The sequence below is a fragment of the Hydrogenophaga sp. YM1 genome (assembly GCF_016903055.1).
Classification (GTDB): Bacteria; Pseudomonadota; Gammaproteobacteria; order Burkholderiales; family Burkholderiaceae_C; genus Hydrogenophaga; species Hydrogenophaga borbori.
Window position 1 is genome coordinate 2,114,673 of sequence record NZ_CP070223.1, and the last position, 55,488, is coordinate 2,170,160.

The 55,488-nt window shown below is 71.3% G+C and carries 54 protein-coding genes (2 of these 54 running past the window's edge); 37 read left to right on the plus strand and 17 right to left on the minus strand.

Annotation, left to right across the window (positions count from 1 at the left end):
• The 3 genes from JNX00_RS09830 to JNX00_RS09840 all read left to right on the plus strand — a co-directional run.
• Positions 1-822, plus strand: partial view of an FAD:protein FMN transferase gene (locus JNX00_RS09830; protein ID WP_204744835.1) — the 3' portion only. The gene continues 198 nt to the left of window position 1, outside the view; 822 of the gene's 1,020 nt are visible here — the last part of the coding sequence; its start codon lies beyond the left edge, outside the window; its stop codon occupies positions 820-822.
• Positions 823-857: 35 nt separating this feature from the next.
• Positions 858-2,270, plus strand: coding sequence for a sulfite reductase subunit alpha (locus JNX00_RS09835; RefSeq protein WP_204744836.1), 1,413 nt, complete (start codon positions 858-860; stop codon positions 2,268-2,270).
• Between the two features lie 74 nt (positions 2,271-2,344).
• On the plus strand, positions 2,345-3,049 hold the full coding sequence (locus JNX00_RS09840) for an SDR family oxidoreductase (RefSeq protein WP_070397925.1): 705 nt from the start codon (positions 2,345-2,347) through the stop codon (positions 3,047-3,049).
• Between the two features lie 52 nt (positions 3,050-3,101).
• Here the strand turns inward: JNX00_RS09840 and JNX00_RS09845 are convergent, their stop codons facing one another.
• Positions 3,102-4,148 carry an extracellular solute-binding protein gene (locus JNX00_RS09845; protein ID WP_070397924.1) on the minus strand — a complete coding sequence of 349 codons (1,047 nt, stop codon included), beginning with the start codon at positions 4,146-4,148 and terminating at the stop codon, positions 3,102-3,104.
• A 95-nt stretch (positions 4,149-4,243) separates the two neighbouring features.
• On the opposite strand from JNX00_RS09845, the gene JNX00_RS09850 reads away from it, so the two are divergent.
• On the plus strand, positions 4,244-5,200 hold the full coding sequence (locus JNX00_RS09850) for a patatin-like phospholipase family protein (protein WP_204744837.1): 957 nt from the start codon (positions 4,244-4,246) through the stop codon (positions 5,198-5,200).
• Here JNX00_RS09850 and JNX00_RS09855 read toward each other — a convergent pair.
• Positions 5,166-5,870 (minus strand): phosphatase PAP2 family protein, encoded by a 705-nt coding sequence (locus JNX00_RS09855; RefSeq protein ID WP_239478298.1) that lies wholly within the window; start codon positions 5,868-5,870, stop codon positions 5,166-5,168. The genes JNX00_RS09850 and JNX00_RS09855 overlap by 35 nt on opposite strands.
• 143 nt (positions 5,871-6,013) lie before the next feature.
• Between JNX00_RS09855 and JNX00_RS09860 the strand changes: the two genes are divergently transcribed.
• From JNX00_RS09860 to fabG, 16 genes are all read left to right on the plus strand, one after another.
• Positions 6,014-6,253: a phosphopantetheine-binding protein gene (locus JNX00_RS09860; RefSeq protein WP_116957846.1), complete on the plus strand. Its 240-nt coding sequence runs from the start codon at positions 6,014-6,016 to the stop codon at positions 6,251-6,253.
• Between the two features lie 2 nt (positions 6,254-6,255).
• Complete coding sequence (locus JNX00_RS09865; protein ID WP_070397920.1) at positions 6,256-7,515, plus strand: beta-ketoacyl-[acyl-carrier-protein] synthase family protein; 1,260 nt, start codon at positions 6,256-6,258, stop codon at positions 7,513-7,515.
• A gap of 27 nt (positions 7,516-7,542) precedes the next feature.
• Positions 7,543-7,830 carry a phosphopantetheine-binding protein gene (locus tag JNX00_RS09870; RefSeq protein ID WP_070397919.1) on the plus strand — a complete coding sequence of 96 codons (288 nt, stop codon included), beginning with the start codon at positions 7,543-7,545 and terminating at the stop codon, positions 7,828-7,830.
• A gap of 67 nt (positions 7,831-7,897) precedes the next feature.
• The gene (locus JNX00_RS09875) at positions 7,898-8,563 is read left to right on the plus strand and encodes a hypothetical protein (protein WP_204744838.1); all 666 of its coding nucleotides are present in this window, start codon (positions 7,898-7,900) and stop codon (positions 8,561-8,563) included.
• On the plus strand, positions 8,560-9,921 hold the full coding sequence (locus JNX00_RS09880) for an AMP-binding protein (protein ID WP_204744839.1): 1,362 nt from the start codon (positions 8,560-8,562) through the stop codon (positions 9,919-9,921). Before JNX00_RS09875 ends, JNX00_RS09880 begins: the two co-directional genes overlap by 4 nt.
• On the plus strand, positions 9,908-10,210 hold the full coding sequence (locus JNX00_RS09885) for a beta-hydroxyacyl-ACP dehydratase (protein WP_070397916.1): 303 nt from the start codon (positions 9,908-9,910) through the stop codon (positions 10,208-10,210). Before JNX00_RS09880 ends, JNX00_RS09885 begins: the two co-directional genes overlap by 14 nt.
• Before the next feature lie 61 nt (positions 10,211-10,271).
• The gene (locus JNX00_RS09890; RefSeq protein WP_239478299.1) at positions 10,272-11,174 is read left to right on the plus strand and encodes an acyl-CoA synthetase; all 903 of its coding nucleotides are present in this window, start codon (positions 10,272-10,274) and stop codon (positions 11,172-11,174) included.
• Positions 11,171-11,746: a LolA-related protein gene (locus JNX00_RS09895; RefSeq protein WP_070397914.1), complete on the plus strand. Its 576-nt coding sequence runs from the start codon at positions 11,171-11,173 to the stop codon at positions 11,744-11,746. The genes JNX00_RS09890 and JNX00_RS09895 overlap by 4 nt, the downstream gene beginning before the upstream one ends.
• A gap of 55 nt (positions 11,747-11,801) precedes the next feature.
• Positions 11,802-14,138 (plus strand): MMPL family transporter, encoded by a 2,337-nt coding sequence (locus tag JNX00_RS09900; RefSeq protein ID WP_204744840.1) that lies wholly within the window; start codon positions 11,802-11,804, stop codon positions 14,136-14,138.
• Positions 14,135-14,794 (plus strand): alpha/beta hydrolase, encoded by a 660-nt coding sequence (locus JNX00_RS09905; protein ID WP_070397912.1) that lies wholly within the window; start codon positions 14,135-14,137, stop codon positions 14,792-14,794. The genes JNX00_RS09900 and JNX00_RS09905 overlap by 4 nt, the downstream gene beginning before the upstream one ends.
• Complete coding sequence (locus JNX00_RS09910; RefSeq protein ID WP_204744841.1) at positions 14,791-15,609, plus strand: polysaccharide deacetylase family protein; 819 nt, start codon at positions 14,791-14,793, stop codon at positions 15,607-15,609. Before JNX00_RS09905 ends, JNX00_RS09910 begins: the two co-directional genes overlap by 4 nt.
• Before the next feature lie 13 nt (positions 15,610-15,622).
• A complete protein-coding gene (locus tag JNX00_RS09915; protein ID WP_070397911.1) occupies positions 15,623-16,342 on the plus strand; it encodes a class I SAM-dependent methyltransferase in 720 nt (239 codons plus the stop codon).
• Between the two features lie 20 nt (positions 16,343-16,362).
• Complete coding sequence (locus JNX00_RS09920; protein WP_204744842.1) at positions 16,363-17,553, plus strand: beta-ketoacyl-[acyl-carrier-protein] synthase family protein; 1,191 nt, start codon at positions 16,363-16,365, stop codon at positions 17,551-17,553.
• The gene (locus JNX00_RS09925; RefSeq protein ID WP_204744843.1) at positions 17,550-18,368 is read left to right on the plus strand and encodes a beta-ketoacyl synthase chain length factor; all 819 of its coding nucleotides are present in this window, start codon (positions 17,550-17,552) and stop codon (positions 18,366-18,368) included. Before JNX00_RS09920 ends, JNX00_RS09925 begins: the two co-directional genes overlap by 4 nt.
• Entirely contained in the window at positions 18,365-18,847 is a 483-nt protein-coding gene (locus tag JNX00_RS09930; RefSeq protein ID WP_204744844.1) for a hydroxymyristoyl-ACP dehydratase, read from the plus strand. Before JNX00_RS09925 ends, JNX00_RS09930 begins: the two co-directional genes overlap by 4 nt.
• Positions 18,844-19,572: a 3-oxoacyl-ACP reductase FabG gene (fabG, locus tag JNX00_RS09935; protein ID WP_070397907.1), complete on the plus strand. Its 729-nt coding sequence runs from the start codon at positions 18,844-18,846 to the stop codon at positions 19,570-19,572. The genes JNX00_RS09930 and fabG overlap by 4 nt, the downstream gene beginning before the upstream one ends.
• On the opposite strand, the gene JNX00_RS09940 is transcribed toward fabG, so the two are convergent.
• The 5 genes from JNX00_RS09940 to JNX00_RS09960 all read right to left on the minus strand — a co-directional run bounded on the left by JNX00_RS09940 (position 19,553) and on the right by JNX00_RS09960 (position 24,276).
• On the minus strand, positions 19,553-20,320 hold the full coding sequence (locus JNX00_RS09940; protein ID WP_070397906.1) for a glycosyltransferase family 2 protein: 768 nt from the start codon (positions 20,318-20,320) through the stop codon (positions 19,553-19,555). The genes fabG and JNX00_RS09940 overlap by 20 nt on opposite strands.
• Positions 20,287-21,084 carry a lysophospholipid acyltransferase family protein gene (locus JNX00_RS09945; RefSeq protein ID WP_239478300.1) on the minus strand — a complete coding sequence of 266 codons (798 nt, stop codon included), beginning with the start codon at positions 21,082-21,084 and terminating at the stop codon, positions 20,287-20,289. The genes JNX00_RS09940 and JNX00_RS09945 overlap by 34 nt, the downstream gene beginning before the upstream one ends.
• 11 nt (positions 21,085-21,095) lie before the next feature.
• Positions 21,096-22,097, minus strand: coding sequence for a hypothetical protein (locus JNX00_RS09950; RefSeq protein WP_239478301.1), 1,002 nt, complete (start codon positions 22,095-22,097; stop codon positions 21,096-21,098).
• Positions 22,094-23,431, minus strand: a complete 1,338-nt coding sequence (locus JNX00_RS09955; RefSeq protein WP_204744846.1) for an NAD(P)/FAD-dependent oxidoreductase — start codon at positions 23,429-23,431, stop codon at positions 22,094-22,096. The genes JNX00_RS09950 and JNX00_RS09955 overlap by 4 nt, the downstream gene beginning before the upstream one ends.
• A 302-nt stretch (positions 23,432-23,733) precedes the next feature.
• Positions 23,734-24,276, minus strand: a complete 543-nt coding sequence (locus JNX00_RS09960) for a phasin family protein (protein ID WP_070397902.1) — start codon at positions 24,274-24,276, stop codon at positions 23,734-23,736.
• A 251-nt stretch (positions 24,277-24,527) separates the two neighbouring features.
• On the opposite strand from JNX00_RS09960, the gene JNX00_RS09965 reads away from it, so the two are divergent.
• Genes JNX00_RS09965 through JNX00_RS10000 form a run of 8 tightly spaced genes read left to right on the plus strand, consistent with a single transcriptional unit; the run spans position 24,528 to position 32,104 of the window.
• Positions 24,528-25,514 carry a histone deacetylase gene (locus JNX00_RS09965; RefSeq protein ID WP_204744847.1) on the plus strand — a complete coding sequence of 329 codons (987 nt, stop codon included), beginning with the start codon at positions 24,528-24,530 and terminating at the stop codon, positions 25,512-25,514.
• The gene (locus JNX00_RS09970; protein WP_070397900.1) at positions 25,511-25,954 is read left to right on the plus strand and encodes a thioesterase family protein; all 444 of its coding nucleotides are present in this window, start codon (positions 25,511-25,513) and stop codon (positions 25,952-25,954) included. The genes JNX00_RS09965 and JNX00_RS09970 overlap by 4 nt, the downstream gene beginning before the upstream one ends.
• The gene (locus JNX00_RS09975; protein ID WP_204744848.1) at positions 25,951-26,670 is read left to right on the plus strand and encodes a nitroreductase; all 720 of its coding nucleotides are present in this window, start codon (positions 25,951-25,953) and stop codon (positions 26,668-26,670) included. Before JNX00_RS09970 ends, JNX00_RS09975 begins: the two co-directional genes overlap by 4 nt.
• Before the next feature lie 49 nt (positions 26,671-26,719).
• The gene (locus JNX00_RS09980; RefSeq protein WP_070397898.1) at positions 26,720-27,067 is read left to right on the plus strand and encodes an FKBP-type peptidyl-prolyl cis-trans isomerase; all 348 of its coding nucleotides are present in this window, start codon (positions 26,720-26,722) and stop codon (positions 27,065-27,067) included.
• 14 nt (positions 27,068-27,081) lie between these two features.
• Positions 27,082-28,494, plus strand: a complete 1,413-nt coding sequence (locus tag JNX00_RS09985; RefSeq protein WP_204744849.1) for a sodium:proton antiporter — start codon at positions 27,082-27,084, stop codon at positions 28,492-28,494.
• Positions 28,495-28,539: 45 nt separating this feature from the next.
• A complete protein-coding gene (locus JNX00_RS09990) occupies positions 28,540-29,538 on the plus strand; it encodes a D-glycerate dehydrogenase (protein ID WP_070397896.1) in 999 nt (332 codons plus the stop codon).
• 2 nt (positions 29,539-29,540) lie between these two features.
• Positions 29,541-30,929, plus strand: coding sequence for a DNA recombination protein RmuC (gene rmuC, locus JNX00_RS09995; RefSeq protein WP_204744850.1), 1,389 nt, complete (start codon positions 29,541-29,543; stop codon positions 30,927-30,929).
• 8 nt (positions 30,930-30,937) lie between these two features.
• Positions 30,938-32,104 carry an MFS transporter gene (locus JNX00_RS10000; RefSeq protein WP_070397894.1) on the plus strand — a complete coding sequence of 389 codons (1,167 nt, stop codon included), beginning with the start codon at positions 30,938-30,940 and terminating at the stop codon, positions 32,102-32,104.
• Here the strand turns inward: JNX00_RS10000 and JNX00_RS10005 are convergent.
• Positions 32,005-32,745 carry a TetR family transcriptional regulator gene (locus JNX00_RS10005; RefSeq protein ID WP_204744851.1) on the minus strand — a complete coding sequence of 247 codons (741 nt, stop codon included), beginning with the start codon at positions 32,743-32,745 and terminating at the stop codon, positions 32,005-32,007. The two genes, JNX00_RS10000 and JNX00_RS10005, sit on opposite strands and share 100 nt — an antisense overlap.
• A 111-nt stretch (positions 32,746-32,856) precedes the next feature.
• Between JNX00_RS10005 and JNX00_RS10010 the strand changes: the two genes are divergently transcribed.
• Genes JNX00_RS10010 through JNX00_RS10020 form a run of 3 tightly spaced genes read left to right on the plus strand, consistent with a single transcriptional unit; the run spans position 32,857 to position 38,607 of the window.
• A complete protein-coding gene (locus JNX00_RS10010) occupies positions 32,857-34,065 on the plus strand; it encodes an efflux RND transporter periplasmic adaptor subunit (RefSeq protein ID WP_204744852.1) in 1,209 nt (402 codons plus the stop codon).
• A gap of 11 nt (positions 34,066-34,076) precedes the next feature.
• A complete protein-coding gene (locus tag JNX00_RS10015) occupies positions 34,077-37,235 on the plus strand; it encodes an efflux RND transporter permease subunit (protein ID WP_204744853.1) in 3,159 nt (1,052 codons plus the stop codon).
• Positions 37,225-38,607: an efflux transporter outer membrane subunit gene (locus JNX00_RS10020; protein WP_175442793.1), complete on the plus strand. Its 1,383-nt coding sequence runs from the start codon at positions 37,225-37,227 to the stop codon at positions 38,605-38,607. Before JNX00_RS10015 ends, JNX00_RS10020 begins: the two co-directional genes overlap by 11 nt.
• A 16-nt stretch (positions 38,608-38,623) precedes the next feature.
• Here the strand turns inward: JNX00_RS10020 and JNX00_RS10025 are convergent, their stop codons facing one another.
• The 4 genes from JNX00_RS10025 to earP form a co-directional block, all read right to left on the minus strand.
• On the minus strand, positions 38,624-39,517 hold the full coding sequence (locus JNX00_RS10025; protein WP_204744854.1) for a TIGR00730 family Rossman fold protein: 894 nt from the start codon (positions 39,515-39,517) through the stop codon (positions 38,624-38,626).
• A 16-nt stretch (positions 39,518-39,533) separates the two neighbouring features.
• Positions 39,534-40,412 (minus strand): AEC family transporter, encoded by an 879-nt coding sequence (locus tag JNX00_RS10030; protein WP_070397888.1) that lies wholly within the window; start codon positions 40,410-40,412, stop codon positions 39,534-39,536.
• A 70-nt stretch (positions 40,413-40,482) separates the two neighbouring features.
• On the minus strand, positions 40,483-41,037 hold the full coding sequence (efp, locus tag JNX00_RS10035) for an elongation factor P (protein WP_070397887.1): 555 nt from the start codon (positions 41,035-41,037) through the stop codon (positions 40,483-40,485).
• A 105-nt stretch (positions 41,038-41,142) separates the two neighbouring features.
• A complete protein-coding gene (earP, locus tag JNX00_RS10040) occupies positions 41,143-42,192 on the minus strand; it encodes an elongation factor P maturation arginine rhamnosyltransferase EarP (protein ID WP_204744855.1) in 1,050 nt (349 codons plus the stop codon).
• A 122-nt stretch (positions 42,193-42,314) separates the two neighbouring features.
• Between earP and JNX00_RS10045 the strand changes: the two genes are divergently transcribed.
• Genes JNX00_RS10045 through JNX00_RS10055 form a run of 3 tightly spaced genes read left to right on the plus strand, consistent with a single transcriptional unit; the run spans position 42,315 to position 45,624 of the window.
• The gene (locus JNX00_RS10045; RefSeq protein ID WP_204744856.1) at positions 42,315-43,679 is read left to right on the plus strand and encodes an amidohydrolase family protein; all 1,365 of its coding nucleotides are present in this window, start codon (positions 42,315-42,317) and stop codon (positions 43,677-43,679) included.
• On the plus strand, positions 43,676-44,536 hold the full coding sequence (locus JNX00_RS10050) for an NAD(P)-dependent oxidoreductase (RefSeq protein WP_204744857.1): 861 nt from the start codon (positions 43,676-43,678) through the stop codon (positions 44,534-44,536). The genes JNX00_RS10045 and JNX00_RS10050 overlap by 4 nt, the downstream gene beginning before the upstream one ends.
• A gap of 23 nt (positions 44,537-44,559) precedes the next feature.
• The gene (locus JNX00_RS10055) at positions 44,560-45,624 is read left to right on the plus strand and encodes a maleylacetate reductase (protein WP_204744858.1); all 1,065 of its coding nucleotides are present in this window, start codon (positions 44,560-44,562) and stop codon (positions 45,622-45,624) included.
• A 28-nt stretch (positions 45,625-45,652) separates the two neighbouring features.
• Here the strand turns inward: JNX00_RS10055 and JNX00_RS10060 are convergent, their stop codons facing one another.
• The 4 genes from JNX00_RS10060 to JNX00_RS10075 all read right to left on the minus strand — a co-directional run bounded on the left by JNX00_RS10060 (position 45,653) and on the right by JNX00_RS10075 (position 50,150).
• Positions 45,653-46,975, minus strand: a complete 1,323-nt coding sequence (locus JNX00_RS10060; RefSeq protein WP_204744859.1) for a hemolysin family protein — start codon at positions 46,973-46,975, stop codon at positions 45,653-45,655.
• 88 nt (positions 46,976-47,063) lie between these two features.
• Complete coding sequence (locus tag JNX00_RS10065; RefSeq protein WP_070397883.1) at positions 47,064-47,393, minus strand: hypothetical protein; 330 nt, start codon at positions 47,391-47,393, stop codon at positions 47,064-47,066.
• A 48-nt stretch (positions 47,394-47,441) separates the two neighbouring features.
• On the minus strand, positions 47,442-49,145 hold the full coding sequence (ybaL, locus tag JNX00_RS10070) for a YbaL family putative K(+) efflux transporter (RefSeq protein ID WP_070397882.1): 1,704 nt from the start codon (positions 49,143-49,145) through the stop codon (positions 47,442-47,444).
• An 87-nt stretch (positions 49,146-49,232) separates the two neighbouring features.
• Complete coding sequence (locus JNX00_RS10075; protein WP_204744860.1) at positions 49,233-50,150, minus strand: LysR family transcriptional regulator; 918 nt, start codon at positions 50,148-50,150, stop codon at positions 49,233-49,235.
• A 105-nt stretch (positions 50,151-50,255) separates the two neighbouring features.
• Between JNX00_RS10075 and JNX00_RS10080 the strand changes: the two genes are divergently transcribed.
• Entirely contained in the window at positions 50,256-51,443 is a 1,188-nt protein-coding gene (locus JNX00_RS10080; protein ID WP_239478331.1) for an MFS transporter, read from the plus strand.
• Between the two features lie 91 nt (positions 51,444-51,534).
• On the plus strand, positions 51,535-52,446 hold the full coding sequence (ppk2, locus tag JNX00_RS10085) for a polyphosphate kinase 2 (RefSeq protein ID WP_070397879.1): 912 nt from the start codon (positions 51,535-51,537) through the stop codon (positions 52,444-52,446).
• 76 nt (positions 52,447-52,522) lie between these two features.
• Here the strand turns inward: ppk2 and JNX00_RS10090 are convergent, their stop codons facing one another.
• Positions 52,523-54,703, minus strand: a complete 2,181-nt coding sequence (locus tag JNX00_RS10090) for a catecholate siderophore receptor Fiu (RefSeq protein ID WP_204744862.1) — start codon at positions 54,701-54,703, stop codon at positions 52,523-52,525.
• A gap of 386 nt (positions 54,704-55,089) precedes the next feature.
• Here JNX00_RS10090 and ahpC point away from each other — a divergent pair, with 386 nt between their 5' ends.
• A protein-coding gene (gene ahpC, locus JNX00_RS10095; protein ID WP_070397877.1) for an alkyl hydroperoxide reductase subunit C crosses the window boundary here: on the plus strand, positions 55,090-55,488 show its 5' portion. Its footprint extends 165 nt past the window's final position; 399 of the gene's 564 nt are visible here — the first part of the coding sequence; it begins with the start codon at positions 55,090-55,092; the stop codon falls past the right edge of the window.

A 55,488-nucleotide genomic window follows, 5' to 3' on the forward strand; every position in this document is an offset into this window, starting at 1 on the left:
TTGCCCACGTCCGACCTGGCGCGGTTCAACGCCGCGTCCGCCGGCGCGCGCCGGCCCCTGCCCGAGGCCTTCGCCGAGGTGCTGGCGGCGGCGCTCTGGCTGGCCGACACCTCCGCGGGCGCCTTCAACCCGGCTGCGGGCGCGCTGGTCAACCTCTGGGGCTTCGGTCCCGCGCCGCGCTACACCGACCCCGGCTTCGCTCCGCCCTCGGCCGACGCCGTGCGGGCCGCGATGCCCGCCACCGACTGGCGCGCGCTGCGCTTCGACGCCGCCGCGCGCGAGGCCACGCAGCCCGGTGGCCTGCGGCTCGACCTCTCGGCCATCGCCAAGGGCCACGCGGTGGACCGCGTGGCGCGGCGGCTGCGGGCGATGGGCGTCGCCCACGCGCTGGTGGAGCTGGGCGGCGAGTTGCGCGGCCAGGGCCTGCGGCCGGACGGCATGCCCTGGTGGGTTGATCTGGAAACGCCGCCCGTGCGCGCCGGCCAGGTCGCGCCGCGTGCCACGCGCGTGGCGCTGCACGGTCTGTCGGTCGCCACCTCGGGCGACTACCGCCGCGCCTACCTCATGGACGGCCAGCGCCTGCCGCACAGCATCGACCCGCGCAGCGGCCGGCCCGTGGCGCACGGCCTGGCCTCGGTGAGCGTGCTGCACGCCGACTGCCTCTGGGCCGACGCGTGGTCCACCGCGCTCACCGTGGCCGGTCGCGAGCAGGGCCTGGCCCTGGCCGAGGCCCATGGCATCGCGGCCCTGTTCCTGCAGCGCGAGGCCGACGGCCGCCTCAGCGAAACCCTCACCAGCGCGATGGAGCGCCTCGCGGGCTGAACCGCGTTCGCCGCCCACCGCGCCCACGCCACCCGATGCCTCTACCGGAAAAAATCACCTACGCCCTGGCCGTGCTGGCCCTGTACGCCCTGATGTGCGGCGCCTTCGCCTGGCAGCACCGGCGCCGCCAGGCCGAGGCGCGGCGCCGCGTGGCCGCGCTGCTGCCCGCCACGCCCGGCGTGCCCGCCTGGTGGGTGACCTACGCCAGCCAGACCGGGCAGGCCGAGGCACTGGCCCTGCAGACCGCGCAGGCCCTGCACACCGCTGGTGTGCCGGTGCGGCTGGCGCCCTTGGGCGAGCTGGGCCTGGCCGACCTGCGGCAGGCCGATCGCCTGCTGTGCGTGGCCAGCACCTACGGCGAGGGCGATCCGCCCGACAGCGCCGCCCGGTTCGCGCGCCAGGTCATGGCCTCGGCCGACGTGAGCCTGTCGCACCTGCATGTGGGCCTGCTGGCCTTGGGCGACACCGCCTACGCCCACTACTGCGGCTTCGGCCGCGCGCTCGACGCCTGGCTGCGGGCGCGCGGCGCCTTGCCGCTGTTCGAGCGCATCGACGTGGACAAGAGCGACCCCGAGGCGCTGCGCCAGTGGCGCCAGCACCTGGCCCACCTGGCCGGCACCAGCGACCTGCCCGATTGGGAGGCACCGGCGCTGCAGCCCTGGCGGCTGCGCGCACGCCGCCACCTCAACCCGGGCAGCGTGGGCGAGCCGGTGCACCACCTGGAGCTGGTGCCCAGCGCCGGCGCACTGCCCGACTGGCAGGCCGGCGACCTGGCGCAGGTCGAGGTGCCCGGGGCGCCGGGCGCGCCGCGCGACTACTCCATTGCCTCGGTGCCGGCCGATGGCGCGCTGCACCTGCTGGTGCGCCGTTCGCGCCGCGCCGACGGCCAGCCGGGCGTCGCCTCGGGCTGGCTCACCGAGGGCTTGGCGCTCGATGGCACCGCGATGCTGCGCGTGCGCGCGCACGCGGGCTTTCGCATCGCTGGCAATGCCGATCGCCCGCTGATCCTGATCGGCAACGGCACCGGCCTGGCCGGCCTGCGCGGGCACCTGCGCGGGCGCCTCGCCGCCGCGGGCCGCCTGCACGATGCCGCGAGCGCGCCGCGCCCGCCCGATGTGGCGCCGATGTGGCTGCTGTTCGGCGAACGCCAGTCGGCCCACGACGCGCACCACCGCGAGGAGATCGATGCCTGGGCGCGCCAGGGCTGGCTCAGCCGCGTGGACTGGGTGTTCTCGCGCGACCAGGCACAGCGCCGCTACGTGCAGCACGCGCTGGCCGACGCGGCCGGGGCCGTGCGCGACTGGGTGGGGCGGGGTGCCGCCCTCTATGTGTGCGGCAGCCTCGACGGCATGGCGGGCGAGGTCGACCGCACGCTGCGCGGGATCCTGGGCGACCAGGCCTTGGAAGACCTGGCCGCGCAAGGCCGCTACCGGCGCGACGTGTATTGAGGCCCCCGGCCCGCGCGCTCCGCGGTCCCCGGGTAGCATCCGCCGCTTTCCTCACTCATACGGAAGGCAAGGACATGGCGGCAGTCAAGGTGGCGATGGTCACGGCGGGTGGCAGTGGCATGGGCGCGGCCGTGGCGCGGCGGCTCGCGGCCGATGGGTATGGCGTGGGCGTGCTCTCGTCCTCGGGCAAGGGCGAGGCCCTGGCCAAGGAACTGGGCGGTGTGGGCGTGACGGGCTCGAACCAGTCCACCGACGACCTCAAGCGCCTGCTGGACGCGCTGCTGGAGCGCTGGGGCCGCATCGACGTGCTGGTGAACAGCGCGGGCCACGGGCCGCGCGGCCCCATCCTCGACATCAGCGACGAGGACTGGCACCGCGGCATGGACACCTACCTCATGAACGTGATCCGCCCGACGCGGCTGGTGACGCCGCACATGCAGCAGCAAAAGGGCGGGGCCATCGTCAATATCTCCACCGCCTGGGCCTTCGAACCGAGCGCCATGTTCCCGACCTCGGCGGTGTTCCGCGCGGGGTTGGCGTCCTTCACCAAGGTCTTCGCCGACACCTACGCGGCGGACAACCTGCGCATGAACAACGTGCTGCCGGGCTGGATCGACAGCCTGCCGCCCACCGAGGCGCGCCGCGACAGCGTGCCGCTGAAGCGCTACGGCACGAGCGAGGAGATCGCGGCCACCGTGGCCTTCCTGGCCTCGGACGGCGCGGCGTACATCACGGGCCAGAACCTGCGGGTGGACGGCGGGCTGACGCGCTCGGTCTGACATGAAAAAGGCCGCGCGGTGGCGCGGCCTTTTTTCTGGGGACCGGTCCGGTTTACTTGTAGCCCACCCGGTCCAGCATCTGCTGCACCTTGGTCAGGTTCTTCGCCACGGCCGCCAGCGGCACGGTCTCGATCTTGAAGTGCTCGCCGCCCATGGCCTGCAGCGCCGGGTTGTCCAGCTTCACGCCCTTGGCGGCGGCGAACTCGTTGTTGCCATCGGCGAAGTACTTCTGCGCCGCCGGGCTGGCCAAGTACTCCATGAAGGCGATCGCGCTGTCGCGGTTCTTGGCGTGTTTGGCCACCGCCGCGCCGGCGATGTTCACGTGCGTGCCCGTGGTGCCCTGGTTCGGGAACACCACCTTCACCTTGGCGGCCACCGCCTTGTCCTCGGGCTTGTCCGACTTCAGGATGCGGGCCATGTAGTAGCTGTTGGCGATCGCCACGCCGCACTCGCCCGAGGCCACGCCGCGGATCTGGTCGGTGTCGCCGCCCTTGGGCGCGCGCGCCTGGTTGTCCACCAGGCCCTTGAGCCAGGCCTCGCCCTTCTGGTCACCGAGCCGCTCCACCACTGTGGCGAACAGCGACATGTTGTACGGGTGCGAGCCCGAGCGCGTGCACAGCAGGCCCTTGAGCTTGGGGTCGGCGAGCTGCTCGTAGGTGGCCACGTCCTCGGCCTTCACGCGCGCCGGGTCGTAGATGACGATGCGCGCGCGGGTGGAGAAGCCGGTCCAGGTCACGCCATCGGCGGTGGGCGCGGCGCGCAGCGTGGCGGGGATGGTGTCGTCCAGTTTCTTCGACTTGATCGGCTGGAACAGGCCCTGCGCGTCGGCGGCGGCCATGCGGGCGGCGTCCACCATGAGCACGATGTCCGCCGGCGAAGCCGCGCCCTCGGCGCGCAGGCGCGAGACGATGCCCGCGTCGTCGGCTTCCACCCGGTTGATCTTGATGCCCGTGGCCTGCGTGAAGCCGTTGTACAGCGCCTCGTCCGTCTGGTAGTGGCGGGCGGAGTAGATGTTGAGCACCTTGTCCTGCGCCTGGGCGGCGCCGAGGCTCAGCGTGGCGGCGGCCAGGGCCGAAACGATGGTACGGGTGGTTTTCATGGTGGTCTCTTGGTTGCGAAAGAGGGGGCCACCCGGCGCTTTGGGACAATCCCGCACCCGCCGGACAGCGGTGATAGATGCTAGCAGAGACGAGAATGATTCTTAAGCGCTTTCAATGGTTCCCCGGAGGCCGCGCGTGGGCTTGCGCGCTGGCCTTGCTGCTCACGGGCTGCGCCCTCGTGCCGCCGCAGGCGCCCGACAGGCCGGAGCCCCCGGTGGTGGCCGAGCCCGTGGTGCCACCCGTGACGCCGCCCGTGACGCTCACGCGCCCGCCGCGCCTGGGCCTGGCGCTGGGCGGCGGCGCGGCGCGCGGCTTCGCCCACATTGGCGTCATCCAGGAACTGGAGCGCGTGGGCATCCGGCCCGACCTGCTCGCCGGCACCTCGGCCGGCAGCCTGGTCGCCACCTTCTACGCCAGCGGCCTGCCGGGCAAGGAACTGGAGCGCCTGGCGCTGCGCATGCAGGAGGCCGAGATCGCCGACTGGTCGCTGCCCATCTTGGGTCGGGGCCTGCTGCGCGGCGAAGCGCTCGCGCGCTACGTGCGCCGCACCATCGACGGCAAGCTGCTGGAGGACATGGCCTTGCCCGTGGGCGTGCTCGCCACCGACCTGCACACCGGCCGCGGCGTGCTGTTTCGTCGCGGCGACGCGGCGCTCGCGGTGCGGGCCTCCAGCGCCGTGCCGGGCGTGTTCGCGCCGGTCAAGATCGGTGGTACCGAGTACGTGGACGGCGGCCTGACCGCGCCGGTGCCGGTGCGCCAGGCGCGCGAGATGGGCGCCGAGATCGTGCTCGCGGTGGACATCTCCGCCACGCCCGAGACCAACGCCGCCACCGGCAACCTCGACGTGTTGCTGCAGACCTTCGCCATCATGGGACAGAGCATCAACCGCCACGAGCTCGCCACGGCCGACCTGGTGGTGCGTCCGGTGCTCAACGGCATGGGCGGCGCGGACTTTTCCTCGCGCGAGCGCGCCATCGAGGCCGGGCGCGAGGCCATGCGCGCGGCCTTGCCGCGGCTCAACGCGCTGCTGGCGCAGCGGCGGCCGCTGTAGCGCGGGGCCGGGCCTGGGCGGCGCGTTCCGAGCGGATCGACAGCCAGGCGAACAGCACGCCCACCGCCGCGCCGGCCAGCACGTCGATGAACACGTGCTGGCGGATCGCCATGGTGGACCAGACGATGGCCACGCACTGCAAGGCGCTGACCCAGCGGGTCCAGGCCGGCGCGCCCAACTCACGCAGGTGCCAGTGCAGCCAGCAGGCCGCGTGCAGTGCCGCCGCGACGTGCAGGGACGGACAGGCGTTGCTGGACGCGTCGATGCCCTTGAGGAAGGCCAGGCGCGGGTAGGCCGACCAGTCAACATCGAACACGGGCGTGCGCGTGGGCCAGAGCCAGAAGATCGCCAGGCACAGCGCGCACATGAGCGCCACCCAGGCGCCATAGCGCACCAGCGGGCGCCAGCGGTCCAGCAGGCCCGGCGCCACCGACACGTAGACCCAGAGCCAGCCGTAGGCGTAGATGGCCCAGGGCTCGAAACTCACCCAGCGGTCCGGCGCCAGCAGGGGCAGTTCCAGCGCTTCGCCCGATGGGTTTTTCAGCACCCAAAAATAGGCGTGGAAAAACAGCACCATGAAGGCGGTGGTGCCCACGGCCTTGAGCGGCCACAGGGCGAAGAATCGGCGCGCGAGGGCGCGGGTCCAGGCCGGTGGGTGGGTGGCGGTCAAGGCGGCGGGCGCGGGTGCTGTGGTGGGGTAGGGTGGAGCGGGGGCCACTGTACCCGAGGCGCGTGACGTCCCCCGCCAGGGTGGTACGCCCCAGGGCGTGCTGGGGGGCGCTCACTATAATTCCGCACTTTTTTCGGGCCCACATGAACGCCATCGAACTGATCCGCCAGTTTCTCGTCGATCGCCTGGGCGTGGCCGAGTCCGCCGTGGTGCCCGGGGCGGCCCTGGCCGAGCTGGGCGTCGATTCGCTGATGCTGGCCGAGCTCATGTTCGAGGCCGAAGACCGCCTGGGCATCGAGATTCCCTCCGACCAGACCCCGCCCAAAAGCGTGGCGGACATGGTGGCGGTCATCGAATCGCTCGTGCCCAGCAAGACGGAGTGAGCATGGCGCGGCACCGCGTCGCGATCACCGGCCTGGGCCTCGTGAGTCCCTACGGCGGCGATCTCGAGGATTTCTTTCAGCGCGTGTGGGCTGGCGAATCGGCCGTTCGGTGGATGGTCACCGAGGACGAGCCGCGCCCCCTGCGCCTGCCCTACGTGCGCTGCGAGGGCTTCGACGCCGACCGCGAGCTGGGCAAGCCGCTGGCGTCCATGATGGAGCGTTTCTCGCAACTGGGCATGGCCGCCGTCTTCAAGGCCTGGCGCCACGCGGGCCTGGCCCGCTCGGCCGCCGAGGACGGCAGCGACCGCCGCCAATGGGGGTGCCTGTGGGGCACCGCGCTGGGCGGCCTGGCGGCGCACGAGCGGGGCGCGCGCGAGCTCTGGCTCAAGGGCCGCGAACGCGTGTCGCCGCTGTCGGTGGTGATGGGCATGAACAACGCGGCCAACGCACACATCTCCATCCAGCTGGGCCTGGGCGGCGTGAGCAGCAGCCACACGGCGGCCTGCGCCTCGGCCTCCATGGCCATCGGCGAGGCCTTTCGCCGCGTGCGCTCGGGCGAGTCCGAGCTGATGGTGACCGGCGGCTCCGACGTCTGCCAGTCCGTGAGCGTGGTGAAGGCCTGGGAGGCCATGCGCGTGCTCGCGCGCGGCGACGAGCAGACCGCATCCAGCGCCTGCCGGCCCTTCTCGAACGACCGCAACGGCCTGGTGCTGGGCGAGGGCGGGGCGGCGCTGGTGCTCGAGAACTGGGACCGCGCCGTGGCGCGCGGCGCGCGCATCCACGGCGAACTCATCGGCTTCGCCACCAACTGCGACCACACCCACCTGGTGCGGCCCGACCGCGCCGGCCAGGTGCGCGCCCTTCGCGCCGTGCTGGAGGACGCCGGCCTGGCCCCGGGCGAGGTGCACTACGTCAACGCGCACGGAACCGCCACGCCCGAAGGCGATCCGATCGAGGTACAGGCCTTGCGCGAGGTGTTCGGCGAACAGGCCGCGCGCCTGCCCGTGAGTTCCACCAAATCGATGCACGGCCACTTGCTGGGCGCGGCCGGGGCCATCGAGGCCGTCGTCACGGCCATGGCCCTGCGCGAGCAGGCCATTCCCCCCACCGCCCATCTGGCGGGCCGCCTCGACCCGGCCTGCGAGGGCGTGGACCATGTGCCACAGGGCCGGCACGCGAACGGCCTGCGCGTGGCGCTGTCCAACTCCTTTGCCTTCGGCGGCAGCAACGTCGTGCTGGCGTTCGCCGCCCCCGCCCACTGATCACCCCACGCTCCCCAGGAGTTCGCCATGCAGGAAGACACCGTCAACGCCGAAGCCGTGGAGCAGCTGATTCCCGAACTCGTGCAGCTCATCATCGAGGCGCTCAACCTGGAGCTGAGCCCGGGCGAGGTCGACCCCGACGCGCCCCTGTACGGCGAGGGCATGGGCCTGGACTCGATCGACATGCTCGAGATCGCGCTCGTCATCTCCAAGCGCTACGGGTTCCAGATGCGCTCGGACAACGAAAACAACCAGAAGATTTTCGCCAGCCCGCGCGCGCTGGCGGCTCACATCACGCGCCACCGCACCACATGAATACCCGCACGCTCCGCCGCGGCATGGGTCGCGAGGCTTGGCTGGGGGCGGCCCGGCGCCGGATCGCATGAGCCCATCGGCCCCGCTGCGCGCCGCCGCGTCCGGCCTGCTGCTGCTGGGCTGGGTGGTGGCCTCGCACCTCGGCAGCACGGGCCGCGGGCCGATGGACCTGCACGTGGCGGTGGCCGTGGCGCCCTTTGCCGCAGCGCTGGCCGTGGCCTTCGCGCGCCTGGCGCTACCGGCGCTGCGCTGGCTCGCCTGGCTGGCGGCGGCGTCGCTGTTGTGGGGCCTGTGGCCCTGGCTGCGCGGCGAGGTGGCGTTGTTGTACTACCTGCAGCACCTGGGCATTCACCTCGCGCTGGCGGCGCTGTTCGGCGCCAGCCTGCTGGGGCCGGGCGACGCCCTGGTCACGCGGCTGGCGCGCCTGGTGCATGGCGCCGAACTCTCGCCGGGCCACCTGCGCTACACGCGCCAGGTCACAGCCGCCTGGACCGCCTTCTTCGTGCTGAACGCGCTGGTGTCCACCGCGCTCTTCCTGTTCGCGCCGCGCGGGCTCTGGTCGCTGCACGCCAACGTGCTCACGGGTCCCCTCGTGGGCCTGATGTTCCTGCTGGAAACCCTGTGGCGGCGGCTGGCGCTGCCGCCGCACGAGCGCCCCAGCCTGTCGGCCGTGCTGCGCGCCTGGCGGGCCGACAGCGAACGCCGCCAGTCGGCGCGGGGGCAGCGGCCATGAGCCTTTCCCCGCTGATCAGCGCGCACGCCATCGACGGCGTGTTCGCCTGGCGCCCCGACGGCCCGGTGCGCGTGGGCGAATTCCTGGCCGACGCCGCGGCCTTCGCCGAAGCGCTGCCGCCCGAGGGCGACCTCATCAATCTCTGCGAGGACCGCTACCGCTTCGCCGTGGGCTTCGCCGCCGGCCTGCTGCGCGGGCGCGTGAGCCTGCAGCCGTCCTCGCTGGCGCCGCAGAGCCTGCGCCAGCTGGCGCAGGATTTCCCGGGCGCGTTGTGTCTGGTCGACGGCGCCGAGATGTCGCACGCGGCCGAGGCCGCCGGGCTGCCCCGGCACGAGGTGCCCGCGCGCCCCGGCGCCGGCCGCCCGCCGCTCGCCGACATGCCTTGGATCGACGACGCCCGGCGGGCCGCCGTGCTGTTCACCTCGGGCTCCACCGGCCGGCCGCAGCCGCACCCCAAGCACTGGGGCCGCCTGGTGCGCAACGGCCAGGCCGAGGCCGCCGCGCTGGGGCTGGACCGCGCGCCGCACGTGCTGGTGGGCACCGTGCCCATTCAGCACAGCTACGGTTTCGAATCCACCTTCCTGCTGGCGCTGCACGGCGGCTGCAGCTTCTGGTCGGGCAAGCCCTTCTTTGCCCAGGACATCAACGACGCCCTGGCCGCCGTGCCGGCGCCGCGCCTGCTCGTCACCACGCCCTTCCACCTCGCCAACTGGCTGGCCAGCGCCGCGCCGGGCGCCTTGCCGCAGCGCCTGCTGTCGGCCACCGCGCCGCTGGCCGAGGGCCTGGCGCAGCAGGCCGAGGCCGCCTGCGGCGCCGAACTGCACGAGATCTACGGTTCCACCGAGTCCTCCGCGCTGGCCAGCCGGCGCACCGTGGCGGGCCCGGCCTGGACGCTGCTGCCCGGCGCGCGCCTGCGGTTCGCGGGCGACGTGGCCAGCGCCGAGGGCGGGCATGTGGAGGGCACCGTGCCCCTGGCCGACCTGATCGAGCCGCTGGCCGACGGCCGCTTCGTGCTTCACGGCCGGCACGCCGACCTCATCAACATCGCGGGCAAACGCACGTCGCTGGCCTACCTGAACCGCCAGCTCGCGGGGCTCGAGGGCGTGCTCGACGCCGCCTTCTTCCTGCCCGAGGCGCCAGGCGGCGACGCCGCCGTCGCGCGGCTGGTGGCCTTCGCGGTGGCGCCCGGTCGCCAGCCCGCGCCGCTGCTGGCCGAGCTGCGCGAGCGCGTCGACGCCATCTTCCTGCCGCGCCCGCTGGTGCTGCTGCCGGCGCTGCCACGCAACGCCACCGGCAAGCTCACGCGCGAGGCGCTGGCCGCGCTCTACCGCCGCGAGGTGCTGCGTGAGCCTTCTTGAGCGCGCCTGGCGCGTGCCCCCGGACCACCCCGCTTTCGCAGGGCATTTCCCGGGCCAGCCCATCCTGCCCGGCGTGGTGCTGCTGGACGAGGCCCTGCGCGCGGCGCGCGAGCTGGCGCCTGGCGCGCGCGGCTGGGGCCTGCCGCAGGCCAAGTTCCTGCAAGCCGTGCGGCCCGGCGACGAGCTGCGGCTGAGCCTGAGCGCCTTGCCCCGCGCGGGCTTCGCCTTCGTCTTTACGCGCGGTGGCGAGCCGGTGGCCACGGGCCAGCTGCGGCCGGTGGACGCATGAGCGCGGCCGGGCCATTCGCAAGGCGCTCGGCCCCACGGTGCGCGGCACGGGGGGTCGCCCGGTGAATGGGCGCGCGCTGCCCGAGTGGCGCCAGCGGCCCGAGCGCGGTCACCTGGGGCTGCTGCGCTTCATGGTGCGCCTGTCGCTGTGGGGGGGCCGACGGCTCAGCCGCGCGGTGCTGCACGGCGCCACGCTGTACTTCCTGCTGTTCGCGCCGCGCCCGCGCGCGGCCAGCCGCGACTACCTGCGCCGCGCGCTGGGCCGCCCGCCCACCTGGCGCGAGCGCTACCGCCACCTGCTGAGCTTCGCCACCACGGTGCACGACCGTGTCTACCTGCTCAACGGACGTTTCGATCTGTTCGACGTGGAAGTGCAGGGCGCCGACGCGCTGCTGCGCGCCATGGACAGCGGCGGCGTGCTGCTGATGGGCGCGCACCTGGGCAGCTTCGAGGCCCTGCGCTGCGTGGGCCGCCAGCGCCCCGGCCTGCAGGTAAGCATGCTGATGTACGAGGACAACGCGCGCCAGATGCGGGCCGCGCTCGCCGCCATCAACCCCGAGGCCCGGCAGGACGTGGTGCCGCTGGGCCGGCCCGATTCCATGATCGAGGCCGCGCAGCGGCTGGAGCAGGGCCACCTGGTGGGCCTGCTGGTCGACCGCTCGCTGGACGCGGACGACCGCGCCCTGCACGATTTCCTGGGCGGCCCCGCGGCCTTTCCGGTCGCGCCCTGGCGCGTGGCCGCCGTGCTGCGCCGGCCGGTGTTCTTCATGGCCGGCCTGTACCTGGGTGCGAACCGTTACCGGCTGGTGTTCGAACCCCTGGCCGACTTTGGTACGGTTGGCCGTGGCGCGGCGCGCGACGCCGCCATCCAGGCGGCGCGCGCCGCCTACGTGGAGCGCCTGCAGGCTGCGTGCCGGCAGGCGCCGTTCAACTGGTTCAACTTCTTCGATTTCTGGCAACGATGATCTCCCGCAGGCTCTGGCTACTGGCGCTGACGCTGCTGCCCCTGACGGCCGCGCGCGCGGCCGACGAACTCGAGCGCCTGATGGCCCTGCTGGCCGCGCACCCCGGCGGCACGGTGCGCTTCGTCGAGCGGCGCCACATGGCCATGCTCGACGCGCCCCTGGTCTCGCGCGGCGAGATGAGCTACCGCGCGCCCGACTGGCTGGAGCGGCGCACGCTCTCGCCCCGGCCCGAGCGCCTGCTGCTCGACAAGGACACGCTCACGCTGGAGCGCGACCAGCGCCGCATGAGCATGCCCGTGAGCCAGCGCCCCGAGGTCGAGGCCTTCGTGGCCAGCATCCGCAGCACCCTGCAGGGGGACCGCGCGGCGCTGGAGCGCCACTACCGCGTGGCCCTGCAGGGCCAGCCCGAGAAGCGCTGGACGCTCACGCTGGAGCCGCTGCAGGCGCGCCTGCGCGGCATCGTCACGCAGATCGTCATCTCGGGCGTGGGCGTCGCGGTGGACCGCATCGACTACACCCAGTCCGACGGCGACCGCACCGAGATGCGGCTGGAACCGGTGGGCAAGCCGTGAGCGCCGCCCGGCCGCCAGCCGGCGCCCACACCGCCGCGCGCCCGGAGGGGCTTCGATGACCCGCCGTGCCGCGTGGATCGTGCTCGCCTGGGCTCTGGCCATGGCCCTGGGCGGCTGGCTGGCGTCGCGCACGCGCTTCACCACCGACCTGTCCTTCTTCCTGCCCTCCCACCCCAGCGCCGAGCAGCAGGTGCTGGTGGAGCAGTTGCGCGAGGGCGTGGTCTCGCGCCTGCTGATGGTGGCCATCGACGGCGGCGACGGCGCGGCGCGCGCCGAGGCCTCGCGCGCGCTGCGCCAGCGGCTCTCGGCCGACGGCGCCTTCGTTGCGGTGCAGAACGGCGAGCTGGAGGCCTTCGACCGCGAGCTCGCGCTGCTGCAGCGGCACCGCTACACGCTGAGCCCGGCCGTGGACGCACAGCGCTTCACGCCCGACGGCTTGCGCGAGGCCATCCTCAACGCCATCGACATCGTGTCCTCGCCGGCGGGGCTGCCGTTCAAGGCGCAGTTCCCGTCGGACCCCACGGGCGAGGCCTTCGAGGTGTTGATGGGCTGGCAGTCGCAGGGGCAGCCCAACATGGCCGAGGGCGTCTGGGTGTCGCGCGACGGCGCGCGCGCGATGCTGCTGCTGCAGACGCGCGCGGCGGGCTCGGACACCGACGGCCAGGCCGAGGCGGTGGCGCGCGTGCAGGCCGCCTTCGATGCGTTGCCGCCGGGCGCGCTGCGGCTGGAGGTGTCGGGCCCCGGCGTGTTCGCGGTGAAGACGCGCGCGGCCATCCAGGCCGACGTGGCGCGGCTGACCCTGTTCAGTTCCATCGGCATCAGCCTGCTGCTGTGGTGCATGTTCCGGCGCTGGCGCCCGCTGCTGCTGACCCTGGTGCCGGCGGTGAGCGGCTCGCTCGCGGGCCTGGTGGCGGTGGGGCAGGTGCACGGCTCGGTGTTCGCCATCACGGCCGGCTTCGGCGCCGCGCTGGTGGGCGAGGCGGTGGACTACGGCATCTACTACTTCGTGCAGACCGGGCGTGCGGACAGCGGCGAGGGCCGGCGCTGGCACGAGAACTTCTGGCCCACCATCCGCCTGGGCGTGGCCACCTCGGTGCTGGGCTTCGGCGCGCTGCTGTTCGCGGGCTTCCCGGGGCTCGCGCAGCTCGGCCTGTACGCCATGACGGGGGTCTTCGTCGCCGCCCTGACCACGCGGCTGGTGCTGCCCGCCATGGCCGGCGGCCAGGTGGCGCGCACGCCGGAACTGCCGGCCTGGGTGACGCCGCGCGTGCTGGCCCTGCGGGCCTGGCGCTGGCCCGTGCTGGGCGCGGCGCTGCTGGCGCTGGCCTGGCTGGTGGCGCAGCGCGACACGCTGTGGGAGCCGAACCTGTCCGCCCTGTCCAGCGTGAGCCCGCAGGACGCCGAGCGCGACGCCCGCCTGCGCGGCGACCTGGGCGCGCCCGACGCGCGCTACATGGTGGTGGTGCGGGCCAGCGACCGTGAGGCCGCGCTGTGCGGCGCCGAGGCGGCCGCCGCGCGCCTGCAGCCGCTGGTGGCGCAGGGCCTGATCGGCGGCTACGACAGCCCCGCGCGCTTCCTGCCCAGCGAGGCCCTGCAGCGCGAGCGCCAGCGCGCCTTGCCGGCGCCCGAGGCGCTGTCGCGCGACCTGGGCCTGGCGCTGCAGGGGCAGCCCCTGTCGGCCGCACGGCTCAAGCCCTTCGTGGACGCTGTGGCGCAGGCGCGCGCGGCCGCGCCGATGCGGCGCGAGGACCTCGACGGCTCGGCCCTGGCCATCGCCGTGGACTCGCTGCTGCAGCCGCACGCCGACGGCTGGACCGCCCTGCTGCCGCTGCGCCCCGCGCCCGGCGCGGCCGGCGCCGACCTGCCGGCCGAGGTGTTGCGCGCGGCGCTGCAGGGCAGCGGCGCGAGCTTCATCGACCTGAAGCAGGAGTTCGAGTCGCTCTACGGCAGCTACCTGCGCGAGGCCATCGCGCTGTCGCTGGCCGGGCTGGCGGGCATCGTGCTGGTGCTGGGCGCTTCGCTGCGCCGGCCGAGCCGCCTGTTGGGCGTGATGCTGCCCATCGTGGCGGCGGTGCTGATCGTGATCGCCAGCCTGCACGCCCTGGGCGTGCGCCTGCACCTGCTGCACCTCATCGGCATGCTGCTCATCGTGGCCGTGGGTTCCAACTACTCGCTGTTCATCGAGCGCTGGCGGCGCGACCCGCACGCCGATCCGCGGGCCCTGCTGTCGGTGCTGGTGGCCTGCGCCACCACGGCCATCGGCTTCGGCGTGCTCTCGCTGTCCTCTGTGCCGGTGCTGCAGGCCGTGGGCGTGACGGTGGCGCCGGGCGCGGTGCTGGCGCTGCTGCTGTCGGCGGTGCTCACGCCGGCGGAGAAGGACCCCGTCCCGTGAAGGCCCAGCGCTTCGAGGGTTGGACCGGCGAGGCCCCCTGCCGCCTGGTCTGGCTGCCCGGCGCGGCCATGGGCGCCGCCGACGTGGCCGCGCAAGGCTGGGACGCCGAGGCCGCCGCGGCGGGTCAGGCCATCGACATGGTGGCGGTCGACCTGCAGGCGCAGCGCTACGACGGCGCCGACGCCATCGAGGCCCTGGCCACCGAGTGGCTGCGGCCCGCGCGCGACGCAGGCCGCCGCGTCTGGCTGGGCGGTCTGTCGCTGGGCGGCTGGCAGGCCGTGCTGTGCGCGCGGCGCCACCCGGATCTGGTCGATGGCCTGTGCCTGCTGGCGCCCTACCCGGGCGATCGGCTGGCCTGGAACGCCATTCAACGCGCGGGCGGGCTGGACGCCTGGCCCGGCCCCGCGTCCCACGACAGCGACCCGGCCTTCGAGGTCTGGGCCTGGTGGAAACAGGCGCCACCGCGCCCCGTGGCCTGGATGGGCTATGGCCGCCAGGACCGCTTCGCCGGCGGCATGGACCGCATGGCCGCGCGCCTGCCCGCCGAGCGCGTGCTGCGCACCGACGGCGGCCACGACTGGGCCTGCTGGCGGTCCCTGTGGTCTGCCCTGGTGGCGCGGCGGCCCTGGGCGGCGGCCGGGGAGGGCGCGCCATGACGCCGGCCCGCTTGAACGGCCCGCGCTGGCGCCCCGCGCCGCTGCTTCAAGCCAGCGTGCTGGTGCATGGCGCCGCGCTGGGCGCGGGGCTGTGGCAGCCCGGCTGGTGGCCCTGGCTGGCGGGCGGCGTGGTGGCCAACCACGCGGCGGTGGTGGCCGCGGGCCTGTGGCCGCGCTCGCAATGGCTGGGCGAGAACTGGGTGCGCCTGCCCGAGGCCGCGGCCGCGCGCGGCGCCTTCGCCATCACCATCGACGACGGGCCCGACCCCGAGCGCACGCCGCGCGTGCTGGACCTGCTCGATGAACTCGGGGCCAAGGCCAGCTTCTTCTGCATCGGCCGCCGCGCGCAGGCGCAGCCGGCGCTGTGCCGCGCCATCGTGGCGCGTGGCCACCGCGTGGAGAACCACGGCCAGTCGCACTCCAATGCCTTCTCGCTGTTCGGGCCTGGCCGCATGCGGCGCGACATCGCCGCCGCGCAGGCCGCGCTGAGCGACATCACTGGCCAGGCGCCGCGCTTCTTCCGGCCCACGGCCGGCCTGAGCAATCCCTTCCTCGCCCCGGTGCTGCACGGCCTGGGCCTGCGGCACGCCAGCTGGACGCGCCGCGGCTTCGACACCCGCACCGGCGATCCGGCCACCGTGCAGCGCCGGCTGCTGCGCGGCTTCGCCGCCGGCGACATCCTGCTGCTGCACGACGGCCACGCCGCGCGCGCGCCCGACGGCCAGCCGGTGCTGCTGCACGCGCTGCCCGCCGTCGTGGCCGAGGCGCGCCGCCTGGGGCTGCGGCCCGAGACCCTGTTCCAATCCCTTGAATGAGCCCGTCCCCCGCATGAGCCACGCCTTCGTCCACGAACTGGTCGACCACGCCAGCGAACGCTTCCGCGCCGGCGGCCGCTTCGCGTACCACTACGCGCGCGGCAAGCTCGGTTACGACACCATCTTTCACGACATCCTGCGCCGCGGCCTGCTGAGCCAGTCGCCACGCGTGCTGGACCTGGGCAGCGGTCAGGGCAGCCTGTTCTCGTGGCTGCTGGCCGCGCAGCAGCTGGCGGCGCGGGGCCGCTGGCCCGCCGACTGGGCGCCGCCGCCCGCGCCGCGGGCCCTGCGCGGCATCGAGCTGATGGACAAGGACGTGGACCGCGCGGCCCAGGCCTTCGGTGCCACGCACCCGGTGGTGCGCATCGAGCGCGGCGACATGACGCGCACCGAGCTCGGTCGGCCCGACGCCATCACCATCCTGGACGCGCTGCACTACGTGGACCACCAGCGCCAGAGCGAACTGCTGGCGCGCATCCGCGCCGCGCTGCCGGCGGGCGGCGTGTTCCTCACCCGCATCGGTGACGCCTCGGCGGGCTGGCGCTACCAGATGGGCCTGAACATCGACCGCGTGGTGACCTTCGCGCGCGGGCACCGGCTCTCGCGCCTGTACGCGCGCCCGCTGGCCGCGTGGCGCGCCGAGCTCGAATCGCTGGGCTTCGAGGTGGACAGCCGCGACATGAGCGGCAATAAGCCCCTGGCCAACGTCATGCTGTATTGCCGCGTGCGCTGAGCGCCGCGCCCCGGGTTCCCATGCAAGCCGTTTCCCTCACCGCCTACACCGCCACTTCCTGTCTGGGGCAGGGCCTGGCCGAGCACACGCGGGCGCTGCGCACATCGCACAGCGGCCTGACGCCCTGCCGCTTCGAAACCGTGGACCTGCCCACCTGGATCGGCGAGGTGCCCGGCGTCGACGCCGTGGCATTGCCCGAGGCGCTGAGCGCCTTCGACTGCCGCAACCACCGCCTGGCCTGGATGGGCCTGCAGCAGGACGGCTTCGCCGAGCGCGTGCGCGAGGCCGTGGCCCGCCACGGCGCGGACCGCGTGGGCGTGTTCGTCGGCACCAGCACCTCGGGCATCCTGCAGACCGAGCTGGCTTACCGCGAGCGCGACCCGGCCACGGGCGCGCTGCCCGCCTGGTTCCACTACGACACCACGCACAACACCGGCTCGGTGAGCGCCTTCGTGCGCGCCGCCTTCGGGCTGCAGGGCATGGCCATGGCGCTGTCCAGCGCCTGTTCGTCCAGCGCCAAGGTGTTCGCCGCCGCCGCGCGCCAGCTCGCGGCGGGGACCATCGACGCGGCCGTGGTGGGTGGCGTCGATTCGCTCTGCCTCACCACGCTGTACGGCTTCGCCTCGCTGCAACTCACCTCGGCCGAGCCCTGCCGGCCCAGCGATGCGCGGCGCGACGGCATCTCCATCGGCGAGGCGGCGGCCTTCGCGCTGCTGGAGCGCGACGGCGCGCCGGCCGCCGTGCGGCTGCTGGGTGTGGGCGAGTCCAGCGATGCGCACCATATGTCGGCCCCGCACCCGCAGGGCCTGGGCGCGCGCCGGGCCATGGAGGCCGCGCTGCGCTCGGCCGGCCTGCGGGCGGACCAGATCGGCTACATCAACCTGCACGGCACCGCCACGCCGGCCAACGACGCGGCCGAGGGCCTGGCCGTGGCCGCGCTGTTCGGGCGCGGCGCGCCGTGTTCGTCCATCAAGGGCGCCACCGGCCACACGCTGGGCGCGGCCGGCGCGCTGGAGGCGGTGGCCTGCGCCGTCGCGCTGCGCGAGGGCTGGATTCCCGGCAGCCCCGGCACGCGCGAACTCGATCCGGCGCTCGATCTGGACTACCGCCTCGACGGCGCGCCCGCGCCCGGGCTGAGGTACGCGCTGTCCAACTCCTTCGGTTTTGGCGGCAGCAACTGCAGCCTCGTGTTCGGTAGGGGCCAGCCATGAACCAGAGCCCCCACGCCCCACCGCACGCCCCCATCTGGTTGCACGGCCTGTCCCTCATCGCCCCCGGCCTGGCCGACTGGCCCCAGGCCGCCGCCGTGCTGCGCGGCGAACAGGCCTGGGCGCACGCGCCTTCGGTGCTGCCGCCGGCCCAGGCGCTGCCGGCGGCCGAACGCCGCCGCGCCAGCCGCGTGGTGCGCCTGGCGCTGGCGCTGGGCCAGCGCGCACTGGACGGGCAGGACCCGGCCGACATCGCCACGGTCTTCACCTCGTCCGGCGCCGATGGCCACAACTGCCACGCCCTGTGCGAACAGCTGGCGGGCGAGGACCGCGCCATCTCGCCCACGCGCTTCCACAACTCCGTGCACAACGCGGCGGCCGGCTACTGGGGCATCGCCACGCGCTCCATGGCGCCCAGCCAGGTGCTGTGCGCGCACGACGCCAGCTTGGGCGCGGGCTGGATCGACGCCGTGGGCCAGTTGCTCGACGGCGCGCCCGAGGTGCTGCTGGTGGCCTACGACAGCGAGTACCCCGAGCCGCTGCACGCATGTCGGCCCGTGCCGGATGCGGCGGGCATCGCGCTCTGGCTGGGCACCACGCCGCGCGAGCGAAGCCTGGGCACGCTGCACGGCGCGCTCACGCGCGATCCGGTGGACACGCTGGCGGCGGCGCCGCTGGAAGGCCTGCGCAGGGCCTTTCCCGCGCTGCGTGGCCTGCCCTTGCTCGAGCGCATCGCGCGCGGCGATGATCGCCCCGTGGTGCTGGACTACCTGGCGCCCCAGCGCCTGCGGCTGCGCTTCACGCCCCGCCAACCATGACCGACCCGACCTCCCACGCCCCGCTGGACCGCGACGCCATCGCGCGCCGCATCCCGCACCAGCTCGACATGTGCCTGCTCGACGCCGTGCGGCACTGGTCGCCCGAGGCCATTCACTGCGAGGCGCGGCTCGAGGGCCTGGCCACGCACCCGCTGCGCGGCGCCGACGGCGCCCTCGGCGCGGTGCACGCCATCGAATACGCGGCCCAGGCCATGGCCGTGCACGGCGCCCTGGTCGCCGGCCTGCATGAGGCGCCGCGCGCGGGCTACCTGGCCAGCGTGCGCGGGGTGAACCTGCACAGGCTGCGCATCGAAGCCGCCGACGCGCCGCTGCGCGTGCGCGCCGAGCGCTTGTCGGGCGATGCGCGAAACGTGCTCTACGGCTTCAGCGTCGAGGGCGCCCGCGGCGCCGTGGCCGATGGCCGCGCGGCCGTGGTGCTCGACGCCGCGGACCTCTCGTCCGACGGGGGCCTGGCATGACGGCCTCGAAACGGGCCCTGGTCACGGGCGGCAGCGGCGGCCTGGGCGCGGCCATTGCGCAGCGCCTGGCGCAGGACGGCCTGGAGGTGCTGGTGCACGCCAACCAGGGCATGGAACGGGCGCAGGCCGTGGTCGACCGCATCCTGGCCGCCGGTGGTCGGGCGAGCGCCTGTCGATTCGACGTGACCGACCGCGCGGCCTGCGCGGCGGCCCTGGCCGAGCTGAACGAACAAGGCCCGGTGCAGGTGCTGGTGAACAACGCCGGCGTGCACGACGACGCCGTCTTTCCCGGCATGACGGGCGAGCAATGGGACCGCGTGCTCGACGTCTCGCTCAACGGCTTCTTCAACGTCACGCAGCCGCTCATGCTGCCCATGATCCGCACGCGCTGGGGCCGGGTCATCAACATCACCTCGGTGTCCGGCGTGGTGGGCAACCGCGGGCAGGTGAACTACTCGGCGGCCAAGGCCGCACTGCACGCGGCGGGGCGCTCGCTGGCGCTGGAGGTGGCCGCGCGCGGCATCACCGTCAATGCGGTGGCGCCCGGCATCATCGACAGCGGCATGGCCGACGGCGTGTTCGACGCCGCCACGGTGAAGCAGCTGGTGCCCATGCAGCGCGCGGGCCGCGCCGAGGAGGTGGCCGATCTCGTGGCCTTCCTGGCCTCCGAGCGGGCCGGCTACATCAGCGGCCAGGTGATCGGCATCAACGGGGCGATGGCCTGAGCCGCTGCCACAGCAGCCGGGGCAGCCGCAGCACGAAGCCCGCGAACAGCCGGCTGTGCATCCAGGAGAGCAGCAGGTTGTCGCGCAGGTATTTGAAGTGCGACACGCCGCCTTCCTCGGGGGCGAGGTAGCGCACCGGCGCATCCACGTTGATCGGGCGCACGCCGGCCCAGCACAGGCGCACCACGGCCTCGGGGTCGAAGTCGAAGCGGCGCATGAAGCGCGTGGAACGCATCACGTCGATGAGCGCGCGCACCGGGTAGACCCGAAAGCCATAGAGCGAATCGCCGACGCCCATGCCCAGGGTTTCCATGTTGGCCCAGGCGTTGGAGATGCGCCGCCCCTGCACGCGCAGCGCGGGCGCCTCGGGGCCGAAGACCGGCTTGCCCAGCACCATGGCCTCGGGCCGTGACACCGAGGTGGCCATGAAGCGGGGGATCAGTTCGGCCGGGTGCTGGCCGTCGGCGTCCATGGTCAGTGCGTGCGTGAAGCCCGACAGCGCGGCGGCCTGCAGGCCCGCCAGCACCGCCGCGCCCTTGCCCTGGTTGCGGGGCAGCACGATCACGCGCAGCTGCGGGTCTTGCGCGGCCAGGGCCTGCACCTCGGCGGTGGAGCCGTCGGTGCTGCCGTCGACCACCACCCACACCGGCGCCCACCGCTCGCGCGCCGCGCGCACCGTGCGCGCGAGCAGCTCGCCGGGGTTGTAGGCGGGGATCAGGACGAGGTGGGTCGTGGAGGGCTGGGGCATGGGTTCGCGGACGCGACCTGGGCGTTCTTGAGCGCCTGGTCGAAGTGGCTTTGCAGTTCGTCGGTGAAGGCGCGGGCGTCGCTGGGCGGCGCGAAGCGCCGGCCCAGGCGCGCGCTCACCCGCAGCGGCAGCTCGGGGCGGCGCCACAGCGGCCAGGCCTTGCCCAGGTACGGGCTGGAGAAATCGAGCAGCACCGTCTGCACCGGGACCTGCGAGCGCACCGCCAGCAGTCCGATGGAGGCGGGCACGCGGTTCATGGGCCAGTCGGTGGTGCGCGTGCCTTCGGGAAAGACGACGACCTGGGCGCCTTCGCGCAGCTCACTGCGGCATTGCAGGATCACGTGCAGCAGATTGTCATTGCGCACATAGCCCGCGAGCCGGGCGCCCGCGCCGAACAGCGGGTTGTCCATCAGGCCAGCCTTCATGATGCAGACCGCGTTGGGCAGGCGCGAGACCAGCAGCAGGGCGTCGAGCAGGCTGGGGTGGTTGGCCACCACAATCATCGGGCCCTGCCCGGCCAGGCCATCGAGCGCGTCCAGGTCGAAGCGGCAGCCGCAGACCGCGCGCAGCGCGCCGAGGTAGAAGCGGAAGCAGGCCGTGGCCACGCGCCGGCCCACGGCCTGTCCCCAGCGCCGCGGCAGCGCGTGGTGCAGCACCAGGGCGATCGGCGACCAGCTCAGGCACAGCGAGGCGAGCAGGCTCAGGCCCAGCACCATGGCCAGGTGCTCGCGCAGCGCCTGCAGCCACTGGGTGGGGCGGGACAAGGTGAGCCGCATCAGCGCAGGACGGGTCCGTGGGCCAGGGACTCCACCTCGACCAGCAGGTCCTGGCGGCAGATGTCGGCCTGCATCAGCGTGAGGCCGGCGCCGCCCAAGCAGCGCTCCAGCGCGCGGCGCACGACGGGGAAATCGGCCGCGTGGCGCACGTACACCCGATGGCTCAGCGCCTCGGCGCGGTGTCCGGCGGTGCGTGTGGCGCGGTTGGCCTCGTCCAGCACGGCGCGCAGGTTGCGCGCGGTTTCTTCGCATTGCGCGACCACGTCGCCCGGGTGCACGGTCTGGTGGCCGACGATGCTCGCGGTGCCGGAGACCAGCAGCCATTCGCCGGCGCCCGATTCGGCCAGCACCGCGCGCGCGAACAGCGGCGGGCGCGGGCCGTAGTCGCCCGGGTAGTGGAAGGCGCTCACCTGGCGCGGGTTCTCGATCGGGCGCGGCGCCCGGCGCCCGGCGAGGAAGGCGATCGACAGCGGTCCGCGGTCCGCCCAGCCCAGGGCGCTGGCCGCCGGCATCTGGGCGGCGGCGATGGGGCCCAGGGCCTGGTAGGCGTCGTGGCGGCCCAGGTTGAACCAGCGGTAGCGCTCCAGGCCCTGCTCATCGCCGTTGATGCCGGCCATGTAGTTCCACACGCGCCACAGGTACGGCGTGCCGCGCGCGCCAAGCAGCGCGAACAGGCGCAGGTAGGCCTCGCGCGTGCGTTCGCGCAGGCACGCGCCGCGCTCGGGCGCGTCGGGCGTGGGCTCGTCGAGCTCGATCAGGCCGTACAGCAACTCGCCATCGCCGCGCCAGCGCAGGCCGCCGTCCTGGCCCTGCTGCAGCGGGCCGTCGCTGGCCCAGGCCTCGCGCCAGGCGGCCGCGGCGCCGCGTTCACCCGGCATGCGCAGGCGCTGTTCGGGCCAGGCGGGTGTGCCGCCCGCGCCGTCCAGGGCGGCCCCGCCCAGCACGCCGGACGGGGCGGGAGCGTCGACGACGCGCGGTGTGAGCAATCGCAGGCCGCTCATGCGCTGGACGAGGCGCTGGCCGACGCGGTGGGCCGGATGTTGCGCCGGCGCTGTCGCCAGGCCCGCCAGCTGCGCAGCGGGTTGCCCAGGTTGACCGCCAGGTACAGGCCTTTGAAGGCCCACAGCGACGGCCAGATCGGCGTGCGGCCGAACAGATCGCCCGCCAGCACCGACAGCAGGGCCTCCTTCATGCGCAGGGGGTTGTGCGGGTCCATGAAGAAGCCGCGCATGGTGGGGTTGGTCATGCGGTAGATGAACCAGGAAAACTCGCGCGGGCCGTGGCGCATGTGGCGGTCGAAGCGGCGCAGGGCCTGGGCCGCGCGCGCCGGCTCGCGCAGGCAGGTGTCCACGGTGCGCGCGCCGATTTCGGCGCTGCTCATGGCCAGCCACACCCCCGAGGAGAACACCGGGTCGATGAAGGCATAGGCGTCGCCCAGCAGCAGGAAGCCGGCGCCGTGGCTGAGCGTGGAGCGGTAGGAGTAGTTGCCCGTGGCCTCGGCGGGCGTTGCCGGCTGCGCGCCGGCCAGGCGCTCGGCCAGTGGCGGGCAATGGTGGATGTTGTCCAGCAGGAAGTCCATCAGCTCGCGCCCACCGCGGGTCTTCATGTGGTACGGCCAGGTGACCATGCCGACGCTGGTGGCGCCGTCGCTCAGCGGGATGAACCAGAACCAGCCGTGCTCGAACCAGAAAATGGTGATGTTGCCGGCGTCCTGGCCCTCGTGGCGGCGCGCGCCGCGGAAGTGGGCGTAGACGGCGGCACTGTTGTGGTCGGGGTTCTTCTCTTTGGTCTTGAGCCTGCCCGCGAGGAAGGTGTCGCGGCCCGAGGCGTCGACCAGGAAGCGCGGGCGCCATTCGGTGCTGCGCCCCTGTGCGTCGCTGGAGACGACCGATGCCACGCGCTGGCCGTCGGCGGCCCAGCGCAGCTCGCGGGCCAGCGTGCCCTCGTGCACCTCCACGCCCTGTTCAGCGGCGTTGCGCAGCAGCAGGTGGTCGAAGTCGGCGCGTTTGACCTGGTAGGCCGTCGGCATGGACTTGTCCCAGGCGTCGGCGAAGTAGTAGGTCTGCGTGTGGCTGTGCTGCGGCGAGACGAATTCGGCGCCGGGCTTGAGCATGCCGATGGCCCGCACGGCGTCGCCCACGCCCAGCCGATCGAGCAAGGGCATATTGGCCGGCAGCAGCGATTCGCCGATGTGAAAGCGCGGGTGGTGGTCCTTGTCGAGCAGCACCACGCGGTGGCCCTGGCGCGCCAGCAAGGTGGAAACCGTGGAGCCCGCAGGCCCGCCGCCGATCACCAGAACGTCGCAGTCGCGCGGCGCGGTGTCTGTCTCTTGCATGGAACCTCGCTGGTCACTGGGCGCCGCGTGGGGAGGCGGCGCGGAAATCCAGGGATTCTAGGAGGCCCATTCGGCGCCAGAGCCGGGGGCATGTAACCAAAAAAAAGAAGCCCTCACCGTAGGGTGAGGGCTGTGAAGGGTCCGATGAAACCGAATTTCGAAAAGGACCCGAGGAGACAACCAGAAAAAACCGATGACAGCAAACCTTGGGCGTTCAGACTAAGGCCTGCGATACGCTGTCAATTGTGGGCGGGCGACGGAAAGTCAAGTCCCGCGATCAACGGCAGCGTTCTTGTGCTATTTCAGCGCTTCTTGGCGGCGGTCTTGGAGGCGTTCACGGCGGTGGCCGCCACGGTGTTGAAGTTGGACTCGGCCATTTCGGTGGCCTGCTTCACGGCCTTCTGCACCGACTCGATGGCGTTGTTGGCGGCGGACACGGCGCTCTTCATCACGGCGACAGCCGTTTCGGAGCCGGCCGGCGCGTTCTTGGCGGCGTTGTCCACGACGGCCATGAATTTCTTCTGGGCGTCGGCGGCGGTGGCTTCGGCGGCCTTGCCGAACTCGGCGCCGGTGCCGGAGGCGATGTCGTACAGGTGGCGGCTGTAGGCCACGGTCTTCTCGGCCAGGGGCTGCATCAGGCTGGCTTGCAGGTTCAGCAGTTCCTGGGCGTCCTTGACGCTGAGCAGGGCCTGGGCGTTGTTGGCGGACTCGGACAGGGCGGCCTTGGTGGCTTGCAGGTTGAGTTCAACCAGCTTCTCGACGCCTTCAAAAGCCTTCTGGGTCAGGCCAAAGAGGGTGTCCATCTGGGACTTCTGGGCGGCGATGATTTGTTCGGCGGTCAGCATGAAGATTCTCCTGAGGGGTGGATGGGGGACAACAGAGGCTGCGGCGTGGAGGCGGGTGGCCTCGGCTCGAACGGTGGTTTCGTTCGTTATGCTGCGCTGCAACATGGATCGAATTATTGAGGAGCCGGGCCAGCGATGCAAGCCCTTTTTGCTGCATTGCAACAATTTAGGGGGTGTTTTCTAAACCCGGGGCCCGCGCTGCGGCTTCGCGCCGCGCCCACAATGCGCCGCCGCCGTTTCGCCCGCGCCCCGTGCACGCCTACTACGCCGACCACTTCGTGCTGCCCCTGCCCAGCGGGCACCGCTTTCCCATGGCCAAGTACAGCCGTTTGCGCGAACGCCTGGCGTGCGAGCTGCCCGAAGTGGATCTGCACGAGGCGCTGCCCGCCAGCGACGGGGAATTGGCCCTGGTGCACGCGCCGGCCTACATCGCCGCGGTGGCGGACGGCTCCCTGAGCCCTGCGATGCAGCGCGAGATCGGTTTCCCCTGGAGCCCGGCGATGGCCGAGCGCGCGCGCCGTTCGGTGGGCGCGACGCTGCAGGCCGCGCGCCGCGTGATGGGGCAGGGCGGTGGCCTGGCGGCCAACCTGGCGGGCGGCACGCACCACGCCTATGCCGACAAGGGAGGTGGCTTCTGTGTCTTCAACGACTTCGCGGTCGCCGCGCGGTTGATGCAGGCCGAACACGCCCGCCGCCACCGCCAGCCGCTGCGGGTGGCCATCGTCGACCTTGACGTGCACCAGGGCAATGGCACGGCACGCCTGTTCGCGGCCGACCCCAGTGTGTTCACGCTCTCGCTGCACGGTGCCAAGAATTTTCCCTTCCGCAAGGAGCCGAGCGACCTGGACGTGGAGCTGCCCGACGGCTGCGGCGACGACGACTACCTGCACGCCCTGGACCTGGCGCTCGACGAGCTGGCGCGCCGCTTCGAGCCCGGACTGGTGCTCTACCTGGCGGGCGCCGACCCGCACGAGGGCGATCGCCTGGGGCGCCTCAAGCTCAGCTTCGACGGCCTGGAGGCGCGCGACCGCCGCGTGATGGATTGGGCCTGGTCGCGCCGGCTGCCGCTGGTCTTCGCCATGGGCGGCGGCTACGGCCACGACCTGGAGGCCACGGTGCAGGTGCAGATCAACACCTACCGCACGGCGCTGGCTTTCGAGCGCCGCTGGCAGGCGTGGCCGCCGGCGCTGGCGGCTGGAACCCCGGCCGGTACGCACTGGCACAATCTCGGGCCATGACCGCACCGGCATCCCGTCCCCAGGCCCGGCCCCGCAGCGACTTCCGCGTCTTTCGCGCCATCGGCACCCGCTGGGCCGACAACGACGTCTATGGCCACGTCAACAACGTCGTTTACTACAGCTGGTTCGACACGGCGGTCAACGCGCACCTGATCGAATCCGGCGCGCTCGACATCCACGCGGGCGGCGTCATCGGCCTGGTGGTGGAGACGCAGTGCCACTATTTCGAGCCGCTGAGCTTTCCCCAGACCGTGTGGGCCGGCCTGCGCGTGGCGCACCTGGGCACGTCCAGCGTGCGCTACGAGGTGGGCCTGTTCGCCGATGGCGCGGACCGAACGGCGGCGCACGGCCACTTCGTGCACGTCTACGTGGACCGCGCCAGCCGCCGCCCCGTGCCCTTGCCCGACGCCTTGAAGAAGACCCTGGAGACCCTGAGATGAACCTCGCCGAGCCCGTCGCGATCGACCCCGCGAGCGTCGACGCCGCCATCACCAGCCGCATGTCGGTGCGCGCCTTCCTGCCCACGCCGGTGCCGCGCCAGACCATCGAACACATCCTGGACGTGGCCAGCCGCGCCCCGTCGGGCACCAACACCCAGCCCTGGCGCGTGTACGTGCTGCAGCATGCGGCGCGCGACGAACTCGTGGCCAAGGTCTGCGCCGCGCACGACGCCATCTACGCCAACCCCGCGCTGGCCGCCGAGTACCGCGAGGAGTACGACTACTACCCCGAGAAATGGGTCAGCCCCTACATCGACCGCCGGCGCGAGAACGGCTGGGGCCTGTACGGTCTGCTGGGCATCAACAAAGGCGAGAAGGACAAGATGCATGCGCAGCACCACCGCAACTTCCGCTTCTTCGACGCGCCCGTGGGCCTGATGTTCACGCTCGATCGCGTGATGGGCCGCGGCTCGCTGGTGGACTACGGCATGTTCCTGCAGAACATCATGGTGGCCGCACGCGGCCAGGGCCTGCACACCTGCCCGCAGGCGGCCTGGAACGGTTTCGCGAAAATCATCCTCCCGCACATCGGCGCCGGCCCCGACGAAATGGTGGTCTGCGGCATGGCGCTGGGTTACGCCAACCCCGACGAACCCGTCAACGGCTTCCACACGCCGCGCGAGCCGGTCTCGTCGTTCACCCACTGGCTGGGCTGAGGCCGCGCGCTCTCTTTCCGCTTTTCCTTTTCTTTTTCAGGAGACAAACATGATCACCACCCCCAGCGGCCTGCAATACGAAGACACCGTGGTCGGGCAAGGCGAGGAAGCTCAGGCAGGCCGACCGGTGCAGGTGCACTACACCGGCTGGCTGTACGTCAACGGCGCCGCCGGCAGCAAGTTCGATTCGAGCAAGGATCGCGGCCAGCCCTTCGAATTTCCGCTGGGCATGGGCCACGTCATCCGCGGCTGGGACGAGGGCGTGCAGGGCATGAAGGTCGGTGGCACGCGCCGCCTGGTGATCCCGGCCGAGCTGGGCTACGGCGCGCGCGGCGCTGGCGGCGTGATCCCGCCCAACGCCACGCTGCTGTTCGAAGTCGACCTGCTGGCCGTCTGAACGGGGGGCGCGGCGTGAGCTCCCTTTCGCTCAGGGCCCTGGCCCTGTCGTCCCTGTTGTTGCCTGGCCTGGCCGGTGCCGCCGAGCTCGACGGCAGCCAGCTGTCCGCCTGGTGGGGCCTGCCCTTCGCCGGCGTGCTGCTGTCCATTGCCGTCATGCCGCTGCTGGCGCCCATGTTCTGGCACCACCACTTCGGCAAGGTGTCGGCCGCCTGGGCACTGGCCTTCCTGGTGCCGTTCGCCCTCACGTTCGGCGCCGGCGCCACAGGCGCCGCGGTGGTCCACGCGGCGCTGGCCGAGTACATCCCCTTCATCATCCTGCTCACGGCGCTGTTCACCGTGGCCGGCGGGATCTTCGTGCGCGGCAACCTGCACGGCAGCCCGGGGCTGAACACGGGCATCCTGGCCATCGGTGCGGTGCTGGCCAGTTTCATGGGCACCACCGGCGCCTCCATGCTGCTGATCCGCCCGTTGATCCGTGCCAACGACAACCGCCGGCACCAGGTGCACGTGGTGGTCTTCTTCATCTTCATCGTGTCCAACGCCGGTGGCGCGCTCACGCCGCTGGGCGATCCGCCGCTGTTCCTGGGCTTCCTCAAGGGCGTGGGCTTCTTCTGGACGCTCGAGCACCTGTGGGCCAAGACCGGTTTCATCATCGGCGTGCTGCTGGTGCTGTTCTATCTGATCGACTCGTACTACTACCGCCGCCGCGAAGAGGTTCGCGCGCCCGATCCCACGCCCGACACGCCGCGCCTGGGCTTCGACGGCGCGATCAATTTCGCGCTGCTGGGCGTGGTGGTGGTGCTGGTGTTGATGAGCGGCCTGTGGAAGTCTCCGGTGGTGTTCAACGTCGCCGGCACCGAGGTCGGCCTGCCCGGCATCGTGCGCGACGTCGGCCTGATCATCGTCACGCTGGTTTCGCTGCGCATCACGCCCGAGAGCGCGCACGAGGGCAACCAGTTCAATTGGGCCCCCATGCAGGAAGTGGCCAAGCTGTTCGCGGCGATCTTCCTGACCATCATCCCGGTCATCGCCATGCTCAAGGCCGGCGTGGACGGTCCGTTCGCGGCCGTGATCCGCGCGGTCACGCACGCCGACGGTTCGCCGAACAACCCCATGTACTTCTGGGCCACGGGCGCGCTGAGCTCCTTCCTGGACAACGCGCCCACTTACCTGGTGTTCTTCAACACCGCCGGTGGCGACCCGCAGGTGCTGATGACCACGCTCGCGCCCACGCTGATCGCCATTTCGGCCGGCGCGGTGTTCATGGGGGCCAATACCTACATCGGCAACGCGCCCAACCTCATGGTCAAGGCCATCGCCGAAGACCGCGGCGTGAAGATGCCCAGCTTCTTCGGCTACATGGCCTGGTCGGTGGGCATCCTGCTGCCGCTGTTCCTGGTCGTCACCTGTATCTGGTTCCTCTGACCCGACCCGTTTACCGCACAACACCACCCCAAGGAGACCCGCCGCATGGCCGCCAAGCCCGCCATCCTCATCAGCCGCAAGATCTTCCCCGAGGTCGTCGAGCACCTGCGCCAGCACTTCGAGGTCGATCACAACGACGCCGATGGCGTGCTGGCGCCGGCCCAACTCATTGAGCGCCTGCAGGGCAAGGTGGGCGCCCTGACGACCGGCAGCGAGCGCATCGACGGTGCCATCGTCCAGGCCGTGCCCTCGCTGCGCATCGTGGCCAACATCGCGGTGGGGTACAACAACTTCGACGTGCCCGCGCTCAGCGCGGCCGGCGTGCTGGCCACCAACACGCCCGACGTGCTCACCGAAACCACGGCCGACTTCGGCTTCGCGCTGCTCATGGCCACCGCGCGCCGCCTCACCGAGAGCGAGCATTTCCTGCGCGCCGGCCAGTGGAACCGCTGGGCGCTGGACATGTTCGCGGGCGCCGAGGTGCACGGCAGCACCCTGGGCATCCTGGGCATGGGCCGCATCGGCCAGGCCATCGCGCGCCGTGGCGCCCTGGGCTTCGGCATGAAGGTGATTTACCACAACCGCTCGCGCCTGGATCCCTCCACCGAGGCGGAATGCCAGGCCCGCTACGTGGACAAGGCCACGCTGCTGCGCGAGGCCGACCACCTGATCCTGGTGCTGCCCTACAGCAAGGAAAGCCACCACGCCATCGGCGCGGCCGAGATCGCGCAGATGAAGCCCAGCGCCACGCTGGTCAACATCGCCCGCGGCGGCATCGTGGACGACGCGGCGCTGGCGAAGGCGCTGAAGGAGCGGCGCATCGCCGCCGCCGGCCTGGACGTGTTCGAAGGCGAACCCCAGGTGCACCCCGATCTGCTCACCGTGCCCAACGTGGTGCTCACGCCGCACATCGCCAGCGCCACCATCCAGACGCGGCGCGCCATGGCCATGCTGGCGGCCGACAACGTGATCGACTACCTCACCACCGGCCAGCCGCGCACGCCGCTCAACGCCGAGATCATCGGGAAAGGCGCGCGCGCCTGACCATGGACACTTGGTTGCTGATCGCGCTGCTGGCACTGGCCCTCGGCGGCGTGGTGCTGCAGCTCCTGCTGTGGCGCCGCCGGCCCGAACCTCCCGCGGTGTCGCCGGAGGACATCGCCCACCGCCAGGCGGTGCTGGCGCAGCTGCAACAGATCGCCCAGCGCGTGGAGCACGTGGAAGGCGAGCTGCGGCGCGAGGTGAGCGACAACGCCCGCAACGCGCGCCAGGAGCAGCAGCAGAGCCTGAGCCGCTTCCAGGAGTCCATCACCGCGCAGTCGGCCGAAACCACGCGCACGCAGAACGCGCAGCTCGACGGCTTCGCCCAGCAACTGGTGCAGCTGCGCGGCGCGCTGGGCGACGCGCTCACGCGCCAGCTGCAGGACATGAGCGAGGCCAACGCGCGCCGCCTGGCCGAGATCCGCACCACGCTGGACGCCCAGCTCACGCAGCTGCAGCAGGGCAACGCCGCCAAGCTCGACGAGATGCGCGCCGTGGTCGACGAGAAGCTGCAGAGCACGCTGCAAGCGCGCCTGGGCGAGAGCTTCAAGCAGGTGGCCGACCGCTTGGAGCAGGTGCACAAGGGCCTGGGCGAGATGCAGACGCTGGCGCAGGGTGTGGGCGACCTCAAGCACCTGCTGACCAACGTGAAGACGCGCGGCATGTTTGGCGAGGCCCAGCTGGCGGCGCTGCTGGAGCAGGTGTTCGCGCCCGACCAGTACGCGGCCCAGGTGGTCACGCGCCCCGGCACGCGCAACCCGGTCGATTTCGCGGTGCGCCTGCCGGGCCGCGGCGACGACGGCGCGCCGTGCTGGCTGCCGATCGACGCCAAGTTCCCGAACGAAGACTACGAGCGCCTGCTCGATGCCCAGCAGCGCGCCGATGGGGACGGCGCCGAGGCCGCGGGCCGCGCGCTGGAGCAGCGCATCCGCCTGGAGGCCAAGTCCATGGCCGACAAGTACCTCGAGCCGCCGCACACCACCGACTTCGCCATCTTGTTCCTGCCCACCGAGGGCCTGTACGCCGAGGTGCTGCGCCGCCCCGGCCTGATGGAGCTGCTGCAGCGCGAGCACCGCGTCACCCTGGCCGGCCCGACCACGCTGATGGCCATGCTCAACTCGTTGCAGATGGGCTTTCGCACGCTGGCGCTGGAGAAGCGCAGCAGCGAGGTTTGGCAGGTGTTGGGCGCGGTCAAGACCGAGTTCGGCAAGTTCGGCGACGTGCTGGCGCGCGTGAAGAGCCAGACCCAGACGGTGCTCAACACCCTGGACCAGGCCGAGGTGCGCAGCCGCGCCATGGGCCGCGCGCTCAAGACCGTGGAAGCGCTGCCGCAGGACCGCAGCAGCGCGCTGCTGCCGCTGGACAGCGATCCCTCCGACCCCGAGGCCCCTTGAACCCCCGCTTGCGCGTGGACCTCGCGCGGCTGATCGCTTCGCAGATCAGCGTGCACGCCTGCATGACCGGCTTTCGCATGGCCGCGCCCCTGATGGCGCTGCGCGAAGGCCACAGCGCCTGGTCGGTGGGCGTGCTGCTGGCGCTGTTTGCGCTGGCGCCGGTGTTCCTGGCGCTGCCCGCCGGCCGCTTCGCCGACCGGCACGGCCTGCAGCGGCCGGTGCGCCTGGCCGTTACCGTGGCCAGCGTGGGCGCGCTGGCGGCGGTGGCCTGGCCCACGTTCTGGGTGCTGTGCCTGTCGGCCACCACCTGCGGCGCGGCCAGCGGCCTGGCCATGATCGCGCTGCAGCGCCACGTGGGCCGGCTCGCGCACGACGCGACCGAGCTGCGCCAGGTGTTCAGCTGGATGGCGGTGGGCCCGTCGATCTCCAACTTCCTGGGGCCGGTGCTGGCCGGCTTCGCCATCGACCACGCGGGGTTCCGCTGGGCCTACCTGGTGCTCGCGCTGCTGCCCTGGCTGGCCTGGTGGTGGGTGCGGCGCACGCAGGAGCTGCCGCGCGAGCCCGCGCCCGAGGGCGCTCAGAAGCGGTCTTCGTGGGACCTGCTGCGCGAACCCGATTTCCGCCGCCTCATGGCACTGAACTGGATGCTGTCGTCCTGCTGGGACGTGCACACCTTCCTGGTCCCTGTGCTGGGCCACGAGCGCGGCCTGAGCGCCACCGCCATCGGTGCCATCCTGGGCGGCTTCGCGCTCGCGGCCACGGCCATCCGCGTGCTCATGCCCTGGATCGCCGCGCGCCTGCGCGAATCGGCGGTGATCGCCGCCGCCATGTTCGCCACCGCCGCGCTGTTCGCCCTCTACCCCTTCGCGTACGCGGCCTGGGCCATGGCCACGCTGTCCGTGCTGCTGGGCTTTGCGCTGGGGTCGGTGCAGCCCATGATCATGAGCATGCTGCACCAGATGACGCCGCCGCACCGCCACGGCGAGGCCCTGGGCCTGCGCGCCATGGCCATCAACGGATCGAGCGTTGCGATGCCCCTGCTGTTCGGCTCGGCCGGGGCGGCGGTGGGCGTGGCCTATGTGTTCTGGGCCGTGGGGGGCGTGGTGGGCATGGCCTCGCCCATGGCCTGGCGCTTGCGGCCGGCGGTCGCGCCGCCGGAGCGGTCGCGGCCTTGACGGCGGTCGGCCGCCGGCTCCCGAAAGCCCAGGCCGGTGAGGTAGATGTCCATGGTCTGGCGTCCGCGCGCGACCAGGTCGAAGGCCTTGGGGTCGAGCAGCCAGTTCTGGATCAGGCCATCGATCATCACGTGCAGGCCCAGCGCCGCCGCCGACAGGGGAATGGGCAGGCTCAGGCCCTGGCGTTGCGCGGCCAGCTGCAGGGTGTCTCGGGTCACGGCCATGCACTCGTTGCGCACCCGCAGGTGGCGATCGCGCACGGCCTGCATCTCGTCGGTGTATTCCACCTTGTGCGTGGCCACCTCGAACACGCGCCGCGTGCGCTCATCGCGCGCCGTCTGGCGCAAGGCGCTGCCCATGGTGTCGCGCAGGGAGCGCAGGGGATCGTCCTCGGCGGCGGCCGCGCGGCCCGCCTCGGCGAGTGAGGTCTCCAGCGGCAGGGTCACGCGCTCCATCATGGCGTTGAACAGGTCCGCCTTGTCCTTGAAGTGGTGGTAGACCGCGCCGCGCGTGGCGCCCGCGGCGGTGGCGATGTCGTTCAGCGTGGTGCCCGACACGCCCTTGGCCTGGAACAGGCGCTCGGCGGCGTCGAGCAGCCGGTTGCGTGTTTCCTGTGCTTCGGCTTTGGTGCGGCGGGCCATGAATGGACTTTGGTAAAAGAGGGGTTTTGCGGAAAAAAGCCGAATATACATACATTCACGTATGTATACTCGCGCGTTTCCCGAGCCCACCCGCGCGCCGAGGTCTATTCCATGCCCAGTTCCTTCCCGCTGCCGCGCTCCCGCGCGGCCAAAACCCTTGTTGCCATCGCCCTGGCCGCCCTGGTGGCCGCCTGCGGCAAGCAGGGCGCCCCGGCCCAGGCCGGCGGCGGCGCGCCGCCTCCACCCGAGGTGGGCGTGATCACCGTGGCTCTGGGCGATGTAGGCCTGGTCAACGAACTGCCGGGTCGCCTGGAGGCCTCGCGCGTCTCCGAGGTGCGGGCGCGCGCCGCCGGCATCCTCCAGCAGCGCCTGTTCCGCGAGGGCAGCGAGGTCAAGGCCGGCCAGCGCCTGTTCCAGATCGATCCCGCGCCGTACCAGGCCACGCTGCAGAGCGCGCGCGCCACGCTGGCCCGCGCCGAGGCCAACCTGACCCAGGCCAAGGCCCTGGCCGAGCGCTATGCCCCGCTGGTGAAGGAAAACGCCATCAGCCAGCAGGAATACGCCAACGCCCAGGCCGCGCAGAAGCAGGCCGAGGCCGACGTGGCCGCCGGCCGCGCCGCGGTGCAGACCGCCAATATCAACCTCGGCTACGCCAACGTCACGGCGCCCATCAGCGGGCGCATCGGCCGCGCGCTGGTGACCGAGGGCGCGCTGGTGGGGCAGGGCGAGCCCACGCCGCTGGCCGTGATCCAGCAGATCAACCCCATGTACGTGAACTTCACGCAGTCGGCCTCCGAGGTCTACCGCCTGCGGCGCGCCTTGCAGAGCGGCTCGCTCAAGGGCGCGGGTGATCAGGTCGCCCGCGTGAAGATCGTGCTGGAGGACGGCTCGGTCTATGGCCGCGATGGCCGCCTGCTGTTTTCCGACCTCACCGTGGACAGCGCCACCGGCCAGGTGACGCTGCGCGCCGAGGTGCCCAACCCCGATGGCGTGCTGCTGCCCGGCCTGTATGTGCGCGTGCGCATCGAACAGGCCACGGCGGGCAATGCCCTGCTGCTGCCGCAGCAGGCCGTCACGCGCACGGCGCAGGGCGATTCGGTGATGGTGGTCGACGGCGAAGGCAAGGTCGCGCCGCGCAACATCACCGTGCGGGGCCAGCAAGAGGGCCAGTGGGTCGTGACCGAAGGTCTCAAGGCCGGTGACCAGGTCATGGTCGACGGCTTCCAGAAACTGCGTCCGGGCGGCACCGTCAAGCCCGTGCCCTGGAAGAAGCCGGGTGAGCAGAAACCCAACGGGGCCGCGCCTTCCAAGGCCAGCTGAGGCAAGCACACATGGCGAAGTTTTTCATCGACCGGCCCATCTTCGCGTGGGTGATCGCGTTGTTCGTGATCGTGATGGGCGCGGTCTCCATCACGCAGCTCCCCATCGCGCAGTACCCGCCGGTGGCGCCGCCCTCCATCACGATCAACGCCACCTACCCCAGTGCGTCCGCCAAGACGCTCGAGGATTCGGTGCTGTCCATCATCGAGCAGGAAATGAACGGCTCGCCCGGCCTGATCTACATGGAGTCGGTGGCCCAGGCCAACGGCACCGGCTCGATCACGCTGAGTTTCCAGCCCGGCACCAACCCGGCGCTGGCGCAGGTGGACGTGCAGAACCGGCTGTCGCGTGCCTCGCCGCGCCTGCCGGCGGCCGTGACGCAGCAGGGTGTGCGCGTGGACCAGGCGCGCAGCAACTTCTTGCTCTTCACCATCCTCACCAGCGACGACCCCAAATGGGATCCGGTGGCGCTGGGCGATTACGCCACGCGCAGCGTGCTGCCCGAAATCCAGCGCGTGCCCGGCGTGGGCCAGGCCCAGCTGTTCGGCACCGAGCGCGCCATGCGCATCTGGATCGATCCGGCCAAACTGCTCGGTTTCAACCTGAGCGCGGCCGACGTGAACGCGGCCATCCGCGCGCAGAACGCCCAGGTCTCGGCGGGTGAAATCGGCGCCCTGCCCAACGTGGCGGGGCAGGGCATCTCGGCCACCGTGGTGGTCAACGGTCAGCTCGGCACGGTGGAGGAGTTTGGCAACATCGTGCTGCGCGCCTCCCCCGGCGGCGCCACCGTGCGCCTGAAGGACGTGGCGCGCATCGAACTCGGCGCGCAGGCCTACGCCACCTCGGCCCGACTGAACGGCAAGCCCTCCACCGGCATCGGCGTGCAGCTGTCGGCCAGTGGCAATGCGCTGGCCACGGCCGACGCGGTGCGCGCCAAGCTTACCGAGCTGGAGCGCTTCTTCCCCGAGGGCATGAGCTGGACCATTCCCTACGACAGCTCGCGCTTCGTCAAGATCTCCATCCAGCAGGTGGCGCAGACGCTGCTGGAGGCCGTGGCGCTGGTGTTCCTGGTGATGTTCCTGTTCCTGCAGAACTTCCGCTACACCATCATCCCGACCATCGTGGTGCCGGTGGCGCTGCTGGGCACCTTCGCCGTGCTGCTGGCCATGGGCTTCTCGATCAACGTGCTCACCATGTTCGGCATGGTGCTGGTGATCGGTATCGTGGTGGACGACGCCATCGTGGTGGTGGAGAACGTCGAGCGCATCATGAGCGAGGAAGGCTTGCCACCCTTGCAGGCCACGCGCAAGGCCATGGGCCAGATCTCGGGCGCCATCATCGGCGTGACCGTGGTGCTGATCTCGGTGTTCGTGCCGCTGGCCTTCTTCAGCGGCTCGGTGGGGAACATCTACCGCCAGTTCGCGGCGGTGATGGGCGTGTCCATCGCCTTCTCGGCCTTCATGGCGCTGTCGCTCACGCCCGCGCTGTGCGCCACGCTGCTCAAGCCCGTGCCCAAGGGGCACCACGTCGAGAAGAAGGGTTTCTTCGGCTGGTTCAACCGCGGCTTCGCGCGCACCACCGGCGGCTACTCACGCACGGTGAGCGCGCTGCTGCCACGCGCCGGCCGCATGCTCATCGTCTACCTCGCCATCGGCGCGGCGGCGGCCTGGGTGTACGTGAACCTGCCCACCTCCTTCCTGCCCAACGAAGACCAGGGCACCATGCTGGTGAACGTGCAGCTGCCCCCGGGCGCCACGCAGGAGCGCACGCTGGAGGTGATGGAGCAGGTGGAGGGCTTCGTGCTCAAGCAGCCCGAGGTGGAAAGCATGGTCAGCGTGCTGGGCTTCAGCTTCTCGGGGCAGGGCCAGAACGCCGCCCTGGCCTTCGTCACGCTCAAGGACTGGGCCGAGCGCCACGCGCCCGGCAGCTCGGCCGAGGCCGTGGCGGGCCGCGCCTTCGGCGCGCTCATGGGCATCCGCGACGCCTTCATCTACCCGCTGAGCCCGCCGCCGATTCCGGAGCTGGGTGCGTCCTCGGGCTTCAGCTTCCGCCTGCAGGACCGGGGCGGCCTGGGCCGCGAGGCCCTGACCCAGGCGCGCGGACAATTGCTGCAGCTGGCCGCGCAAAGCCCGGTGCTCGCCCAGGTTCGCCCCGACGGCCTGGAGGACGCGCCGCAGCTGCAGCTCGACATCGACCGCGACCGCGCGCAGGCGCTGGGCGTGGGCTTCGACGCCATCAACGCCGCCATCGGCACCGCGCTGGGTTCCAGCTACGTGAACGATTTCCCGAACAGTGGGCGCCTGCAGCGCGTGGTGGTGCAGGCCGAGGCCGCGGCGCGCATGCAGCCCGATGACCTGCTGCGGCTGAACGTGGTGAACAACCGCGGCCAGGCCGTGCCGCTGTCGGCCTTCGCGTCCACGAAGTGGATCACCGGACCCATGCAGACGGTGCGCTACAACGGCTACCCCACCATGCGCATCAGCGGCATGGCGGCGCCGGGCTACAGCACGGGCGCCGCGCTCAATGAGATGGAGCGCCTGGCCGCGCAGCTGCCGCAGGGCATCGGCTACGAATGGACCGGCACTTCGCGCGAGGAAAAGCTCGCCGGCGCGCAGGCCATGGTGCTCTATGGCTTCGCCATCCTCGCGGTGTTCCTGTGCCTGGCGGCGCTGTACGAAAGCTGGACCATCCCGCTGTCGGTGATTTTGGTGGTGCCGCTGGGGGTGGTCGGGGTGCTGCTGGCCACGCTCTTGCGTGGCTACCAGAACGACGTGTACTTCCAGGTCGGCCTGATCACGATCATTGGCCTGTCGGCGAAGAACGCGATCCTGATCATCGAGTTCGCGAAGGACGTGCAGGCCCAGGGCAAGAGCGCCATGGAAGCGGCATTGGCCGCGGCCCGCCTGCGTTTCAGGCCCATCATCATGACCTCGATGGCCTTCACGTTGGGCGTGGTGCCGCTGTTCATCGCGTCGGGCGCGGGCTCGGCCAGCCAGCGCGCCATCGGCACCGGCGTGATCGGCGGCATGATCTCCGGCACCCTGCTGGCCGTGTTCTTCGTGCCCCTGTTCTTCGTGGTGGTGCGCCGCTTCTTCAAGGGCAGCGAGCGCCAGCACCAGCGCGACCGCGACAGCGCGCGCGCACATGGAGTCGACAACGATGAATCCTGATTTCACTACCCGTCTCGGCCCGCTGGCGGCGGCCCTGCTGCTGGCCGGCTGCTCGATGATCCCCACCTACGAGCGTCCCGCCGCGCCTGTGCCGCAGGCCTATCCGCAAGCGGCCGATACCGCGGGCGTGCGCAGCGCGGCGGACACCGCCTGGCGCGACTTCGTGCAGGACGCGCGCCTGCGCGAGCTGGTGCAGCGCGCGCTCGACAACAACCGCGATCTGCGGGTCGCCACGCTCAACATCGAGCGCGTGCGCGCGCAATACCAGATCCAGCGCGCCAACCAGTTCCCCACCATCGGCGTGGCCGCCAGCGGCAACCGCCAGCCGAACGGCAGCGGCGGCATCCAGAGCACTTACAGCGTGGGCCTGGCCCTGAGCACCTGGGAGATCGACTTCTTTGGCCGCCTGGGCGCGCTCAAGGAGGCCGCGCTGGCCGACTACCTGGCCAGCGAGCAGGCGCGCAACGCCGCGCAGACCAGCCTGGTCTCGGCGGTGATCAGCAGTTGGTTGAGCCTGCAGACCAACGAGGCCCTGCTGGCCATCACGCGCCAGACCCAGGCCACGCGCGAGGACTCGCTGCGCCTGACCAAGCTGCGCTTCGACAACGGCGCGGCCTCGGCGCTGGATCTGCGCCAGGCCGAGTCGCTGGCGGCCACGGCCCGTGCGGCGCTGGCGCAGCAGCAGCGGGCGCGCGCGCTCGACGTGAACGCGCTGAACCTGCTGGTGGGCGAGCCGGTGCCGGCCGAGCTGCTGCAGGTGGCCGAGGCCGACGCCGCCTTGCTGGCGGACGTGCCGGCCGGCCTGCCCTCGGATCTGCTCACGCGCCGCGCGGACATCCGCCAGGCCGAGCAGACCCTGATCGCGGCCAACGCCAACATCGGCGCGGCGCGCGCGGCCTTCTTTCCGCGCATCACCTTGACCGCGAGCGCGGGCACGGCGAGCAGCGACCTGTCGGGCCTGTTCAAGGATGGCAGCTGGGGCTTCACGCTGAACCCGGTGGCGCTGCTGCCGATCTTCGACGCGGGCCGCAACCGCGCGGGCCTGCAATCGGCCGAGGTCTCGCGTGACATCGCCGTGGCGCAGTACGAGAAAGCGATCCAGACGGCGTTCCGCGAAGTGGCCGACGCGCTGGCCGGCCGCGCGACGCTGGCCGACCAGCTGCAGGCGCAGCGCGACCAGGTGACGGCGGAGGAGGACCGCTTCCGCCTCGCCGACCTGCGCTACCGCAACGGCGTGGCGAGCTTTCTCGACGTGCTGGACGCGCAGCGCGCGCTGTTCGCGGCGCAACAGGCCGAAGCGCAGACGCGCCTGGCCCTGCAGCAGAACCGCGTGGCGCTGTACGCGGCGCTGGGGGGGGGCTGGCTGGAGTGAGCCCGGGCCGGTGGGCTCAGCCCGCCGGCAACTGGTAGAACTTCACGATCGCTTCCCAGGCCACCTGGGGGTCGTCCACGTACTGGAAGAGCTGCAGGTCCTCGGGCGAGATCGTGCCTTCTTCCACCAGCAGATCCAGGTTCAGCAGGCGCTTCCAGTAGTCGCTGCCGTACAGCAGGATGGGCACGGGCTTGGACTTCTTGCACTGCACGAGCGTGATGACCTCGAACAGCTCGTCCAGCGTGCCGAAGCCGCCCGGGAAGGCCAGCAGCGCCTTCGCGCGCATCATGAAGTGCATCTTGCGCAGCGCGAAGTAGTGGAACTTGAAGCTCAGCCGCGATGGGATGTACGGGTTGGCCGACTGCTCGTGCGGCAGCGCGATGTTTAGGCCCACGTTGAGCGCGCCCTCGTCGTGCGCGCCCCGACTGGCCGCTTCCATGATGCCCGGCCCGCCGCCGGTGCAGATGAAGAGCTTCTCGTGCGGCAGGCAGTGCGCGCTGTACTGGGCCACGATGCGACCGAACTCGCGCGCCCGGTCGTAGTAGTGGGCGTTGCGCACCATGGCGCGGGCCTTGGCGATGGCGCGCGGTTCACCCGAGGCCTCGGCCGCGCGCAGGCTGGCCTCCGCCTCGCTCTGTTCGCGAAAGCGCGCGCTGCCGAACACCACGATGGTGTTCTCGATGCCCAGCTGTTGCTGCGCCAGATCGGGCTTGAGCAGCTCCAGCTGCATGCGGATGCCGCGCGTCTCGCGCCGCAGCAGGAACTCGGGGTCGGCGAAGGCCAGACGGTAGGCGTCGGCCGCCAGCGGGTTGCCGCTGTCCGAATGGGCCTGCAATTCGGCCCAGGCGTCGGCCAGGCGGCGTTCGGTGATGTCGTGGGTGGCAGGGGGGGAGGTGTGGGCGTCGGTCATGTTCTTCACTCCGGGGTCACAGCCCGAGGGCCAAGGCCAGCGGCACGAAGACCACCGCCAGCGCGTTGCCCACCATGATGGAGGCGGCCACTTTTTCGGGTTCCTGATGGTATCGGTCGGCCAGCATGAACTGGATGACGGCGGGCGGCAAGGCGGCGAACAGCAGCAGCTGGCCGCGCGCCGCGCCTTCCAGTCCCATGGCCCAGGCCAGCGGGATGCCGATGGCCAGGCCGATCAGGGGACGCGCCAGCGCGCCCAGCAGGCCCAGGGCCAGGCCCTGGCGCGTCAGGCCGGTCAGCCGCACGCCCAGGGCGAACAACATCAGCGGCAGCGCGGCGTCGCCCAGCAGCTTCAGGCCCGACAGCAGCACCGGCGGCGGGCGCAGTTCGGTGAAGGCGCTGAAGAAGCCCAGCATGGTGGCGATCATCAGGGGGCTGAGCAGCAGGTCGCGGGTGCGCGCGGCGGCGCTGGTGATGCGTGCGCCCAGCGAGAAGTGCAACAGGTTGCTGACCGAGAACAGCGCCACCGCGGCGCCGAAGTTCGCGGGTCCGAAGGCCAGCAGGGCCAGTGGCAGGCCCATGTTGCCGCAGTTGTTGAACATGACCACCGGCACCAGGGTGCGCGGCTGCGCGCCGAAGGCCTTGGCCAGTGGCCAGGCCAGCAGGCCGCTGCCCAGGATCAGCGCCGTGCCGCCGATGAGCAGCGGCACGTGCTCGCCGATGGCGAAGTCGCGCGAGGCCAGGGCCGAGTACACCAGCAAGGGCGCCAGCACGTCGAGCGAGATGCGGTTGAAGCTGCTGAGGTCCGGCGGGCGGCGGCGCGCGTAGCCATAGCCAATGGCCACGATCAGGAAGACCGGGATGATGATGTCGGCGATGCGGGCGATCAGGTCCATGGCGCTCGGGCGTGGCGTTCAAAACAGAAGGGCTCCCTGTGGAGCCCTTCGTATCGCGCAATGGAAGCGGTCAGACGCGCTTGCGGTATTCGCCCGTGCGCGTGTCGATCTCGATGCGATCGCCCTGGCTCACGAACAGCGGCACGGGGATCTCGAAGCCGGTGGCGATCTTGGCCGGCTTGAGCACCTTGCCCGAGGTGTCGCCCTTGACGGCGGGTTCGGTCCAGGTGATCTCGCGCTCCACGCTGGTGGGCAGTTCCACCGAGATGGCCTTGCCTTCGTAGAACACCACCTCGACGGCCATGCCGTCTTCCAGGTAGTTGAGGGCGTCGCCCATGTTCTCGGCCTCCACCTCGTACTGGTTGTAGTCGGTGTCCATGAACACGTACATGGGGTCGGCGAAGTAGGAGTAGGTGCACTCCTTGTGGTCCAGGATGATCTGGTCCATCTTGTCGTCGGCCTTGAAGACGACTTCGGTGCCGATGTTGCCGAGCAGGCCCTTGAGCTTCATGCGCACGGTGGCGGCGCCGCGGCCGCCGCGGGCGTATTCGGTGCGCAGGACGATCATCGGGTCCTTGCCGTGCATGATCACGTTGCCGGCGCGGATTTCTTGGGCGATTTTCATGAGGGAGTTCCGTTGAAGGGATCGCCCGGCGGTTCGGGCGAGGGGCCGGCATCGGCGGTGGATGGACCGGGCCCGGGTTGCGGGTTTGTCGCTAAACCCAATATTTTACCGTTTTCGCCCCACCGCCTCGGCCAGCTGCGTGGCGAGGTCGGGCTGGGCGAGCAGGCGCTGGCGCGCGGCCTGCACCACCTCGCGCCAGCCGTCCACCACGTCCCAGCCGGGCCAGGCTGCGTCGGCGGTCGCGCCCGGCAGTCCGTTCCAGTGGTGGTGGAAGGCGCGCAGGCTGGCGGGCGCGTCCAGCCAGTCCAGGAAGGCCTGCAGCTTGGCGTGGTGCGCGTCGTCGTGCTGCGGGTAGATCTGCCAGACGAAGGGCTGGCCGGCCCAGAGCGCGCGCACCAGGGAGTCTTCGCCGCGCACGAGGTTGAGGTCGGCGCTCCAGAGCAGCTCGTCGAAACCGCGCTGGCTCAGCCAGGGCAGGGCATGGCGCGTGGCGCCTGGCGCCAGCGGCAGGCCCGTCGCGGCGGCGGCGGCGCGGCCCGGCGTGACCAGCCAGTGCGCGTCGGCCCGCGCCATCACCGCCGGCAGGCTCGGCGGTTCGTAGCAAAAGAGCGCGATGCGCCGCCCCTGGGCGGGCAGGCCCTGGGCCGCGAGCCAGGCGCCGCGGTCGAATGCCACCTGGCGGTCGGCGAGGTCGTCTTCGCGCAGCAGCCCACCGGTGCGCGCCGTGAAGCCGGGGTAGAAAAAGCGCTTGGTGAGGCCCCGGCCCGGGCCGCTCATCACGGGGGAGGGCAGGCCGTGGCAGCGCTCGACCCAGGCCTCGGCGCTCAGGTACTCCAGGTTGATCCAGGCCGGCTCGATGGTGCGCGCGGCGATGAAGGCCTCGGGCGGCTCGCAGCCGAAGGCCTCGATCCAGACCTCGCCGGGCACCAGGCCCTGCGCGTCGAAGGGCTCGCGCCAGGGTCGCACGCTCACGCCGGGCGCGCCTTCGGGCGCCATCCAGGCCAGCGGCGCGGGATCGTCGATCCACAGCCGCACGGCCTGGCCGCGCGCGCCCAGCTGCGCGGCCAGGCGCCAGCAGACGCCGGCGTCGCCGTGGTTGTCGATCACGCGGCAGAAGATGTCCCAGGTGCGCGGGGTGGTCATGCGGTCGATCATGCCCGCATCCGTCGCGGGCCGGCCGGCCCTGGAAAACTGATTTCCGCGCGCCGGGTTGTCGCGGGGGGGCGTGCGTGGACACACTCCCTGCCCTTGACTGCCGACAGAGAAGAGACACCCACGTGACCCAGCGCACCCTCATCCGCGGCGCGTCCATCGTCACCATGGACGCGCAGGGCGACCTGCCCGTCGGCGATCTGCTGGTGGTGGACGACACCATCGAGGCCATTGCGCCGCGGCTGTCGGTGGATGGCGCGCAGGTGGTCGACGCCACCGGCTGCATCCTGGTGCCGGGCTTCGTCAACGCGCACATGCACACCTGGCAGACCGCACTGCGCGGCGTCGCCGCCAACTGGACGCTGCTGCAGTACTTCCGGCACATGCACGCCGGCCTGGCCACGGTGTTCGGTCCCGAGGACCTGCGCATCGCCACGCTGGCGGGGGCGCTCAACCAGCTCAACTGCGGCACCACCACCTTGGTGGACTGGTGCCACAACAACCCCACGCCGGCGCACAGCGACGCAGCGGTGGACGCGCTGCTGGCCTCGGGCATTCGCGCGGCCTTCTTCCATGGCACGCCCAAGCCCGACCCCCAGCCGGGCCAGGCGCCGTTCTGGGAGGTGCCCCACCCGCGCGCCGAGATTCAGCGCCTGCTCAAGGCCCACCAGGGCCGGCCGCTGCTCAGCGTGCACGCCGCCGTGCTGGGCCCGCACTACAGCACGCTGGAGGTGGCGGTGCACGACTTCCGCATGGCCCGCGACTTCGGCCTCATCGCCTCGCTGCACCAGGGCGGCGGTGCGGCGCGCGCGCCCGAGGGCTGGGCGCAGCTGGAGGCGCTGGGCTTGCTGGGGGAGCAGATCAACATCGTGCACGGCCACGCGCTGAGCGACGAGCAGCTCAAGCGCTTCTGTGGCCTGGGCATGAGTTTTTCGGCCGCGGCCGAGAACGAGATGACCCAGGGCCACGGTCACCCGCTCACGGGTCGGTTGCGCGCGCTGGGCCGCGCGCCCTCGCTGGGCGTGGACCTGGAAAGCGTGTTGGGCGGCGACATGATCACCCAGGCGCGCATCGCGCTGGGCGTGCAGCGCAGCCTGGACAACGAAGCCCACCGCGCCGCGCACGGCGGTATCCCGGACACCACCAGCATCACCACGCGCGAGGCGCTGGCCTGGATCACGGTCGAGGGCGCGCGCATGCTGCGCCAGCTGCACCGCATCGGCACCCTGGCCCCGGGCAAGCAGGCCGACCTGGTGCTGATCCGCGCGGACAGCCTGAACATGCAGCCCGTGCACGACCCGGTGAGCGCGGTGGTGTTCCAGGCCACGCTGGCCAACATCGATTCGGTCATGGTCGCGGGGCAGTGGCGCAAGCGCGCCGGCCAACTCGTGGGCGTGGACCTGCCCCCCTTGCTCGCGGCGCTGCGCGCGTCGGGCGAGAAGATCACCCGCGCCATGGGCATGGGCGCATCGAATGGAGTTTTTGCATGAAGGTCCACTTCATTGGCGTCGGCAAGATGGGCTTGCCCATGGCGCGCCACCTGCTCGCGGCCGGCCACGGCGTCACGGTGGAAGACCCGGCGGCGGACCGCCTGGCGCTCGCGCGCGAGGCCGGCCTGGCGGTCGCCGATGGCCTGGCCCAGGCCGAGCTCATCGTCTCTTCGCTGCCGCACGACGGTGCGCTGCTCGCCGTGGGCGAGCGCGTGGCCGAGCACGCGGCGAAGGGTGCGGCCTGGGTGGACACCAGCACGGTGTCGCCCGAGGCTTCGGCCCGAGCGGCCGAGGCCTGCGCGCGCGCCGGGGTGCCCACCCTGCGCTGCACCGTCTCGGGCAACAACCACATGGCCGAGGCCGCGCAGCTCACGGTGATGGCCTCGGGTCCGAAGGCGCTGCACGAGCGCCTGCTGCCCCTGCTGAGCTGCTGGGGGCCGACGCAATTCTGGCTCGGCGAGGCCGAACAGGCGCGCCTGATGAAGCTGGTGGTGAACCTCATGATCGCGCAGACCAGCGCCATGCTGGCCGAGGCGCTGAGCCTGGGGCAGAAGGGTGGTCTGGCCTGGCAGGACATGTGGCGGGTCATCGGCGCCAGCGCCGTCGCCTCGCCCATCGTGAAGGCCAAGGGCGTGCAGCTGAGCCAGCGCGACTACACGCCCACCTTCACCGTGGGGCAGATGAACAAGGACATCGACCTCATCCTGGGCGAGGGCGCGCGCCTGCAGGTGCCCCTGACGCAGACGGCGGCCACGCGCCAGCTCATGTCGGCCGCGCAGGCGCAGGGCGACGGGGCGCTGGACTACGCCGCCATCATCCGCGTGGTGCAGCGGGCCGCCGGCCTGGACACCGATTGAGGCGTCAGAAAGGAAGGTTGCGCATGCGATCGTTCGTTTATCAGGGCTTGCCCAGCCGCGTGGTGTTTGGCGCGGGCGCGCTGGCCCAGCTGCCACAGGCCATCGAGGCCATGGGCGCGCAGCGCGCGCTGGTGTTGTGCACACCGGAGCAGCGCGCCAGCGCCGAGCGCGTGGCGCGGTTGCTGGGCGACAGGGCCGCCGGCATCTTCGACCGCGCGGTGATGCACGTGCCGATCGAGACCGCGCGCGAGGCGCGCGAGGTAGCGCGGCGGCTGGGCGCGGACTGCGCCGTGGCCATTGGCGGTGGCTCCACCACCGGCCTGGGCAAGGCCATCGCGCTCGACTCGGGCCTGCCCATCCTGGCCATTCCCACCACCTACGCGGGCTCGGAGATGACGCCGATCTACGGCATCACCGAGGCGGGCCTGAAGAAGACCGGTAAGGACCTGAAGGTCCTGCCCAAGAGCGTGATCTACGACCCCGAGCTCACGCTGACGCTGCCCGTGGGCCTGAGCGTGACCAGCGGCCTCAACGCCATCGCGCACGCGGCCGAGGGCCTGTACTCGGTGGAAGGCAATCCGGTGATCGACCTGATGGCGGAGGAGGGCATCGCCGCCATCGGCCGCGCGCTGCCGCGCATCCGCGCGAGCGCCAGCGACGTGGAGGCGCGCGGCGACGCGCTGTACGGCGCCTGGCTGTGCGGCATCGTGCTGGGCTCGGTGGGCATGGCACTGCACCACAAGCTGTGCCACACCCTGGGCGGCAGCTTCAATCTGCCGCACGCCGAGACGCACACCGTGGTGCTGCCACATGCGCTGGCCTACAACGCGGCCGCGGCGCCGCTGGCCATGCGGCGCATCGCGCGGGCCCTGGGTCGCGACGACGGACAGGCCGCGCGGGCGGTGTTCGACCTGGCGAAGGACAACGGCGCGCCGGTGGCGTTGCGCGACATCGGCATGAAGGCCGAGGACCTGGACCGCGCGGGCGAGATCGCCTTGCAGAACCAGTACCCGAACCCGCGCCCCCTGGAGGCGCGGGCCATCCGCGAACTCCTGCAGGCGGCCTGGGAGGGCGCGCGGCCCGCCTGAATGGCCGGGGCCGTGCCCGGCGCGGCCGTCAGCTGTCCGGGCGCTCGCCCTCGGGCGCGGGCGGATCGATGGGCAGCGGGGTGGCCAGCACCTTGTCGATGGTGCGCCCGTCCATGTCCACGATCTCCAGGCGCCAGCCTTCCCAGGTGGCGCAGTCGCCGACGCGCGGCAGGCGGCCCGTCAGCAGCATCAGCATGCCACTGAGGGTGTGGTAGCGGCCGCGCTCTTCGTCAGGCACGCTGAGCAGCCCCAGCCGGTCCTTCAGCTCGGGCACGGGGATGTGGCCGTCGAGCAGCCAGGAGCCGTCCTCGCGCTGCATGGCCCAGGCGGTTTCCGGGTCGCGCGGCTGGAACTCGCCCGTGATCGCCTCGATGAGGTCCTGCAGCGTGACGATGCCCTGCAGCTCGCCGTACTCGTCGATCACGAAGGCCATCTGCACGTCGGAGAGGCGGAAGTTGTCCAGCAGCTCCATGCCCGTGATGGTCTCGGGCACGTACAAGGGCGTTTGCAGCGGCTGCTCGGACAGTTCACGCGCCGTGCCGCGGATGGCCTGCGCCAGCCACTGCCGCGCGTTCAGGACGCCCTGCAGCTGGCCCAGGTTGCCCTTGACCACCGGGAAGCGCGAGTGGTTGCTGCTTTCCACGCGCGCCATGTTCACTTCGAATGGCTCCTCCAGGTCGAGCACCACCACGTCGCTTCGTGGCACCATCAGCGAGCCGATCTGGCGGTCGTCGAGCCGGAACACGTTGCGCACCATGGCGTGCTCGTGCGACTCGATCACGCCCGCACTCGTGCCTTCGGCCAGCATGGCGTGGATCTCTTCCTCGGTAACGGCGTTGGCGTTGCCCTCTTTGACGCCCAGCAGGCGCAGCAGCGCGCGTGTGGACACCGACAGCAGGATCACGAACGGCTTGGTGGCCTTGGACAGCCAGTCGATGGGCCGCGCCACCAGGCGCGCCAGCGACTCGGGGTAGGTCTGGCCCAGGCGCTTGGGCACCAGCTCGCCCACCACGATGGAGAAGTAGGTGATGACCACCACCACCAGCGCGGTGGCGCCGAACTGGCTGGCCTGTTCGGGCGCGCCCAGGCCTTGCAGCCAGACCGCCAGCGGCCCGGCCAGGGCGGCCTCGCCGACGATGCCGTTGAGCACACCGATGGAGGTGATGCCGATCTGGATGGTGGAGAGGAAGCGGTTCGGGTCTTCCCCGAGCTTGACGGCCGCGGCGGCCGCGCCGTCGCCTTCGTCGATGAGTTTCTGCAGTCGCGCCTTGCGCGCGGTGACGAGCGCCAGCTCCGACATGGCGAAGACGCCATTGAGGAGGATGAGCGCGATCAGTAAGGCAATTTCCATGGGGGTGTGTCAAGCAAGTGCTGGGCCGTCCGCCGTGGCGCGCTGGTGGCGCCACATCGGGGCGGACGGAGCAAGAAGGGGGCGTGGCTCAGGCGCGCCGGGGCGGGCGGAACGGACCGTCCAGCAGGGGGGCCGGTGGCGGACCCCGGTCCGCGGGCGCCTGGGCTGGCGTCATCACGTGGGACAGCGGTGGCGCGGCGCGCCGCTGCAGGGTGTCGGGCAGGTCGGGGAGTTCGTCGCCCAGCGCGTGTTCCAGGTCGGCCAGGCCTTTCTGGCTCTTGGCGAGCGGGTGGTTGGCGCTGGCGTCGATCAGCGCGTCGGCCGCGCGCGGCACGTCGACGATGTGGTCGGGGATGCCGAAGCCCACCACCCCGAGCAGGAAATGGCAGGCGAACAGCGCAATGAGCCAGCGGCGCATAAGAACGGCGATTTTACGAAACCGCCCCGCGGGACCGCGGCAGGCCCGTCAATGCGCCTTTTCCAGCGGCGGCGGCGCCAGCACGTGGCGCGCCATGGCGTGCGCCAGTTCGGCCTCGCCCAGGAACACCGTGCCCACGCCCGCGGCCTTCATGCGCTCGGCCTCGTCCTCGTTGTGCGAGCGCACCACGATCTGTATCTCGGGGTTGAGCGTGCGCGCGGTGTCGATCATCTGGTGCAGCGACAGCGTGTCCTGGGTGGCGATGACCAGCATGCGCGCCTGCGCGATGTGGGCCTGGATCAGCACCTCGGGGTCGCCCGCATTGCCCACCACGGCGGCCATCCCCTTGGCGCGCAGGGCCTCCACCAGCTCGCGGTTCTGGTCGGCCACCACGAAGGGCTGGCCCGCCGCCTTGAGCGCCTGCGCGATGCGCCGGCCCACGCGGCCGTAGCCCACCAGCACCACCTGGCGCGACAGGTACTTGGCCTCGGTGCTGCGCGGCAGCTCGGCCAGCGGGTCGTCGCGCGCCTCCAGGCGGCGAACCAGCAAGGAGTGCTCGCGCAGCAGCTGGCGCAGCGGCTCGATGGCCTTGAACAGCAGGGGGTTGAGGGCGATGGAGATCAGCGCGCCCGCCAGCACCAGGCTGTGGCCCTCGTCGGGCATGAGACCCAGCTGGGCGCCCAGGCCCACCAGGATGAAGGAGAACTCGCCGATCTGCGCCAGGCTGGCCGAGATGGTGAGCGCGGTGTGCAAGGGGTAGCGCATCAGCAGCACCAGGGCCACCGCCGCCAGCGACTTGCCCACCACGATGATGGCCACCACGCCCAGCACGTGGACCGGCTCCTCGATGAGCACATAGGGGTCGAACAGCATGCCCACCGAGACGAAGAACAGCACCGCGAAGGCGTCGCGCAGCGGCAGAGATTCTTCGGCCGCGCGGTGGCTGAACTCGGACTCGCGCAACACCATGCCGGCGAAAAAGGCGCCCAGCGCGAAGGACACGCCGAACAGCTCGGCCGAGGCGAAGGCGATGCCCACGGCCGCGGCCACCACGCACAGGGTGAACAGCTCGCGCGAGCCGGTGCGCGTGACCTGCCACAGCAGCCAGGGGAAGAGCTTGCGCCCCACCAGCAGCATGAGCGCGACAAAGCCGCCCACGCGCAGCAGCGTCAGGCCCAGGGCGGTGCCCACGGACTCGGCACCGCCATTGTCGGGCGCGGTGCCGCCCAAGAAGCCGGCCAGCGGCGGCAGCAGCACCAGCACCAGCACCATGGCCAGGTCTTCCACCACCAGCCAGCCGACCGCGATGCGCCCGGTGATGGAGCCCAGAATGCCCAGGCTTTCCAGCGCACGCAGCAGCACCACTGTGCTGGCCACCGACAGCGAGATGCCCAGCACCAGCGCGGGGCCGATGGCCCAGCCCCACCAGCTCGCCATGGCCATGCCCATCAGCGTGGCCACCACCATCTGCACCACGGCGCCGGGCAGGGCGATCTTGCGCACCGAGAGCAGGTCGTCGAGCGAGAAGTGCAGGCCCACGCCGAACATCAGCAGCATCACGCCGATCTCGGCGAGCTGCGAGGCGATCGCGGCGTCGGCCACGAAACCGGGTGTGTAGGGGCCAATGATCACGCCCGCCAGCAGGTAGCCCACCAGGGCCGGCAGCTTCAGTCGTGCGCAGATGAACCCCAGGATCAGCGCCAGCCCGAGGCCGGCCGCAATCGTGTTGATCAGCGCGAGATTGGCGTGCATGCGGCGGGGGTGTGTGGCGTCTCGGGCGGGGGCGGGGGATACCCGAGTGTCGCGCAAATTCGCGCCCAGCCCGGGCGCGGGTTTTTCTCAGTGGGCGAGCGACTGGCCGTGGGCCTTCACGATCTCCAGGAAGCGCCGCAGCCGCGCGGTCTGGAAGCGCGCCGGCGGATACACGAGCTGCACTGGCAGTGGCTCGGCGCGCCAGCCCGGCACCAGGTGCACCAGCCGGCCCTCGCGCAGGTCCTCCGCCACCAGCCAGGCCGAGACCACGGCCACGCCCAGTCCCGCCAGCACCGCGCTGCGCAGCGCGTACAGGCTGTCGGTGCGCAGACGCGGGCGGATGTCGAAGCGCAGCGCGGCGCCACCGCCCACGGGGTTGAGCACCACGCGGTCGCGGTAGTAGGTCTGCAGCGCCAGCCAGGGCAGCTCGCGCAGTTGCTCGGGCGCGCGCGGCGCCTTGTGCCGGTCCAGCAGCGCGGGCGCGCCGATCACGATGCGCGGCAGCTCGAACAGCGGCACGGCCACCAGGTTGGGGTCGCGCACCTTGCCGACCTGGATCGCGCAGTCGATGCCCTCGGCGACGAAATCCGCCTCGCGGTCGGCGAGCAGCCACTCCACGCGCACCTCGGGGTGGGCGCGCAGGTACTGCGCCAGCGGCGCCACCAGCTGTTCCTGCCCCAGCGCGTGCGGCACCAGCACCTTGAGCGTGCCGCTGGCCGCGCGCCGCGAGCCGCGCAGCTCCTCCTGCATGGCGTCCCATTCGTCGATCAGCGAGCGCGCCATGGCCAGGCAGCGCTCGCCGTCGGGCGTGAGCGTGGCCGCATGGGTGGAGCGGCGCAGCAGCCGCACGCCGAAGTGGCGCTCCAGTGCCTGCAGGCGGCGGCTCACGGTGGGCTGCGTGGTGTCCAGGCGCTGGGCCGCCGCCGACAGGCTGCCGCTCTCGACGATGCGCACGAAGGTCTGCAGCAGTTCGATGCGGTCGAGGGCGAGAGGGGTTTCTTTCATGCGTTGAACGTATGAAGTTAGTTCGCTGGACAGTCTATCCCGGGCGCGGATATGCGAGAAGAATTCGACTATTCCGTTTTTTGCTCAGGAGTTCTCTTGTCTTCCATTCATATAACGCATGACCAGAGGGATGGCCTTGCCACACCGGCCGGCCTGCCCGCGCTGCTCGCGGCCGGCGCCGGCTTCAGCGTCGCCTCGATCTACTACAGCCAGCCCATGCTGCCCGAGCTGGCGCGAAGCCTGCAGGCCGGCGAGGGCGCCATCGGGGCAGTGCCCATGCTCACGCAGCTCGGCTACGCCGCCGGCATCTTGCTGTTGGCGCCGCTGGGCGACCGCTTCGACCGGCGCCGCGTGATGCTGGTGAAGGCGGGCCTGCTCGCGCTGGCGCTGCTGGCCAGCGCATTCGCACCGGGTGTCGCCGTGTTGCTGGCCGCAAGCCTGTTCGTGGGCATCACCGCCTCGCTCGCGCAGGACTTCGTGCCCGCCGCCGTCTCGATCGCGCCGGAACACAGCCGTGGCCGGGCCGTGGGCGCGGTGATGACGGGGCTGTTGCTGGGCATCCTGCTGTCGCGCGTGGTCAGCGGCCTGGTCACGCAGGCGCTGGGTTGGCGCGCGATGTTCGGTCTGGCCGCCGCCAGCGTGGTGCTGCTGGCGCTGGTGGTGTTTTGGCGCGTGCCCGCCTTTCAGCCGGCCACGCGGCTGGGCTATGGCGAGCTGCTGGCCTCCCTCGCCGGCCTGTGGCGCCGGCACCCGCCGCTGCGCCGCGCCGCGTTTGCGCAGGCCTTGCTGGGCTTGGGCTTCAGCGCCTTCTGGTCCACGCTGGCCGTGATGCTGCACGCGCGCTTCGGCCTCGGCAGCGGCGCGGCCGGGGCCTTCGGGCTCGCCGGCGCGGCGGGGGCGCTGGCCGCGCCACTCGCCGGCCGCCTGGCCGACCGGCACGGCCCGCGCCGCGTGGCCTTGCTGGGTGCCGGCGTGGCAGCGCTGGCCTATGCGCTGATGCTGGGCATGGAGGTGCTGCCAGCGTCGGCGCAGTTGCTGCTGCTGGTGCTCAGCGCCATCGGCCTCGACTTCGGCTTCCAGGCCGCGCTCATCGCGCACCAGAGCACGGTCTACGGTCTCGACGCGGCCGCGCGCAGCCGGCTCAACGCCATGCTTATCACGGCGATGTTCGTGGGCATGGCCAGCGGCTCGGTGGTTGGCGCACTGGCCTTCGCGCATGGCGGGTGGCCGGCCGTCGCCGCCATCGGCGTGGCGAGCGCAGCCCTGGCCGTGCTGTGGCGCTGGCGGGCATAACGCAGCCCGGGGCGCGGGCTTCGTGTGACTGTCATGTGAATGTCACGCATCGAGGCAATACTGGGTGGTTCAGTAGGGAAAGGACCGCCCCATGCTTCTGAACGGCAACGACGACCTGATGCGCCGCCTGAGTGACGACCTCATGGACGGCTACGACGAAGAACTCGAGATGGAGATCGAGGACCGCGGCCTCGACGAAGGCGCGGACCCGGAGGCCGCCGCTCAGCGCAAGGAGGCGCGCCGGGTCTACTTTCGCGAGCTGTTCCGCCTGCAGGCGGAACTGGTGAAGCTGCAGGACTGGGTGGTGAGCACCGGCCACAAGCTGGTGGTGGTGTTCGAGGGCCGCGACGCGGCCGGCAAGGGCGGGGTGATCAAGCGCATCACGCAGCGCCTGAACCCGCGCGTGTGCCGCGTGGTGGCGCTGCCGGCCCCCAACGACCGTGAGCGCACGCAGTGGTACTTCCAGCGCTACGTGACGCACCTGCCCGCGGGCGGCGAGATCGTTCTGTTCGATCGCAGCTGGTACAACCGCGCGGGCGTCGAGCGGGTCATGGGCTTCTGCGACGACGAGCAGCTGGAATCCTTCTTCCGCACCGTGCCCGAGTTCGAGAAGATGCTGGTGCATTCGGGTATCCAGTTGGTGAAGTACTGGTTCTCCATCTCCGATGAGGAGCAGGAGGCGCGCTTCCTCGGTCGCATCCACGACCCGCTCAAGCAGTGGAAGCTCAGCCCCATGGACCTGGAGAGCCGCCGCCGCTGGGAGCTCTACACCAAGGCCAAGGAGGAGATGCTGGCGCGCACGAACATCCCCGAATCGCCCTGGTGGGTGGTGCCGGCCGACGACAAGAAGACGGCGCGGCTGAACTGCATCCACCACCTGCTCTCGCTGATCCCGTACCACGAGGTCGAGCGGCCCGGCATTACGCTGCCCGAGCGCATCCGCCACGAGGGCTATCGCCGCCACCAGGTGCCGGGCGAAATCTACGTGCCGCAGATCTACTGACTGCGCCCGCGGCCAGGGCGAAAAGGAAAAGCGCCAGGCCGAAGCCTGGCGCTTTTCTTGGGTTCGGCGGGTTCGATCAGAACTTGTAGTTGGCGGTGAACGTGGCCGAGCGGGGCGCGCCCAGGGCGAGTCGGCCGCCGCCGTTGTTCAGGGTCATCAGGTACTCCTCGTCGAACAGGTTGTAGATGTTCAACTGAAGGCTGAGCTTGGAATTCACCTGGTACTTGGCCATGGCGTCGGCCACCCAGTAGGAGGGCACGTTGGGCATGTTGCCCTGGGCGCCGCTGGTGTTGACGAAGCGCTTGGCTTCCGACACGTAGCGCGCACCCAGGCCCATGGTCAGCTTGTCCCACTGGTACGAGGTCCACAGCGTGGCGCTCAGGTCCGGCGACCAGCGCACGCGGTCGGTGCCCACGCCGGTGGCGTTGCGCACGTCGATTTGCTTGGTGCTGGTCTTGGCCAGTCCGGCGGTGATCTGCCAGAACGGGGTGATCTGGCCCGTGGCCGACAGCTCGATGCCCTGTACCTGGGTCTTGCCTTCCTGAACGGTGGCCAAGGTGACCTGGTCGACCGTGGTCTGGTTGTCGTTGACCGTGCGGAAGACCGCGGCCGCGACGTTGAGGCGCTTGTTGAGCAGATCCCACTTGGTGCCCAGCTCGACCGTGTTGGTCTTCTGCGGGTCGAACGCGGGGTTGTTGATGCTGGTGGCGCTGGTGCTCAACTGCGTGAAGGCGCCGGGCGGGGTGGAGGAGGTCGCATAGGACGCGTACACGCTGCCGTTTTCCGCCGGCTTGTAGACGCCGCCGATGCTCCAGCTCACCAGGCTGCGCGAGTCCTCGAGCGGGGGGGCCCCGACGGCGGCGCTCGAGCTCAGCTTGTAGACGTCCACGCGCGCGCCGCCGTTGATGGACCAGCGCTCGTTGATCTTGGCGTCGTCGAAGGCGTAGACGCTGATGGTGTTGGTGGTGGTGCCCGACTCGTCACCCGTGCGCGGGCCGAAGTTGACCATGGCCCGGTACGGGTCCGGGTTGTACAGGTTGGCCGGCGCGGTACCGGTCGCGGTGCCGTGGCTGAAGTTCGTCTGCTTCTCGTGCAGCAACTCCACGCCGGCGGCCAGCGAGTGCTGCATGCCCCCCGCGTCGAACCGGGTGTTCAGGCTGGTCTGGTTGGCCAGGATGCTGTTTTCCTGATCGACGCGCTGGCGCGACAGGTTCACGGTCCAGGCGGAGAGCGGTCCGCCCGTGTTGCCGATGCCCGCGCCACCGGTGTTCATGCCGGTGAGCGTGCGGTCCATGTGGGTTTTGCCGTAGCGCGTGACGTTGCGGACCGTCGTGGCCTCGCCGAGGTCGTGCTCGACCTTCACGGTGAACATGTCGGCGTCGACCTTCTCGCGGTCGTTCACGCTGCCGTAGAAGTTCTCGCGGCGCACCTTGGGGCCGATGACGGAGGTGTAGCCTTCGTAGCCGATGGCGGGAATGCCGCCGTCGGGCACGTTGTCCTGGCGCAGGTGCTGGCTGAACAGATGCACCCGGGTGGGCGTGCCCAGGCCGGTCACATACGACAGACCCACGCCATAGCCCTTGTTCTCCACGAAGTCGCGGCCGTCGACGCCGCTGTCCTGCACCATGGCATTGAGGCGCAAGGCCGAGGTGTCGCTGAGCTGTCGGTTCAGGTCGACCGTGGCGCGGCGGCGGTCGCCCGTGCCCACGGTGCCGGAAACGCTGCTCTCGTCGCCCAGATGGGCCTGCTTGGAAATCAGGTTGATGAAGCCGGCGCTGGCGCCGCGCCCGGTCTCGGCGCCGGCGGCACCTTTCACCACCTCGACCTGTTCGAGATTGAAGGTGTCGCGCGTGACCGCGCCCAGGTCGCGGATGCCATCGACGAAGGTGGACTGTTGCAGCGAGAAGCCACGCAGCTGAAAGGTGTCGCCGGCCGAGGTGTTGCCGTTCTCGCCCATCTGCATGGTGATGCCGGGGGTGTTGCGCAGGGCTTCCATCAGCGTGACGGCGCCTTGCTCCTCGATCACTTCCTTCTTGATGATCTGCACCGTCTTGGGCGTGTCGAGCAGGGGCGCGGTGAACTTCTCGTTGGCCGACTTCTCGGCCCTGTACGGCACCTCGGGCGCTTCTTTCACCGTGACGGTCGGCAGGGTGGTAGCGGGCGCGGTCTGCGCCATGCCCGCGGCGGGCAGGGCGGCGGCCAGCAGGGCCAGGAGTTGGGTGGATGGGCGGGCGGTGCGGCGGCGGTAGCGAGCCATGGTCGGTCCTTGAGGCTGTTGTGGTGAGTCGGCTGGCTGGCTTCCTCGTCACGGCGCTCAGGTGCCGGGGCACGGATGGGGGAGGCGCTGGGTCGGTGGCTGGCTGCGCCCTATTATTGCTAATGAAAACGGTTCTCATTAACAATACATACAAAATTTCTTCACACTTCGTTGTGTGGGTGCATCAGCGGGTGCTGGGTGCGCGGTTTGCCCCAGAAACAACCGGCCGCCGGCTGGTGCCAAGCACAAAATTCCCTATGAGGGGGATAAAGACTATTAATCCGATCATTCCATAGTCATCGACTATGATTGTCCCCGTCGCGTTGAACTGCGTTTGGCGCCGTCACCGTTTTCCCCATTTCCTTCAACCGCAACCAGGAGTTCCCATGTCCCTGATCAACACCACCGTTCAACCCTTCTCCACCACGGCCTTCCACAACGGCAAGTTCGTGCCTGTGAGCGACGCGAGCCTGCGTGGCGAGTGGTCGGTGCTGGTGTTCATGCCGGCGGCCTTCACCTTCAACTGCCCGACCGAAGTGGAAGACGCGGCCGACAACTACGCCGAGTTCCAGAAGCTGGGCGCCGAGGTCTACATCGTCACCACCGACACCCACTTCTCGCACAAGGTGTGGCACGAGACCTCGCCCGCCGTGGGCAAGGCCAAGTTCCCCCTGGTGGGCGACCCCACGCACCAGCTGACCCGTGCCTTCGGCGTGCACATCGAGGAAGAGGGCCTGGCGCTGCGTGGCACCTTCATCATCAACCCCGAGGGCGTGATCAAGACC

Coding starts and splice junctions, on each gene's coding strand:
- JNX00_RS09845 (WP_070397924.1), bottom strand. CDS start 4,148: ATGAAAACCACCCGTACCATCGTTTCGGCCCTGGCCGCCGCCACGCTG.
- JNX00_RS09920 (WP_204744842.1), top strand. CDS start 16,363: ATGCAAGCCGTTTCCCTCACCGCCTACACCGCCACTTCCTGTCTGGGG.
- JNX00_RS09975 (WP_204744848.1), top strand. CDS start 25,951: ATGAACCTCGCCGAGCCCGTCGCGATCGACCCCGCGAGCGTCGACGCC.
- JNX00_RS09865 (WP_070397920.1), top strand. CDS start 6,256: ATGGCGCGGCACCGCGTCGCGATCACCGGCCTGGGCCTCGTGAGTCCC.
- JNX00_RS09835 (WP_204744836.1), top strand. CDS start 858: ATGCCTCTACCGGAAAAAATCACCTACGCCCTGGCCGTGCTGGCCCTG.
- JNX00_RS10010 (WP_204744852.1), top strand. CDS start 32,857: ATGCCCAGTTCCTTCCCGCTGCCGCGCTCCCGCGCGGCCAAAACCCTT.
- JNX00_RS10005 (WP_204744851.1), bottom strand. CDS start 32,745: ATGGCCCGCCGCACCAAAGCCGAAGCACAGGAAACACGCAACCGGCTG.
- JNX00_RS09955 (WP_204744846.1), bottom strand. CDS start 23,431: ATGCAAGAGACAGACACCGCGCCGCGCGACTGCGACGTTCTGGTGATC.
- efp (WP_070397887.1), bottom strand. CDS start 41,037: ATGAAAATCGCCCAAGAAATCCGCGCCGGCAACGTGATCATGCACGGC.
- JNX00_RS10020 (WP_175442793.1), top strand. CDS start 37,225: ATGAATCCTGATTTCACTACCCGTCTCGGCCCGCTGGCGGCGGCCCTG.
- JNX00_RS09910 (WP_204744841.1), top strand. CDS start 14,791: ATGACGCCGGCCCGCTTGAACGGCCCGCGCTGGCGCCCCGCGCCGCTG.
- fabG (WP_070397907.1), top strand. CDS start 18,844: ATGACGGCCTCGAAACGGGCCCTGGTCACGGGCGGCAGCGGCGGCCTG.
- ybaL (WP_070397882.1), bottom strand. CDS start 49,145: ATGCACGCCAATCTCGCGCTGATCAACACGATTGCGGCCGGCCTCGGG.
- JNX00_RS09930 (WP_204744844.1), top strand. CDS start 18,365: ATGACCGACCCGACCTCCCACGCCCCGCTGGACCGCGACGCCATCGCG.
- JNX00_RS10090 (WP_204744862.1), bottom strand. CDS start 54,703: ATGGCTCGCTACCGCCGCCGCACCGCCCGCCCATCCACCCAACTCCTG.
- JNX00_RS09990 (WP_070397896.1), top strand. CDS start 28,540: ATGGCCGCCAAGCCCGCCATCCTCATCAGCCGCAAGATCTTCCCCGAG.
- JNX00_RS10015 (WP_204744853.1), top strand. CDS start 34,077: ATGGCGAAGTTTTTCATCGACCGGCCCATCTTCGCGTGGGTGATCGCG.
- JNX00_RS09895 (WP_070397914.1), top strand. CDS start 11,171: ATGATCTCCCGCAGGCTCTGGCTACTGGCGCTGACGCTGCTGCCCCTG.
- JNX00_RS10055 (WP_204744858.1), top strand. CDS start 44,560: ATGCGATCGTTCGTTTATCAGGGCTTGCCCAGCCGCGTGGTGTTTGGC.
- JNX00_RS09925 (WP_204744843.1), top strand. CDS start 17,550: ATGAACCAGAGCCCCCACGCCCCACCGCACGCCCCCATCTGGTTGCAC.
- JNX00_RS09915 (WP_070397911.1), top strand. CDS start 15,623: ATGAGCCACGCCTTCGTCCACGAACTGGTCGACCACGCCAGCGAACGC.
- JNX00_RS10060 (WP_204744859.1), bottom strand. CDS start 46,975: ATGGAAATTGCCTTACTGATCGCGCTCATCCTCCTCAATGGCGTCTTC.
- JNX00_RS09875 (WP_204744838.1), top strand. CDS start 7,898: ATGAGCCCATCGGCCCCGCTGCGCGCCGCCGCGTCCGGCCTGCTGCTG.
- JNX00_RS09860 (WP_116957846.1), top strand. CDS start 6,014: ATGAACGCCATCGAACTGATCCGCCAGTTTCTCGTCGATCGCCTGGGC.
- JNX00_RS10030 (WP_070397888.1), bottom strand. CDS start 40,412: ATGGACCTGATCGCCCGCATCGCCGACATCATCATCCCGGTCTTCCTG.
- JNX00_RS09940 (WP_070397906.1), bottom strand. CDS start 20,320: ATGCCCCAGCCCTCCACGACCCACCTCGTCCTGATCCCCGCCTACAAC.
- JNX00_RS09850 (WP_204744837.1), top strand. CDS start 4,244: ATGATTCTTAAGCGCTTTCAATGGTTCCCCGGAGGCCGCGCGTGGGCT.
- ppk2 (WP_070397879.1), top strand. CDS start 51,535: ATGCTTCTGAACGGCAACGACGACCTGATGCGCCGCCTGAGTGACGAC.
- earP (WP_204744855.1), bottom strand. CDS start 42,192: ATGATCGACCGCATGACCACCCCGCGCACCTGGGACATCTTCTGCCGC.
- JNX00_RS10025 (WP_204744854.1), bottom strand. CDS start 39,517: ATGACCGACGCCCACACCTCCCCCCCTGCCACCCACGACATCACCGAA.
- JNX00_RS09880 (WP_204744839.1), top strand. CDS start 8,560: ATGAGCCTTTCCCCGCTGATCAGCGCGCACGCCATCGACGGCGTGTTC.
- JNX00_RS09970 (WP_070397900.1), top strand. CDS start 25,511: ATGACCGCACCGGCATCCCGTCCCCAGGCCCGGCCCCGCAGCGACTTC.
- JNX00_RS10075 (WP_204744860.1), bottom strand. CDS start 50,150: ATGAAAGAAACCCCTCTCGCCCTCGACCGCATCGAACTGCTGCAGACC.
- JNX00_RS09870 (WP_070397919.1), top strand. CDS start 7,543: ATGCAGGAAGACACCGTCAACGCCGAAGCCGTGGAGCAGCTGATTCCC.
- JNX00_RS09950 (WP_239478301.1), bottom strand. CDS start 22,097: ATGAGCGGCCTGCGATTGCTCACACCGCGCGTCGTCGACGCTCCCGCC.
- JNX00_RS09960 (WP_070397902.1), bottom strand. CDS start 24,276: ATGCTGACCGCCGAACAAATCATCGCCGCCCAGAAGTCCCAGATGGAC.
- JNX00_RS10050 (WP_204744857.1), top strand. CDS start 43,676: ATGAAGGTCCACTTCATTGGCGTCGGCAAGATGGGCTTGCCCATGGCG.
- JNX00_RS09900 (WP_204744840.1), top strand. CDS start 11,802: ATGACCCGCCGTGCCGCGTGGATCGTGCTCGCCTGGGCTCTGGCCATG.
- JNX00_RS10065 (WP_070397883.1), bottom strand. CDS start 47,393: ATGCGCCGCTGGCTCATTGCGCTGTTCGCCTGCCATTTCCTGCTCGGG.
- JNX00_RS09840 (WP_070397925.1), top strand. CDS start 2,345: ATGGCGGCAGTCAAGGTGGCGATGGTCACGGCGGGTGGCAGTGGCATG.
- rmuC (WP_204744850.1), top strand. CDS start 29,541: ATGGACACTTGGTTGCTGATCGCGCTGCTGGCACTGGCCCTCGGCGGC.
- JNX00_RS09980 (WP_070397898.1), top strand. CDS start 26,720: ATGATCACCACCCCCAGCGGCCTGCAATACGAAGACACCGTGGTCGGG.